Origin of the sequence: Nocardia sp. NPDC051030 (assembly GCF_040683015.1) — a bacterium.
Lineage (GTDB): Bacteria > Actinomycetota > Actinomycetes > Mycobacteriales > Mycobacteriaceae > Nocardia.
Genome location: NZ_JBFBCD010000002.1, coordinates 708,426 through 766,096, shown reverse-complemented (window position 1 = coordinate 766,096; position 57,671 = coordinate 708,426). Strand labels below are relative to the sequence as shown.

Annotated in this window: 47 protein-coding genes and 1 pseudogene (2 of these 48 cut by a window edge); 30 read left to right on the top strand and 18 right to left on the bottom strand. The window is 66.3% G+C overall.

Going from position 1 to position 57,671, the window contains the following annotated elements; genetic code table 11:
* Positions 1 to 229, top strand: partial view of a DUF3099 domain-containing protein gene (locus AB0N05_RS08165; RefSeq protein ID WP_364689032.1) — the 3' portion only. The gene continues 212 nt to the left of window position 1, outside the view; the window shows 229 of its 441 coding nt (coding positions 213–441); the start codon falls outside the window, past its left edge; it ends in the stop codon at positions 227 to 229.
* On the opposite strand, the gene AB0N05_RS08160 is transcribed toward AB0N05_RS08165, so the two are convergent.
* Positions 200 to 1,480, bottom strand: coding sequence for an MFS transporter (locus tag AB0N05_RS08160; protein ID WP_364689616.1), 1,281 nt, complete (start codon positions 1,478 to 1,480; stop codon positions 200 to 202). The genes AB0N05_RS08165 and AB0N05_RS08160 overlap by 30 nt on opposite strands.
* A 177-nt stretch (positions 1,481 to 1,657) precedes the next feature.
* Between AB0N05_RS08160 and AB0N05_RS08155 the strand changes: the two genes are divergently transcribed.
* Positions 1,658 to 2,719 carry a helix-turn-helix domain-containing protein gene (locus AB0N05_RS08155; protein ID WP_364689029.1) on the top strand — a complete coding sequence of 354 codons (1,062 nt, stop codon included), beginning with the start codon at positions 1,658 to 1,660 and terminating at the stop codon, positions 2,717 to 2,719.
* Positions 2,720 to 2,766: 47 nt separating this feature from the next.
* Complete coding sequence (locus tag AB0N05_RS08150) at positions 2,767 to 3,495, top strand: VOC family protein (protein ID WP_364689026.1); 729 nt, start codon at positions 2,767 to 2,769, stop codon at positions 3,493 to 3,495.
* A gap of 21 nt (positions 3,496 to 3,516) precedes the next feature.
* Here the strand turns inward: AB0N05_RS08150 and AB0N05_RS08145 are convergent, their stop codons facing one another.
* The 5 genes from AB0N05_RS08145 to AB0N05_RS08125 are packed head-to-tail and all read right to left on the bottom strand — an operon-like array spanning position 3,517 to position 6,008.
* On the bottom strand, positions 3,517 to 4,092 hold the full coding sequence (locus AB0N05_RS08145) for a hypothetical protein (RefSeq protein ID WP_364689023.1): 576 nt from the start codon (positions 4,090 to 4,092) through the stop codon (positions 3,517 to 3,519).
* Positions 4,089 to 4,577, bottom strand: a complete 489-nt coding sequence (locus tag AB0N05_RS08140; protein ID WP_364689021.1) for a F0F1 ATP synthase subunit B — start codon at positions 4,575 to 4,577, stop codon at positions 4,089 to 4,091. Before AB0N05_RS08140 ends, AB0N05_RS08145 begins: the two co-directional genes overlap by 4 nt.
* Positions 4,578 to 4,603: 26 nt before the next feature.
* Positions 4,604 to 4,861 (bottom strand): F0F1 ATP synthase subunit C, encoded by a 258-nt coding sequence (locus AB0N05_RS08135; RefSeq protein ID WP_067566745.1) that lies wholly within the window; start codon positions 4,859 to 4,861, stop codon positions 4,604 to 4,606.
* Between the two features lie 44 nt (positions 4,862 to 4,905).
* Positions 4,906 to 5,700 carry a F0F1 ATP synthase subunit A gene (gene atpB, locus AB0N05_RS08130; protein WP_364689017.1) on the bottom strand — a complete coding sequence of 265 codons (795 nt, stop codon included), beginning with the start codon at positions 5,698 to 5,700 and terminating at the stop codon, positions 4,906 to 4,908.
* Complete coding sequence (locus AB0N05_RS08125; RefSeq protein WP_364689014.1) at positions 5,697 to 6,008, bottom strand: hypothetical protein; 312 nt, start codon at positions 6,006 to 6,008, stop codon at positions 5,697 to 5,699. The genes atpB and AB0N05_RS08125 overlap by 4 nt, the downstream gene beginning before the upstream one ends.
* Positions 6,009 to 6,491: 483 nt before the next feature.
* On the opposite strand from AB0N05_RS08125, the gene AB0N05_RS08120 reads away from it, so the two are divergent.
* The 4 genes and pseudogenes from AB0N05_RS08120 to AB0N05_RS08105 form a co-directional block, all read left to right on the top strand.
* The gene (locus AB0N05_RS08120) at positions 6,492 to 8,027 is read left to right on the top strand and encodes a methyltransferase (protein ID WP_364689011.1); all 1,536 of its coding nucleotides are present in this window, start codon (positions 6,492 to 6,494) and stop codon (positions 8,025 to 8,027) included.
* Between the two features lie 518 nt (positions 8,028 to 8,545).
* Positions 8,546 to 9,514 carry a sigma-70 family RNA polymerase sigma factor gene (locus tag AB0N05_RS08115; protein ID WP_364689008.1) on the top strand — a complete coding sequence of 323 codons (969 nt, stop codon included), beginning with the start codon at positions 8,546 to 8,548 and terminating at the stop codon, positions 9,512 to 9,514.
* A gap of 442 nt (positions 9,515 to 9,956) precedes the next feature.
* Positions 9,957 to 10,508, top strand: a complete 552-nt coding sequence (locus tag AB0N05_RS08110; RefSeq protein ID WP_364689005.1) for a hypothetical protein — start codon at positions 9,957 to 9,959, stop codon at positions 10,506 to 10,508.
* Between the two features lie 27 nt (positions 10,509 to 10,535).
* Positions 10,536 to 10,760, top strand: a pseudogene (locus AB0N05_RS08105) (LLM class flavin-dependent oxidoreductase); the annotation flags it as partial.
* Between the two features lie 92 nt (positions 10,761 to 10,852).
* Here AB0N05_RS08105 and AB0N05_RS08100 read toward each other — a convergent pair.
* A complete protein-coding gene (locus AB0N05_RS08100; protein WP_364689002.1) occupies positions 10,853 to 11,851 on the bottom strand; it encodes an alpha/beta hydrolase family protein in 999 nt (332 codons plus the stop codon).
* A 511-nt stretch (positions 11,852 to 12,362) separates the two neighbouring features.
* Positions 12,363 to 12,935 (bottom strand): TetR family transcriptional regulator, encoded by a 573-nt coding sequence (locus AB0N05_RS08095; protein WP_364688999.1) that lies wholly within the window; start codon positions 12,933 to 12,935, stop codon positions 12,363 to 12,365.
* Positions 12,936 to 13,071: 136 nt separating this feature from the next.
* On the opposite strand from AB0N05_RS08095, the gene AB0N05_RS08090 reads away from it, so the two are divergent.
* The gene (locus AB0N05_RS08090) at positions 13,072 to 14,607 is read left to right on the top strand and encodes an MDR family MFS transporter (protein WP_364688996.1); all 1,536 of its coding nucleotides are present in this window, start codon (positions 13,072 to 13,074) and stop codon (positions 14,605 to 14,607) included.
* 75 nt (positions 14,608 to 14,682) lie between these two features.
* On the opposite strand, the gene AB0N05_RS08085 is transcribed toward AB0N05_RS08090, so the two are convergent.
* From AB0N05_RS08085 to AB0N05_RS08070, 4 genes are all read right to left on the bottom strand, one after another.
* Positions 14,683 to 14,997, bottom strand: coding sequence for an SRPBCC domain-containing protein (locus AB0N05_RS08085; protein WP_364688993.1), 315 nt, complete (start codon positions 14,995 to 14,997; stop codon positions 14,683 to 14,685).
* A gap of 39 nt (positions 14,998 to 15,036) precedes the next feature.
* Positions 15,037 to 17,799, bottom strand: a complete 2,763-nt coding sequence (gene ppc / locus AB0N05_RS08080; protein ID WP_364689613.1) for a phosphoenolpyruvate carboxylase — start codon at positions 17,797 to 17,799, stop codon at positions 15,037 to 15,039.
* A 77-nt stretch (positions 17,800 to 17,876) separates the two neighbouring features.
* The gene (locus AB0N05_RS08075; protein WP_364689611.1) at positions 17,877 to 20,555 is read right to left on the bottom strand and encodes a GNAT family N-acetyltransferase; all 2,679 of its coding nucleotides are present in this window, start codon (positions 20,553 to 20,555) and stop codon (positions 17,877 to 17,879) included.
* A gap of 193 nt (positions 20,556 to 20,748) precedes the next feature.
* Positions 20,749 to 21,987: an acetoin utilization protein AcuC gene (locus tag AB0N05_RS08070; RefSeq protein ID WP_364688990.1), complete on the bottom strand. Its 1,239-nt coding sequence runs from the start codon at positions 21,985 to 21,987 to the stop codon at positions 20,749 to 20,751.
* 204 nt (positions 21,988 to 22,191) lie between these two features.
* Here AB0N05_RS08070 and AB0N05_RS08065 point away from each other — a divergent pair, with 204 nt between their 5' ends.
* Positions 22,192 to 22,878 (top strand): iron dependent repressor, metal binding and dimerization domain protein, encoded by a 687-nt coding sequence (locus AB0N05_RS08065; protein ID WP_364688987.1) that lies wholly within the window; start codon positions 22,192 to 22,194, stop codon positions 22,876 to 22,878.
* Between the two features lie 3 nt (positions 22,879 to 22,881).
* The gene (galE, locus tag AB0N05_RS08060) at positions 22,882 to 23,862 is read left to right on the top strand and encodes a UDP-glucose 4-epimerase GalE (protein WP_364688984.1); all 981 of its coding nucleotides are present in this window, start codon (positions 22,882 to 22,884) and stop codon (positions 23,860 to 23,862) included.
* Positions 23,863 to 23,997: 135 nt separating this feature from the next.
* Here galE and AB0N05_RS08055 read toward each other — a convergent pair whose 3' ends face one another.
* Positions 23,998 to 25,317 (bottom strand): DUF4192 domain-containing protein, encoded by a 1,320-nt coding sequence (locus tag AB0N05_RS08055; protein WP_364688981.1) that lies wholly within the window; start codon positions 25,315 to 25,317, stop codon positions 23,998 to 24,000.
* A 298-nt stretch (positions 25,318 to 25,615) separates the two neighbouring features.
* Here AB0N05_RS08055 and AB0N05_RS08050 point away from each other — a divergent pair, with 298 nt between their 5' ends.
* Entirely contained in the window at positions 25,616 to 26,038 is a 423-nt protein-coding gene (locus tag AB0N05_RS08050; RefSeq protein ID WP_364688979.1) for a hypothetical protein, read from the top strand.
* 71 nt (positions 26,039 to 26,109) lie between these two features.
* Here AB0N05_RS08050 and AB0N05_RS08045 read toward each other — a convergent pair whose 3' ends face one another.
* The gene (locus AB0N05_RS08045; RefSeq protein WP_364688976.1) at positions 26,110 to 26,517 is read right to left on the bottom strand and encodes a VOC family protein; all 408 of its coding nucleotides are present in this window, start codon (positions 26,515 to 26,517) and stop codon (positions 26,110 to 26,112) included.
* A gap of 94 nt (positions 26,518 to 26,611) precedes the next feature.
* On the opposite strand from AB0N05_RS08045, the gene AB0N05_RS08040 reads away from it, so the two are divergent.
* The 3 genes from AB0N05_RS08040 to AB0N05_RS08030 all read left to right on the top strand — a co-directional run bounded on the left by AB0N05_RS08040 (position 26,612) and on the right by AB0N05_RS08030 (position 30,872).
* Entirely contained in the window at positions 26,612 to 27,556 is a 945-nt protein-coding gene (locus AB0N05_RS08040; RefSeq protein ID WP_364689608.1) for a YafY family protein, read from the top strand.
* Positions 27,557 to 27,861: 305 nt separating this feature from the next.
* Positions 27,862 to 29,385 (top strand): DNA mismatch repair protein MutS, encoded by a 1,524-nt coding sequence (locus tag AB0N05_RS08035; RefSeq protein WP_364688973.1) that lies wholly within the window; start codon positions 27,862 to 27,864, stop codon positions 29,383 to 29,385.
* On the top strand, positions 29,382 to 30,872 hold the full coding sequence (locus AB0N05_RS08030; RefSeq protein ID WP_364688970.1) for a DNA mismatch repair protein: 1,491 nt from the start codon (positions 29,382 to 29,384) through the stop codon (positions 30,870 to 30,872). Before AB0N05_RS08035 ends, AB0N05_RS08030 begins: the two co-directional genes overlap by 4 nt.
* Here AB0N05_RS08030 and AB0N05_RS08025 read toward each other — a convergent pair.
* Positions 30,850 to 31,542 carry a sensor domain-containing protein gene (locus tag AB0N05_RS08025; RefSeq protein ID WP_364688967.1) on the bottom strand — a complete coding sequence of 231 codons (693 nt, stop codon included), beginning with the start codon at positions 31,540 to 31,542 and terminating at the stop codon, positions 30,850 to 30,852. The two genes, AB0N05_RS08030 and AB0N05_RS08025, sit on opposite strands and share 23 nt — an antisense overlap.
* Positions 31,543 to 31,722: 180 nt before the next feature.
* Here AB0N05_RS08025 and AB0N05_RS08020 point away from each other — a divergent pair, with 180 nt between their 5' ends.
* The 4 genes from AB0N05_RS08020 to speD all read left to right on the top strand — a co-directional run bounded on the left by AB0N05_RS08020 (position 31,723) and on the right by speD (position 37,869).
* Positions 31,723 to 32,676 (top strand): PAC2 family protein, encoded by a 954-nt coding sequence (locus AB0N05_RS08020; RefSeq protein WP_364688964.1) that lies wholly within the window; start codon positions 31,723 to 31,725, stop codon positions 32,674 to 32,676.
* A 170-nt stretch (positions 32,677 to 32,846) separates the two neighbouring features.
* The gene (locus AB0N05_RS08015) at positions 32,847 to 35,357 is read left to right on the top strand and encodes a DUF3516 domain-containing protein (protein ID WP_364688961.1); all 2,511 of its coding nucleotides are present in this window, start codon (positions 32,847 to 32,849) and stop codon (positions 35,355 to 35,357) included.
* A gap of 185 nt (positions 35,358 to 35,542) precedes the next feature.
* A complete protein-coding gene (locus AB0N05_RS08010) occupies positions 35,543 to 36,643 on the top strand; it encodes a type III PLP-dependent enzyme (protein ID WP_364689605.1) in 1,101 nt (366 codons plus the stop codon).
* An 8-nt stretch (positions 36,644 to 36,651) separates the two neighbouring features.
* On the top strand, positions 36,652 to 37,869 hold the full coding sequence (gene speD, locus AB0N05_RS08005; RefSeq protein WP_364688958.1) for an adenosylmethionine decarboxylase: 1,218 nt from the start codon (positions 36,652 to 36,654) through the stop codon (positions 37,867 to 37,869).
* A gap of 56 nt (positions 37,870 to 37,925) precedes the next feature.
* Here the strand turns inward: speD and AB0N05_RS08000 are convergent, their stop codons facing one another.
* Positions 37,926 to 38,927 (bottom strand): zinc-dependent alcohol dehydrogenase family protein, encoded by a 1,002-nt coding sequence (locus tag AB0N05_RS08000; protein WP_364688955.1) that lies wholly within the window; start codon positions 38,925 to 38,927, stop codon positions 37,926 to 37,928.
* Between the two features lie 101 nt (positions 38,928 to 39,028).
* On the opposite strand from AB0N05_RS08000, the gene AB0N05_RS07995 reads away from it, so the two are divergent.
* Positions 39,029 to 39,976, top strand: a complete 948-nt coding sequence (locus tag AB0N05_RS07995) for an AraC family transcriptional regulator (protein WP_364688952.1) — start codon at positions 39,029 to 39,031, stop codon at positions 39,974 to 39,976.
* Here AB0N05_RS07995 and AB0N05_RS07990 read toward each other — a convergent pair.
* Positions 39,934 to 40,392, bottom strand: coding sequence for a hypothetical protein (locus AB0N05_RS07990; RefSeq protein ID WP_364688949.1), 459 nt, complete (start codon positions 40,390 to 40,392; stop codon positions 39,934 to 39,936). The two genes, AB0N05_RS07995 and AB0N05_RS07990, sit on opposite strands and share 43 nt — an antisense overlap.
* A 345-nt stretch (positions 40,393 to 40,737) precedes the next feature.
* Between AB0N05_RS07990 and AB0N05_RS07985 the strand changes: the two genes are divergently transcribed.
* The 11 genes from AB0N05_RS07985 to AB0N05_RS07935 all read left to right on the top strand — a co-directional run bounded on the left by AB0N05_RS07985 (position 40,738) and on the right by AB0N05_RS07935 (position 56,726).
* The gene (locus AB0N05_RS07985; RefSeq protein WP_364688946.1) at positions 40,738 to 41,721 is read left to right on the top strand and encodes an aldo/keto reductase; all 984 of its coding nucleotides are present in this window, start codon (positions 40,738 to 40,740) and stop codon (positions 41,719 to 41,721) included.
* A gap of 77 nt (positions 41,722 to 41,798) precedes the next feature.
* Positions 41,799 to 44,855, top strand: a complete 3,057-nt coding sequence (locus tag AB0N05_RS07980; RefSeq protein WP_364688943.1) for a DUF4132 domain-containing protein — start codon at positions 41,799 to 41,801, stop codon at positions 44,853 to 44,855.
* Between the two features lie 135 nt (positions 44,856 to 44,990).
* Positions 44,991 to 47,207: a DUF4132 domain-containing protein gene (locus AB0N05_RS07975; RefSeq protein WP_364688941.1), complete on the top strand. Its 2,217-nt coding sequence runs from the start codon at positions 44,991 to 44,993 to the stop codon at positions 47,205 to 47,207.
* The gene (locus AB0N05_RS07970; RefSeq protein ID WP_364688938.1) at positions 47,204 to 48,286 is read left to right on the top strand and encodes an AAA family ATPase; all 1,083 of its coding nucleotides are present in this window, start codon (positions 47,204 to 47,206) and stop codon (positions 48,284 to 48,286) included. Before AB0N05_RS07975 ends, AB0N05_RS07970 begins: the two co-directional genes overlap by 4 nt.
* A gap of 5 nt (positions 48,287 to 48,291) precedes the next feature.
* The gene (locus AB0N05_RS07965) at positions 48,292 to 51,072 is read left to right on the top strand and encodes a DUF5682 family protein (protein WP_364688935.1); all 2,781 of its coding nucleotides are present in this window, start codon (positions 48,292 to 48,294) and stop codon (positions 51,070 to 51,072) included.
* On the top strand, positions 51,065 to 52,189 hold the full coding sequence (locus tag AB0N05_RS07960; protein ID WP_364688932.1) for a VWA domain-containing protein: 1,125 nt from the start codon (positions 51,065 to 51,067) through the stop codon (positions 52,187 to 52,189). Before AB0N05_RS07965 ends, AB0N05_RS07960 begins: the two co-directional genes overlap by 8 nt.
* A 5-nt stretch (positions 52,190 to 52,194) precedes the next feature.
* A complete protein-coding gene (locus AB0N05_RS07955; RefSeq protein WP_364688928.1) occupies positions 52,195 to 54,237 on the top strand; it encodes a hypothetical protein in 2,043 nt (680 codons plus the stop codon).
* 64 nt (positions 54,238 to 54,301) lie between these two features.
* Entirely contained in the window at positions 54,302 to 54,829 is a 528-nt protein-coding gene (locus AB0N05_RS07950) for a hypothetical protein (RefSeq protein ID WP_364688925.1), read from the top strand.
* The gene (locus tag AB0N05_RS07945) at positions 54,766 to 55,203 is read left to right on the top strand and encodes a hypothetical protein (RefSeq protein ID WP_364688922.1); all 438 of its coding nucleotides are present in this window, start codon (positions 54,766 to 54,768) and stop codon (positions 55,201 to 55,203) included. The genes AB0N05_RS07950 and AB0N05_RS07945 overlap by 64 nt, the downstream gene beginning before the upstream one ends.
* Before the next feature lie 313 nt (positions 55,204 to 55,516).
* A complete protein-coding gene (locus AB0N05_RS07940) occupies positions 55,517 to 56,215 on the top strand; it encodes a hypothetical protein (protein WP_364688919.1) in 699 nt (232 codons plus the stop codon).
* Positions 56,216 to 56,288: 73 nt separating this feature from the next.
* Positions 56,289 to 56,726, top strand: a complete 438-nt coding sequence (locus AB0N05_RS07935; protein ID WP_364688916.1) for an RpiB/LacA/LacB family sugar-phosphate isomerase — start codon at positions 56,289 to 56,291, stop codon at positions 56,724 to 56,726.
* Here the strand turns inward: AB0N05_RS07935 and AB0N05_RS07930 are convergent, their stop codons facing one another.
* A protein-coding gene (locus tag AB0N05_RS07930) for an acyl-CoA synthetase (RefSeq protein ID WP_364688913.1) crosses the window boundary here: on the bottom strand, positions 56,727 to 57,671 show its 3' portion. It continues 681 nt past the right edge of the window; the window shows 945 of its 1,626 coding nt (coding positions 682–1,626); the start codon falls outside the window, past its right edge — the gene reads right to left on this strand; its stop codon occupies positions 56,727 to 56,729.

Below are 57,671 nucleotides of genomic sequence, written 5' to 3'. Positions count from 1 at the left end.
GGCGTTCCGCATCCCCTGCTTGGTCCTGTCGGCCGTGGCCTACAGCCTGTGGGCGAACTGGGTGATCTCGCTGCTGATCATCGGTGTGTCGATTCCGCTGCCGTGGATCGCGGTGCTGGTCGCCAATGACCGGCCGCCGCGCAGCAAGGACGAGCCCAGCCGCTGGGACGGCCGGCGAGCGGACCAGGCCGCGCTGGAATCACACCGGCACGACGCCATCGACGGGTGACTTGCGGCGGATCCCCGCCGAGAACAACGCCGCGATCGCACACAATCCGCCTGCGATGAACCAGGCCGTGGTGTAACTGCCCTGCACATCGCGGATGACGCCCGCGCCGAACGCCGCCAGCGCCGCACCGATCTGGTGCGAGGCGAACACCCAGCCGAACGCGACGGGCCCGTCCGCACCGAAATGCTCGCGGCACAGCGCGACCGTCGGCGGCACGGTGGCGATCCAGTCCAGGCCGTAGAAGATGATGAACGCCCACATGCTCGGCTCAACACTGGGCCTGAACAGCATGGGCAGAATCAGCAGCGACAGCCCGCGCAGCGTGTAATAGCCGACCAGCAGATACCGCGAGTCGACGCGATCGGTGAGCCAGCCCGATGCGATGGTCCCCGCCACATCGAAAACCCCGACTGTCGCCAGCAGCCCGGCCGCCGTGGTGGCGGGCATACCGTGATCATGCGCGGCGCTCACGAAATGCGTGCCGATCAGACCGTTGGTGGACGCGCCACAGATGGCGAAACCGCCTGCCAACAGCCAGAACACGGGCTTGCGGGCAATGGTGCCGAGCACGGTCAGCGCACGCGACGCTCCCCCAGCCGCCCGGGTCCGCACGCCCGGATCATTGCCGGGCTCGGCCCCATACGCGGTGACGCCGATATCGCTCGGGAAGTCGCGAATGAACAGCCACACCAGCGGAACCACCGCCAGCGCGATCCCCGCCACCAGCACCGCGGGCACCCGCCAGCCGTGATCGTGCGCGAGGCTGGCGATCAACGGCAGGAAGACCAACTGCCCGGTCGCGCCCGCGGCCGTGAGCACACCGGTCACCAGGCCGCGCTGGCGGACGAACCAGCGCCCGGTGATGGTCGCGACGAACGGCATGGACATCGACCCCACGCCGAGACCGACCAGCACGCCCCAGGTCGCCATCAGCTGCCAGGCCTGCGTCATGAAGACCGTGAGCCCGCTGCCCGCGGCGATGAGCAGCAGCGCGCAGACCACCACCCGCCGGATGCCGAAGCGGTCCATCAGCGCCGCCGCGAAGGGCGAAATAAGCCCGTACAGCAGCACATTCACCGAGACGGCCGCACCGATCGTGCCGTGCGACCAACCGAATTCGGTGTGCAGCGGATCCATGAGCACGCTGGGCACCGAGCGGAATCCGGCCGCGCCGATCAGCGTCACGAATCCGATGACCGCCACGATCCACGCGGGATGCAGCCGCGGCCCACCCGCACCCGCTCCCTCGATCCCCGCCGCCGAGGCAGCCGATCCGATGGTCGATGACGTTGTGCCGTGCGGTGATTCCACCGGCAGATCGGCCTGAAGTTCGCTCACCGGTGAAGCGTGCCCGAAATACAACTGGCCTGCGAGTGGCCTGAATGCCACAATGCGTAAATATCTAGCCAAACCGAAGGGAGCCGTGCCTTGAACAGCAGCGCTCATCAGGCCGCAGCCCGGCGGGAAAGCACCGCGCCCACACCGCATCTGGTGGCGGTACTCGCCCTCGAACCGATCGTTGGCTTCGATATGACGATTCCGCCGCTGGTCCTGGGCGAGGCCCACGACGAGGCCGGAAACCCGCTGTACGACGTGCATGTCTGCGGCCTGAGCACCGACGGCGTCGCCTCCACCACCGGGTACACGATCGTCCCGGAGTTCGGTCCCGAACTACTGGCCCGCGCCGACACCGTCATCGTGCCCGGCACCAAGATCGTGGAACCCCGCACCCAGGGCGTACTGCCGCCCGAGCTGGCCGGCGCCCTGGCCACCATCCGCCCCGACGCCCGCATCGTCTCGATCTGCACCGGCGCGTTCGTCCTGGGCGCGGCGGGCATTCTGGACGGCCGCCGCGCCACCACGCACTGGCACTTCGCGGACCAGTTCCGCTCCCTGTACCCCAATGTGCAGCTCGATGAGAACCAGTTGTTCGTGCAGGACGGAAACATCTGGACCGCAGCCGGACTCGCCGCAGGCATCGACCTGTGCCTGCACCTGATCCGCACCGATCACGGCAGTGCCGCCGCCAATGGCGCGGCCCGTTACTGCGTGATGCCGCCCTGGCGCGAGGGCGGGCAATCCCAGTTCATCGAACGCCATGTGCCCGACCCCGGCGAGGACGGCACCGCTCCCACCCGCCTGTGGGCGCTGAACCATCTCGACAAAGACCTGGACTTGAATTCCCTTGCCGCCCATGCCCGAATGAGCGTGCGCACCTTCACCCGCCGGTTCAAGGCCGAGACCGGCATGGCTCCCGGCGCATGGATTCTGCAGCAGCGCCTGCGGCACGCCCGGCATCTGTTGGAGAGCACCGAACTGCCCATCGATGAGGTGGCGTACAGCGCGGGCATGGGCACCGCCGCCTCGCTGCGCCATCACATGCGTCTGGCGCTCGGCGTGCCGCCGCTGGCCTACCGCAAGACCTTTCGCGCGAATCCGGCCCGGTTCGCCGGGTCGATAGCCGCACCACATGCCGCTCTGCGCGACTAACGTCGAAGGGGAAGACCACGTCACAACCGCCAGTGATGGGAGACACTATGACGATTCGATGGATCTGGGCCTTCCTCGACCGTCCCGTAGCGCAATTCGAGGAATGTATCGAGTTCTGGACCGCGGTCACCCATACCACGGTCTCGCCCCGGCGTGGCGAGTTCGGCGAGTTCGTCACGCTGCTACCGGATTCCGGTGGGCCGGCGATCAAGATGCAGGCGGTGTCGGGTGCGCCGCGGGTGCATATGGACCTGGACGTGGACGATATCGCCGCGGCGACCGAGCAGGCCGTGCGATTCGGCGCGACGCTGGTGCTCGACAATCCGGACTGCGCGGTGCTGAAATCACCGCACGACATGATCTTCTGCTTCACTCCGGCCGACCCGACACAGGGTGAGCTCACGGCGGTGGTCACCGGTCCGGAGGGCGACACCAGCCGCGTCGATCAGATCACGCTGGATATCGGTGCATCCGATCATGAGGCGGAGGTCCGCTTCTGGACCGCCCTGACCGGCTGGACGTGGCGGCCCGGCACCCTGACGGAATACTCACGGCTGGTACCGGATTCGCCGCTGCCGATCAATCTGCTGCTGCAACGCCTCGACGAGGACCGGCCGACCTCGGCGCATCTGGATCTGTCGTGCACCGACACCGAAGCCACCGCCGCCTGGCACGAGAAGCTGGGCGCACAACGCATCGAACGCGGCAAACGGTGGATAGTCATGGCGGATCCGGCCGGTCAGCCATACTGCCTGACCGGCCGGACACCGGCCTGAATTCAGTTCTGCCTCAGTAGTTCACTGCCACTTGGTCCGCGGCTGTTCCCGGGCGGCCGGGGCCGAGTTGGCGAGCGCCTCGAGGTCTTCGAGGAACTTCTCGATGCTGTCGGATCTGGCCTGCGGGGTGCCGACCTGCTCGCGCAGTTTCTCCTCGGTGAGGGCCAGCATGGCGGCGGACAGGTCGGCCTCCAGATCGCGAATCATCTGCCTGCGGAATTGCAGGATCTGATCGCGGCCCTGTTTGCGTACCCGTTCCACCTCCCCGGCGGCTGCCTCCCGCATCTGCGCAATGATGCGGTCGGCGTCGGCGCGGGCATCCACGCGCATGCGGTCCAGTTCGGACTGCGCCTCGGCCACGGCATTGTCGTAGGCGGCCTTGGCGTCGAGCAGGCGGGTGGCCGCCTGATCGCTTTCCTCGAGCTGCCGTCGGACAATATTCTGCTGTTTGGCCATCCACGTCTTCACCAGTGGGACAATGTATTTCACGGTGAACCACACGATGACGCCGAAGCCGAATAGCTGACTGAAGAAAACCGGCCAGTCGAAGGAGATGTTGTAAAGGCCTTCGGCGAGGATGCCGTTGGTGAGGATCATGCAGACCCCCGTCCTCTCTGCTGGCCGGCACTGGTCCGGGGACGATCTTTCACGCCGAGCATCCGGTCCGCCAGATCGGAGGCGAGCGGTTCGACGACTTCACGTAGTTCGGCGGCAACCTGGTCGGCCTCGGCACGCAGGTGTGCCGTGGATTCGGCCACGATGTGGTCGGCCTGCTTCTGGGCCTCACCGCGCATCTCATCGAGAATGGCCCGGCCTTCGGCGCGTGCCTCATTGCGGATATCGGCCGCTTCGGCGCGGGCCTTCTCCATCGCCGTGTTGTAACGGCTTTCGGCTTCGGCGAATATCTCGCTTGCTTCCTTGGCCGTCTTCGTGGTGTCTTCGACCCGTGCCTCCCGTTCCGCCAGCACTTTTCGGATCGGCGGAACGACGAAGAACCAGATGACTCCGAGCACGATCAGGAAGATCGCCAGCTCGACAAAGAAGGTTCCGTTGGGAATCAGGAAGTTCCCCGCGGCCTCCACATCCGTTCTCGGAGACATGATTGTGTCTACTTACCTGGAGTCGCGAATACGAACAGCGCCATGAACGCTAGATTGATGAAGTAGGCCGCCTCGACCAGACCGACTGTCAGGAAGAAGTTGCCGCGCAAGCGGCCCTCGGCCTCCGGCTGCCGGGTGACGCCATTGATGAGCGCGGCGCCGGCCAGACCGTCACCGATTCCCGCGCCGATGGCACCGCCCGCCAGGATGATGCCGCCGCCGATGAGAGCGCCCTGGACGATACTCGCGGTTGCTGGATCTGCCATTTTTCACTTCCTTATGAAGAATTATCCCCGAACGGCGGTGCCGATCAGTGCTTTTCGTTCTCCAGCGACATCGACTGGCTGAAGTACAGGACGGTCAGCAGAGAGAAGATGAATGCCTGAATTCCTCCGACGAAAAGGTCGAACAACTTCCAGACGGCATTCGGACCCCAGCTGATCCAGAACGGGAACAAAGTGATCACCGCGACCATGACGCCACCGGCGAACATATTGCCGAAGAGTCGCAAAGCCAATGACAGCGGTTTGGCGACTTCCTCGATCACATTGATCAAAACCATGGGGCCCCAACCGGTATGCCCCTTGAGCAATTGTTTGGCATGCCCGCCCGGACCACGCCGCCAGACACCGGCGGCCTGATAGGCGAAGAGCACGAACAATGCCAGCGCGAAGGTGAAGTTCACATCGGAGGCCGGCGGGGCGATCAACTCGCCCGAACCGTATTGCACCGGCAGCACCGACAACCAGTTCGACAGCAGGATGAAGGTGAAGAGTGTGACCGCGAGTGGCAGCGCGAACGGGGCGACCTTCATGCCGATGGCGGTCTCCACCTGACTGCGCATCGCGACCGTGATGGTCTCGAAGAACAGCTGCACGCCGTTGGGAACACCCGACGTGAGCTTGATTCGCAGGTAGAACGCCAGCCCGAGCACGATGACGGCGGCCACGACGGTCGACACGATGGTGTCGACATTGAAGTCCAAGCCCCACAGGTGCGCGACCGCGTGGTCGCCGACGTGGATCTTCGGCTCCGCGTCACCCTCTGCGAGCAGGGACACCGGAGTCGTCGACGTGAGCGTGATCGAAGCGATTGAAATGCTCATGACTGTTGGCGGAGCCCTTTCACCTCGGGCACAACGGTTTGCACGACCATGACGATCTGGAATAGCGCCAGCCCGAAGAAGATCCCGATGCCATTGGGCCGGGTCAGGATGGCCACAAGAATCGACAGACCGGTCAGTATCAGCAACCGGGCCGCCGAGGAGAGCGCCAGCTTTTGCTTGCTGGGAGTTTCCGCGTCGGTGATGCGCACGATGGACATCCATGTGAGCCGGGCATTGAGCCAACCGAGAACCAGTCCGGCGCTTATGAAAACACCCAGCAACAATCGATCGAGCGCACCCGTGGCCATCAATGCCAGTACGCCTATAGCGAGGGCAATAGCCGCCGCTCGACGCATTTGGAGCCTACTGACGTCCACTTACGACACCGCCTCGCCGTCATCCCACCTCGTAGTGGGGCCGTACATGATCAAAGCATACAACCCCGAACCTCGGTGCGGGACAAGAAATTTGATCTTCACATTGTTGATCTTGAATTTAGCGAACACCTTTCAGCGACATTTCAGCGACAATTCTTCGTTAGCTGTGGCGCGCAACGATTTACGCGTTTCCGCCGGTCAGAGAGGGTTCATTCCCATTCACTCCCCCGTGGCCGTCGAGCGCCATAAACGGCGCGACCGCCAGCCAGCCCGGAGCGAACGCTAGCGGGATGAACACTTCGGTCCCGAATCGGACAACAAATTCCGACAATTCGGACAATCCCGCTGGACGAGCCGAGCCGAACCGGGACCGCTGCGGAATGCCCCGGGGTTGCGGTGGCAGAGTTTGACCCCATGCCGACGAACCGCTCCGTCGTCCCGCGCTTGACGACCACCTCGTCCCTGCTCGCCGACCTCGCCCCGGACCTACGCAAGGCCCTCACACGCGTCAGGTACGACGCCGACACCCTCCTGGAGGCGCTCGGCGATCCCGCGCACGCCGCGCTCGGCCGCTCCGAACCGGTACCCGTGCGCCGCGCGGCCGCCGAACTCGGAGAGCTCGGCACCCTCGTGCGACTGCTGCTGCTCGGCGATCCCATGCCCGAACGCGACGTGGCCTCCGCACTCGCACCCGTGGATATAGAGCGCGCGGTGGCCGCCGGACTATTGGAACGCGACGGCGACCGCGTCCGCGCAGCCCTCGACCTGCGCCCCCTCGATCTCGGCCACGGAACCCGCTGGGTCATCTCCGATCTCGACGACTCCATGCACCGCCGCACCCTCGACCACGAACATGTACTCGGCGTAGGCCAGGCGTCGCTCTCGCTGCTGCGCGCCACGCCGACCCGCCCCACCGGCACCGTGCTCGATCTCGGCACCGGATGCGGCATTCAGGCCGTCCACGCGGCCGCCTACGGCCGCACCGTCACCGGCACCGATGTCAGCGAGCGCGCCATCTGGCTGGCCGAGGCGACCGCCGCCCTCAATGATCTGGATATCGAACTGCTGGAAGGCTCTTGGTTCGAACCCGTCGCGGGCCGCCGCTTCGACCAGATCGTGGCCAATCCGCCGTTCGTGGTGGGCCCGGCCCGGATCGAGCACACCTATAGGGATTCCGGCCTCGCGCTCGACGGCGCGAGCGAACTCGTCATCTCCCGCATTCCAGAGCTGTTGAATCCCGGTGGCACCGCCGCACTGCTCGCCTCCTGGGTGCATATCGAGGGCGAGGACTGGCGCACCCGCGTCGCGAGCTGGCTACCCGAATACGGCATCGACGCCTGGATCGTGCAGCGCGACATCGCCGATCCCGCCCTCTATGTCGGAACCTGGCTGCGTGACGCCGGATTGGACCCGCGCTCAGAGGAGGCGCAGGCCCGTGCCGAACAGTGGCTGGATGCGTTCACCGCCGCCGATGTGGAAGGCATCGGCTTCGGCTTCGTCTATCTCCGCAATATCGACGGGCCGACCGAACTGCTCGCCGAGGACCTCACGCACGGCTTCGAGGATCCGCTCGGCGAGGAGGCCCTCCGCTACTTCGAGCGCTCGGCCTGGCTGCGGGCCGTGGCGGCGGACGCGGACCTGATGCTGTCCTCCCGCTTCGAGGTCGATCCGGCCACCGCGCTCGAGCGCGTCTACCTGCCCGGCGCCGAGGGCTGGGATCAGCGAGTCGCGCGTCTGCATCGCGGCGACGGCCCGCGCTGGCAGCACGAGGTGGACGACACCACCGCGTCCCTGCTCGCCGGGATGCGCCCGGACGGCCTGCCGCTGAACGAGCTGATCGAACTGCTGGCCTTCGGCGAGACCGGCGATGCCGCGACCCCGGAATTCGAGTCCGCGGTGCTGGGCGTGGTGGTCGGGCTGGTCCGCCACGGACTGATTCATCCCCGCTGATCGGTCCCCGCGCCGATTCGTCCCCGCCGGGCTGGTCCCCAGCAAACCGATCAAGCTGAATCGCCGCCGAATCGTCATCCACTTCTTATCTCCGCAATCAGCCTCGACCGCCGGACAATGCCCTGTTCGGCGGTCGAGTTGTCTCCAAGCGTGCTGGACGCGCCAGTAACTCAGTGATCCACGTCACAATAATCACCCTCCCAAGATCACTTGGGGAATCCCTGTGACCAGCGAATCGTTGGAAATCCTGCTCGAACGATTGGTGACACGACAAGACCCGCTCACACGGATTCGATTGCCGCACGCGGAAGTTCGCCGCCGCCGGGAGCTATTACCCGGACACCGATGGCCGACGACCGATATGCCCGTGTTCCCCGGTGTGTGCGCTTCTCAGGAACTTCTCAGACGTGTGCCGTGAAAACCGCAGCTCAGATGCGGTTTATGAACGCCGTGGCGGGGAACTTTCTTGATGTCGGGTCCGTTGAACGGAGCGAGACACCACCGACAGGAGGCAAGTCATGACAAGCCCCGCCACCACTGACGTGCGCATCAGCGAACAGGACCTCGACGCCCAGAGCCCCGCAGCCGACCTGGTACGCGTGTACCTGAACGGAATCGGCAAGACTGCACTGCTCACGGCCGCCGACGAGGTCGAGCTGGCCAAGCGCATCGAGGCGGGCCTCTACGCGCAGCACCTGCTGGAGACGAGCAAGCGTCTGTCCGCGGCCAAGAAGAAGGATCTCGCGATCCTGGTCCGCGAGGGTCGCGCCGCCCGCCAGCATCTGCTCGAAGCCAACCTGCGCCTCGTGGTGTCGCTGGCCAAGCGCTACACGGGCCGCGGCATGCCGCTGCTGGATCTGATCCAGGAAGGCAATCTGGGTCTGATTCGCGCCATGGAGAAGTTCGACTACACCAAGGGCTTCAAGTTCTCGACCTACGCCACCTGGTGGATTCGCCAAGCCATCACCCGCGGCATGGCCGATCAGAGCCGCACCATCCGCCTCCCCGTCCATTTGGTGGAGCAGGTCAACAAGCTGGCCCGGATCAAGCGCGAACTGCATCAGCAGCTGGGGCGTGAGGCCACCGACCATGAACTGGCCAATGAGTCCGGCATTCCGGTCGAGAAGATCGCCGATCTGCTCGATCACAGCCGCGACCCGGTGAGCCTGGACATGCCGGTCGGCAATGACGAAGAGGCCCCGCTGGGCGACTTCATCGAGGATTCCGAGGCCACCTCCGCCGAATCCGCCGTGATCGCCGGGCTCCTGCACCGCGACGTCCGAGTCGTCCTCGCGACCCTCGACGAGCGCGAACAGCAGGTCATCCGCCTGCGCTACGGCCTCGACGACGGCCAGCCCCGCACCCTCGACCAGATCGGCAAGCTCTTCGGCCTCTCCCGCGAACGAGTCCGCCAGATCGAGCGCGAGGTCATGTCCAAACTCCGCAAGGGTGAACGCGCCGACCGCCTGCGCGCCTACGCCAGCTGACCAACCCCGAGCCCGCGGCACGACCACCGTCCGCCGGCTCGGCCACGAATGTCGGGCCGTCTCGAGGCGCCGGCCCGCCAACCGCCGGTTGGTTCCCACTTCCCGTATGTCCCCCTCCGGGAAGCGCGAACCAGCCGGCGTTTTCGTGCGCAAGCCACCCATTCACCTTGCCGCCCAAAGCATTCACCCACCCAGCCCGAGTTCATCCTCGCGACCCCAGCACCCGCGGTGCGGTGAGGGAGCACTGGTGGCGTGAAAACGGACGAATTCCCACCACCAGTGCTCCCTCACTGGTTTTGATGCACCGGCCGCGACGGGAAGCGCGGCTTCGGCGGGTGTTCCGCGCTGAGAACTTGTCACACCGATGGACTTTGATGACGGCATGAAAGAACTGTTGCGGCGGCTGCCTGAGATTGCGGCCCTTCGGGATCGGTGCCGGGCGATGGCGATGCTCGAGGCGGTCCTCAGCCCGGAGTGGGGGGATCGGTACTACTCGTTCAATAGTGGGTGGGGTGGGGATACCGGCGAGGAGATGGGGTCCATGCGCAATGGGTCGGGGGATGACTGGTTCATTGTCTTCTCCGAGATCGGGGTCTATGGGCGGGGATTCGACCATGAGGCGCCCAATGCGCCGCAGCTGTTGGAGGCTGTGCCTGCGGTCTTCGCTCCATACGTCGGCGAGCCTTCGTTCGGGGATCCCGACGGGAAACCTATTGTGACCGCGTGTTTTTGGCGGGAGCCCGGGGATGCGGCGTGGGGTGTCGCGGCTGCCGAGGAGGGCGGCGCGGGGTTGTTCGAGTTGCTCGTCGCGGGGACGCCCGAGGCGTATCGGGAGTGGGCCGAGGACTACTACGAAGTCGACGTGAGCCTGGCGGCCGTGCAGCATGTGTACGCCCTTCGACCTCTCACCGCCGAGGTGGTGGCGGAGCTCAACCCCGATCTGGAGCTGGCCGACCTCGAGGAGGATCTCGCCGAAATCGGTTATCCGCGTTGATGTCCTAATGCTGGCAGGATGGCTGGTGTGCAGGTTTGCATTACTACCGAGCCGCAACAGGGCGCGAGTTACGACGAGCTGCTGTCGGTTGCCAAGGCCGCTGAGGAGCTCGGGTTCGACGGGTTCTTCCGGTCCGATCACTACCTCGCCATGGATGGCGTGGATGGGTTGCCGGGGCCTACCGATGCGTGGATCACGCTGGCGGGGTTGGCTCGGGAGACCACCAGGATTCGGCTAGGCACGCTGGTCAGTCCGGCTGCCTCAGGTCTGAGCAGACGCTCAAACCATGAAGGGAGGAGCCCATTGCGGACTCCTCCCTTCATCGCGTCTCAGTCGAAGACAGGCTAGACGCCCATGCCCTGCGCGAGCAGCGGCCAGGACTCGTGCAGCGCCTGCTCCCAGTACGGCCAGTAGTGCGTGCCGACCGGGTTGAACTGGTAGGTGGCCGGGATGCCCAAGCCGTCCAGCTTGCCCTTCAGGTTATTGGTGCAGCCATTGACGGCCGCCTCGATGACCATGCCGAGGGCGAGGTTCACCGCGCCGGTCGGGCCGGGCGCGCTGCCCAGGTAGTAGTTGACGTCATCCATGACCGGGATGCCGCTACCACTGGAGATGTAGAGCTGGGTGCCGCGCAGCTTGTCCGCGTGGATGACCGGGTCGTTCTCGGCCCACAGCGGGCTGTCGTCGGGGCCGTACATGTTCGAGACCTTGCCGCCGGCCCAGGTCTCGGTGGCGAGCTTGACGAACTGCTTACCCGCCGGGTCGGCGATCTGCGCGCAACCGCTGTAGGCGGCGACGGCCTTGAACAGGCCGGGCTTGGCCTCGGCCAGCTGCAGCACCGAGGTGCCGGAGGTGGACAGGCCGGTCAGCGCATTGACGCCGGTGGAGTGCAGGGTGTCGTCCAGCAGCGGCGGGAGCTCCTCGGTGAAGAAGGTCTTCCACTTGTTCACGCCGAGCTGCGGATCGGGCTTGATCCAGTCGGTGTAGTAGCTGCCGCGGCCGCCGATGGGCTGAATCACATTGACCGGCTTGTCGGCCAGCCATTCGATGGCATTGGTGCGGGCCTTCCAGCTCGCGGTGCCCTCACCGCCATCGAGGCCATTGAGCATGTACAGGTTCGGCGCGGGCTGCGACTCATCGGCCGGGCGCTGCACATCCACCGCGATCTCGGTGTCCATGGACTCGGAGTACACCTTCAAATGCCAGGTCCGGCCCTCCTTCGTGATGGAGGTGACCTTGGAGGGTTTCTCCGGTGCCGCCGCGGCGTGGCCGCCGAGCAGCCCCACCGACAACATGGCGGTGAGGGCTACCGCGGTCGCATTACGTAGCGAAGAGAGCTTCATCGAAAAGTAGGTTCCTAACTGTTTCCACCGGCACGCGGGACTACCATCCCCCGACCTGCTATGTCTTCCGTCAAGGCAAAACTGTTACCCAACAGTATTTCTCAAACGGAATCCGTCCTACATCGCGCGGTCGGCGGAGCATACGCCACCGCCACCCGCTGCGCTGCCTGAGCCAGCGCAGGACTGACCGGTCGGCCCCGCCGCAGATCCACTCTGGTCGAGGACGCCGGAATCGACAACTTAGAGATCAATAAGAAGTTGTGAGTCCGTCGATTCGGCCACCCCTCGGCCCTATCCTCTCGGGCGGAAGATCCTGCGCCCAGGATCAGGCGGACGCGGTCACCGCCGTGCTCGGCCGCACCGTCGAAACGGTCGATATTCCGCATGAGGTGGCGCGTGAGCACATGCTGGCCTTCGGCATGTCGGAGGAGTTCGCCGACGGCTCCCTCGCGGGTCCTCGGCCGTGCCCCGCGCAGCTACGCCGACTGGGTGCGCGATCACGCGGCGGCATTCACTTCGTGATCGATGTCCCCCAGCCGGTTTCGAGTAGTTCGAAGACGCGGGTGAGGTCGGCGGCGGGATCGGCGCTGCTGCGGGCCACCTCCAACGCTCCGAGTACGAAGTGCGCCAGCGCCTTTGCCGCAATATCGTCCGGACTAAGGCCCAGGTCCTCGGCGATCGCCCGGGCCAGCGTGCCTTCGTGCCGCCGCCACATCCTCCGGAAGTAGCTCGCGAGCACCGGCGTGGTTTCGATGAGTCGCATGAAGGCACGCATCTCGTCGGTCTCGGGGGGCCGGGGCGTGGCTAGGAACGAATCGCGCAGGCCCTGCAGGACATTCGTGCCCGGCGCGCGGTCGCGGACGGCGGCCACCAGCGCCTGTTCGCGATCCGCGTCGAGGTCGAAGACCAGGGATTCCTTCCCGTCCGGGAAGTGCGCGAACAGGGTGGGCACCGAGACGTCGGCGGCCTCGGCGATCTCCTTCACACTGACCGCGTCGTACCCGCGGTCCAGGAACAGCCGCAGGGCGGCATCGGCCAAGGCCTGCCGCGTCTGGGCCTTCTTGCGCTCGCGAAGTCCACTCATGACCCCACCCTAACGAGGTTGCCTAAGTCATACAAACTTTTAATCGGTTTACTTTCTTAAGTCATTATGGTTTTCTGGAAAAGCGGCCGCCGACCGGCACCGCGGAAGACCTGAACGAATGAAGGGAGGGACCGTCATGACCGGACTTCCTGCCGCTCAGGCGGCCCCGCGCAATGTGCGCTGGATTCTGCTGGGCGTGATGCTGGCAATGCTGCTGGGCATGCTCGACAACATGATCATCGGCACCGCCATGCCGACCATCGTCGGCGAACTGGGCGGGCTCGAACACCTGTCCTGGGTGGTCTCCGCCTACACCCTGGCCACCGCCGCCTCGACGCCGATCTGGGCCAAGCTCGGCGATATCTTCGGCCGCAAACCCAACTTCCTGGCCTCGATCGCCATCTTCCTGATCGGCTCCGGATTGTCGGGAGCCGCACAGACAATGGATCAGCTCATCGGCTTCCGGGTGCTGCAAGGCATCGGCGCGGGCGGGCTGGCGGCGGGCGCGTTCGCCATCATCGGCGAACTGATCCCGCCGCGGGAACGCGCCAAGTACATGGGCATGACCGCCTCGCTGATGGCACTCGCGACCATCGGCGGGCCGCTGGTCGGCGGATTCGTGACCGACCACTTCGGCTGGCGGTGGACGTTCTATCTCAACCTGCCGCTGGGACTGGTCGCGCTGGTGTGGTGCCAGGCCATGCTGCACCTTTCGGCCAAGCGACCGAACGCCAAGATCGATTACCTCGGCGCTGCACTGCTGACGGTGACCATCTCCGCGATCGTGCTGGTCACCACATGGGGTGGCACCCAATACGCTTGGGGCTCACCGCAGGTGCTCGCCATGATCGCGGTCGTGGCACTGGGGCTTCCGGCATTCCTCTGGTCGCAGACCCGGGCACCCGAGCCGATCATTCCGCTGAGCCTGTTCACCAGCCGCAACTTCGCCCTGACCTCGGTGCTGGGGCTCGTGACCGGTGTGGCCATGTTCGGCGCGGTCAGCTTCGTGCCACTGTTCCAACAGACGGTGCAGGGTGCGTCGGCGTCCAACTCGGGGCTACTGCTGCTGCCCATGATGGTGCCGATCATCGCCGTCTCGCAGATCGCGGGCCGCGTCATGGGGAAGACCGGACGGTACAAGATCTATCCGATCCTCGGCGGTGCGTTCCTGACCGCGGGCAGTATCGCGATGGCCACCGTGAGCACCGATACCAGTCGGCTGACCTCGGGCATCTACATGGCCCTCCTGGGCGCGGGCATCGGCTTCCTCATGCAGATCACCATGATGATCGCCCAGAACAGTGTGCAGATGAAGGACATCGGCGCGGCGTCGGGCACCTCGACGCTGTTCCGGACGCTCGGTGGTTCCTTCGGCGTGGCACTGTTCGGCGCGCTGTTCAACCGGCAGGTCACCGGAGCACTGTCCGGACAGGGCGGGGGTTCGGCTTCGGCTGGGACACAGCTCGATCCGGCGACATTGAGCACATTGCCCGCCACGATCCGGGACGCGTACCTGCACGGGGTGGCGTCCGGCGTGCACAGCATCTTCACGTGGGCCGCCGTGATCTGTGCTGTCGGGTTGGTGGCCGCGCTGTTCATCGTCGATGTGCCGCTGCGTCAGCCCGGCGCACCGGCAGCGGCTCCGGTGAAGGAACCGGTGACGCAGAGTTAGCCTCGGCTCTACTTGCCGCACAACGGTTTACGGCCCGCACTCGATTCGAGTGCGGGCCGTTCTCGCTGCTTCGGATCAGGCCGATTCGGCGAGCACGGCGGCCAGGCGGTCGAGCATGCCCGCCCAGCCGCCACCCATGATGGTGCGGGCGCGCTGCATGACGGCGTCCTCCGGATCGAAACCGGTGTGGCTGAATAGAATTCGGGTGCCGTGGCCTTCCTGGCGCAGATCCCAGGTGATGACCCAGCCGGTTACCCGATCGGATTGCGCGTCGTTCCAGGTGATGCTGAGCCGATCGGGGGCGGAGGCCTCCAAAACCTCGCCGCGGATCTCGCCCGAGAACTGCTGGCCCGGGGGACCGTTCGCGCCGGACGCCCGGTCGGCGTTCATCTCGCCTGTACGCAGGGTCGATGAACGCCGACGGAGTCCCTAGCCGGAGTTGCGCAGGGCGGTGGCCAGGCCGTTCATGGTCAGCAGGATGCCGCGTTCGACCAGTTCCGAGTCGTCGCCCGCGCGGCGGCGGCGCAGCAGCTCCACCTGTAGCTGGTTGAGGGGTTCGAGGTAGGGGAAGCGATTGTGGATGGATTCGGCCAGGGCCGCATTGTCCGCGAGGAGTTCCTCGGTGCCTGTGATGGCGGCGTGCATCCGTGCGGTGCGGGTGAATTCGTCGCAGATCATGCCGAAGACGGTGTGGCGCAAGGTCTCATCGGGGACGAGTCCGGCGTAGCTGGCCGCGATATCCATATCCGCCTTGGCCATGACCTGGGCGAGGTTGGACATCACCGTCTGGAAGAAGGGCCAGCGGCGATACAGGTCCGCGAGGGTGGCCAGGCGGGTCGGGTCGTCGCCGATCCACTGTGCGAAGGCGGTGCCGGTGCCGTACCAGCCGGGGAGCATGACGCGGGATTGACTCCAGGCCATGACCCACGGAATGGCACGCAGGTCCGAGACGGAGCTGGTGGGCTTGCGTGAGGCCGGGCGGCTGCCCAGGTTCAGGTCGGCGACCTCGGCGACAGGGGTTGAGGCACGGAAGTATTCGACGAAACCGGGGGTTTCGTGCACCAGCCGCGCGTACGCCTGCCGCGCCAGTTCGGCCAGCTCGTCGAGGATCTCGTAGGCGGGTTCGGCCGCATCTCCCAAGCCCTCGACATCCAGCAGCGTGGATTCGAGGGTGCCCGCGACGAGCGCTTCGAGATTGCGGTAGGCCGTACCGGATTCGGCGTACTTGGTGGAGATGACCTCGCCCTGTTCGGTCAGCCGCAGCGAACCGCGCACCGCACCGGCGGGCTGGGCCAGGATGGCGTCGTAGCTGCGACCGCCACCGCGACCGACGGTGCCACCGCGACCATGGAAGAGCCGCAGGCGAATTCCGGTCTTGCGCGCGGTATCCACCAGATCGAGTTCGGCCCGGTACAGCGCCCAGTTGGCGGCCAGATACCCGCCGTCCTTATTGGAGTCGGAGTAGCCGAGCATGACCTCCTGCGCCATGCCGCGCGCGGTCACCAGGCGATGATAGGCGGGTACTTCCAGTGCGGCGGAGAGGATCTCGGCACCGTGGCGCAGGTCCTCGATGGTCTCGAACAGCGGCACCACGCCGACCGGGCTGGACGGTGGGGTCTGCGCATCGCCCGGGTCGAGGATGCCCGCTTCCTTGAGCAGCAGTGCCGCCTCCAGCATGTCGCTGACCGAGGTGCACATGCTGATGATGTAGTTGGGCACGGTATCCGGGCCCAGATCATCGAGGGCGGTCCGGGCGGCGCGCACCACCGCGAGTTCCTTGGTCGCCAGCTCGCTGAGCTTGGCATTGGGGCCGACCAGCGGGCGACGGGTGCTCAGCTCGGCGGCGAGCAGTTCCACCCGCTGCGCCTCATCGAGCGAGGCGTAATCGGAATGCACTCCGGCCCAGGCGAACAGCTCGGCCGCCACCTGCTCGTGCATTTCGGAGTTCTGCCGCATATCCAGGCCCTGAAGGTGGAAGCCGAAGGTTTCCACCGCGGCGCGCAATGCCGCGAGTTGGTCGTCCGCGAGCAGGCCGTCCCCGGAGGCGCGCATGCAGGCGTCGACCGTATTCAGGTCCGCCAGCAGCTCTTCCGGCCCCGCATAGGGCTGGGCCGGAACATCGATTCCGTCGGCGGGGATTTCGCCCAGCGCCCGTCGCGCGGAGGAACTCAGACGGGCACGGATGGCGCGAATCGCACGACGATAGGGTTCGTCGGCGCGCTGCGGGGAATCATCGAAATCGGCGGCGGCCAGGGCGGCGAGCTCCGGGGTGATCGGCACCAGCCGCGCCGACTGCGAGAGTGACTTCTCCAGTTCCACAAGCGATTTCAGATGCCGTTCGAGGGCGACCGCACCCGCACGATGGGTGGCGCGGTGCACCACCTCGGCCGTCACGTTCGGATTGCCGTCGCGGTCGCCGCCGATCCACGAGCCCGGTCGCAGAATGGGCCGCGACAGCAGCTCATGCTCCGGCCAGCGGGCACGCAGGGCGGCACGCACCTGATCGTTGATGCGCGGGATGACATCGAACAGCGTCAGGTCGTAGTACCGCAGCCCGACCTCGATCTCGTCCTGAATCCGCAAGCGCGCCAGGCGAATCAGGGCCGCCCGCCACAGTTGCAGCACCTGCCTGCGGATATCGGTCTCGATCTCGGCGTATTGCGGCTCGTGCTCGGCGTAGCGCTGGCGCCGTCGCATCAATTCGGTGATGCGGGACTGCACGTCGAAGATGGTGCGCCGCCGCGTCTCGGTCGGATGCGCGGTGATGACCGGCGAGACCAGGGCATCGGCCAGCAGTTCGGCCACGGTGTCACCATCGGGGCGGGCGGCATCGAGCTTGCCGTAGGTGGCCTCCAGGCTGGAATCCTGGGGCGGCTCCCCCGCCGCCAGGTGCACCGCGCGCCGCCGATCGCGTTGCAGATCCTCGGCCAGATTGGCCAGCAGCAGGAAATGGCTGAAGGCGCGAATCACGGGGATGGCGGTCGTGATGTCGACATCGCGGAGCATATCGGCGACGGCGCTGCGCTCCACCTCGGAGCGCCGGATCTTGAAGGCCTCCACCCGGGTTCGTTCGATCAGGTCGAAGACGTCCGCGCCCTCATGGTCGCGAATGGTGTCGCCGAGGATTCCGCCGAGGAACCTGATGTCGTCGCGCAGTGGCGCGGTCGCGGTCTCGATCCGGTCTGCCCGCAAAGTGATCACCTCTCCATACCTTCGAAATCCATACCTACGAAACTTCGGATATCCCTTGGCGATCCGGCTGAGTCGGCTCAGCCCATGCGCCGCGGTCCGATGTCGAACCGGTTGGGTTCCGGTCCGATTCGCACCCGCCCGTACAGCACGGCGGCACCCTCGGAGGACGCCAGCACGGGCTCGCATTGCAATTCTCGTACTTCCGGCAGGTCGTCGCAGAGCGCCGAAATCCGTTGCGCCAGTTCGGCGAGGGCCTGCCGGTCCACCGGCTTGCCGACCTCGCGGCCGCGCACGGTGCCCGAGAGCAGCGGGGCGGCGCGGGGCGCGTCGATGAGTTCCGCTGATTCGGCCTCGGTGAGCGGCAGCGCCCGGTAGACCCGATCGCCGAGCAGGTCGATGATGGTGCCGGACAGGCCGAAGCTGATCACCGAACCGAATGACGGGTCGTCCTGGACGCGGAAGGTGCAGCCGACGCCCTTGGTGGCCATCCGCTGAATGTGCACCGGATTGCCGGAGATCTCGGCCAGATCGGTGTGCGCGCGGCGCACCGCTTCCGGCCGCCACAAATCCAGGCGGACGCCGGTGAGGTCGGGGCGATTGCGCCAGATCTCCCCCGTCGCCTTGGCGGCCACCGGGAAGCCGAGCTCCTCGGCGGCGGCGACGGCGGCGTCCGCATCGTTCACCTCACGGAAGTCGACGACGCGAATTCCGTAGCAGTCCAGCAGCTCCGCCGCCTGGAGGTCGGTGAGCCAGTGGTCGGTGTCGGAGGCCATCCAGTCGGCGAGCAGTTCGCGCGCCCGGACCGTCTCGAGGCCGTCGGGGCGCGAGAGCGGCGAGACCGGGCGGGTGCGCCAGTCGGCGTAGCGCCGCACCCGGGCCAGCGCGCGGGCGGCGCGCTCCGGATCGCCGAAGGAGGGGATGGAGCCGCGCTCCAGGATTCCGCCCAGGCCGCGGGTGGCGAGCAGGTTGGGCATGCCCTGGTCGGCGACGAAAGTGGTGAGAACCGGTGTCTCCGGATCGGATCGGGCCCCGGAGCGAATGGCTTCGGCGAAGGAGGCGACGGCCGTGGGCACCGGGGGTGAGTAGATGACGATGACCGCGTCCACCTTGCTGTCGGTGACCGCCGCGGCGACCGCCGTGAGGTAGTCCGCCGGACTCGCCTGCGGACCAAGGTCGATGGGTTCACCGACATCCAAGCCTTCGCCGCGCGCGGCATCGACGGCCAGCCAGCTCAGGGCGGCGCTATTGCCGATCACCGCGAGTCGCGGTCCGGCGGGCAGCGGCTGATAGGCCAGCAGCATGGCGCAGTCGAACAGTTCGGTGATGGAGTCGACCTGGATGATGCCCGCCTGCGCGAACAGGTTGCGCACCAGCGAGCGGTCCAGGTCCTGCTCGCCGTCGACTCGCACGGCATTGCGGCCACTGTTCACGGCCACAATGGGTTTGGTGCGCGCCACCCGGCGGGCGATGCGGGAGAACTTGCGCGGATTGCCGAAGGTCTCCAGGTACAGCAGCACCACATCGGTGTCGGGATCGTTGTCCCAGTACTGCAAGAGGTCATTGCCGGACACGTCGGCGCGATTGCCGGCGGAGACGAAGGTGGACAGGCCGAGCTGCCGCGCCGCCGCCTCGCCGAGAATGGCCGCGCCCAATGGTCCGGACTGACAGAAGAATCCGATCCGCCCGCGCCCCGGCAGCACGGGAGCGAGCGTGGCGTTCAAGGCGATTCGCGGATCGGTATTGGCGATGCCGAGTGCGCTCGGCCCGACCACGCGCATGCCGTGGGCGCGGGCGGAATCCACCAGCTCGCGTTCGGCGGCGAAACCGCGCGGTCCGGTCTCGGAGAATCCGGCGGTCAGCACGACGAGGCCCTTGACGCCCTTGGCCATGCAATCGTCGAGCACCGAGCCGATTTCGGCCGCGGGCACCGCGATCACCGCGAGATCCACCTCGTCCGGAATATCGCGCACGGTCGGGTACGCGCGCACACCGCGCACCGCGGTGCGATTGCGGTTCACCGGGAACACCGGACCCTGATACGCACCCGACAGCAGGTTGGACAGCACCGCCCCGCCCACCCGGCTGGTGGACGGCGTGGCACCGATGACCGCCACCGACTTCGGCGACAGCAGGTTCCCGACGCTGCGCGCCTCCGAGGCCCGCTCCCGCGAATCCCGTACGGATTGCAACGCTTCGGTCGGGTCGATGGCGAATTCCAGATGCAGCACCGAACCATCCCGGCTCCGCTGCACCTGATACCCGGCATCCCGGAACACCGTCACCATGGCGTTGTTCTCGGCCAGCACCTCGGCCACGAACGTCTCGATGCCGTTCTCCGCCGCCGCACCATTGAGATGCTCGAGCAGAATCGACCCCAGCCCCCGCCCCTGATGCTCATCGGCCACCACGAACGCCACCTCGGCCGCCCGAGTCCCCTCCCGATCCGCGAGGTACTCGTACCGCCCCACCGCGATGATGTCGTCCCCGAGTTCGACAACCAGCCCAACCCGATCCCGATAATCCACATGCGTGGTCCGATACAGATCCTTGGGCGTCATCCGCGGATAAGGCCCGAAATACCGCAAATACCGAGTCCGATCCGACAGCCGCTCATGAAACCGCTCCAGCTCCGCGGCATCATCGGGCGTAATCGGCCGCAACCGAACCACCCCACCGTCGGAAGCCAGCACATCCGCGAACCAATGCTCCGGCGGCGGAGGCGGATTCAACGGCGTCCCCGGAGTATCCGGCGGCAGCGGCGGAGCAGCAGGCGCAGGAGCTCCAGGTGCGGCGCTCTCACCGGATGCGGTCGTCTCGGCTTCGGGCCCGGCAGCGTGGCCACCAGGCGTAGCAGCGTGGTCATCGGGCGCGGCGGCGTGTTTTCCGGGTGTGGGTGAGCCGTTGCCGGAGGGTGGGTTTCCGCGTGGGGGCGGGGTGGGGGTGGTGGGGTCAGTCACGGGGATCCTCCGGATCCAGGCCGAGCAGGCCGAAAGTGGCGCGGCGTGTTGCCAATACGGATACGTCGAGGGCGCGGCGGGCGCGGTCGGTGCGGTCGTCGCCGGTTTCGCGGGTGCCGCCGGGGCCGTCCCAGCGGTCGAAGGTGGTATCCGCGCCGTCGCCCATGGTTTCGGGTGGGGCGATGGTGGGCGCGTACCGGCCGACTAGGTCTTTCCACTCGGGTGGGGTGGGGGTGCCGGGATCGATGGTGCGGTCCAGGGCGGTGGCGAGCAGGTGGGTCCAGGCACGAGGAACCACGCGAATGAGGCCGTATCCGCCGCCGCCGACCGCGAGCCAGCGGCCTTCGGCGTACTGGTCGGCGAGATCTCGCATGGCGAGGAAGGCCGCCCGCTGGCCGTCGACGCTCAATTCGAGGTCGGCGAGGGGGTCTTCGCGGTGGGTGTCCACGCCACATTGGCTGATCACGATCTGCGGGCGGAAGGCGGCGAGCGCGCCCGGCACCACGGCGTGGAAGCCGCGCAGCCACAGCTGGTCCCGGGTGCCCGGCATGATCGGCAGATTGATGGCGGTGCCCTCGGCCGCACCCATACCGGTCTCCTCCGGCCAGCCGGTATTCGGCCACAGGGTCGCCGGATGCTGATGGATCGACACGGTCAGTACCCGTGGGTCGCCGTAGAACATGCGTTGCACGCCGTCACCGTGATGCACGTCCACATCGACATAGGCGATCCGGTCGAAGCCATTGTCGAGCAGCCACGAAATCGCCACCGCCACATCGTTGTACACGCAGAATCCGGCCGCGGAGGCGGGCATGGCATGGTGCATGCCGCCGCCGATGCTGACCGCGCGCCGCGTCCGCCCGGCCGCGATCTCCCGCGCGGCCGCCAGAGTTCCGCCCACGATCACCGAGGCCGCCTCGTGCATATGCGGGAACACCGGATTGTCGGCCGACCCCAGCCCGTACGGCGGCGCGGCGGGCGGTGCGCCGGGCGGTTGCTGAGCGTGTTTGACCGCCTCCACGTAATCGTGGGTGTGCACCCGCAGCAGTTCCGCGTCCCCGGCCGCCTCGGGCGTGAGCGTCTCGACCCCGTCGAGCAGCCCCAATCCGTTCGCGAGTGCCATGGTGAACTCCAGCCGGGCCGGTCGCATGGGGTGTTCCGGCGTCCACGAGTAGTCCAGGAACCTGTCGGTCCAGACAACGGTTCCGTCTTCGCGCACGCGGCCAGGCATACCTGCCACGCTAGTGCGTCGCCGGAGTTCGTAGTCTGTTGACACTGCAACGCTGCGATACGGGGGCGGTGATGTGTGTGACCGGCGAAACCCGCAGGGAACACGCGCCCCGTCCTGGATGTTCTCCCAGCGTTCGCGAAATATGCTGTCCCCCGGTGTAGCCGCCGCGCATGGGTAGAATTCGTGCCGACGAAGGGTTAACAGGTGAAGGATCTGGTCGACACCACGGAGATGTATCTCCGTACCATCTACGACCTCGAGGAGGAGGGTGTCACGCCCCTGCGTGCCCGCATTGCCGAGCGCCTCGAGCAGAGCGGACCCACGGTCAGCCAGACGGTCGCCCGGATGGAGCGCGACGGTTTGCTGACCGTTGCCGGTGATCGCCATCTCGAGCTGACCGACAAGGGTCGTGCCATGGCGGTCTCGGTCATGCGCAAGCACCGGCTGGCCGAGCGCCTGCTGGTCGACATCATCGGGCTGGACTGGCAGAACGTGCACGCCGAGGCGTGCCGTTGGGAGCACGTGATGAGCGAGGAGGTGGAGCGCCGCCTGGTGGAGGTGCTGAACAACCCCACCACCTCGCCCTATGGCAATCCGATCCCGGGCCTCGACGAGCTGGGCGTGGTGCATGGCGCGGGCGTGGAGGAGAAGTTGGTGCGCCTGTCGGATCTGCCGTCCGGGCAGTCGCAGGCGGTGGTCGTGCGCCGGCTGTCGGAGCACATTCAGACCGATCCCGAGGTGATCAATATGCTGCGCGAGGCCGGTGTGGTGCCGGACGCGCGCGTGACGGTCGAGACCAAGCCGGGTGCGGTGATCATCTCGGTCCCCGGGCACGCGGGTTTCGAACTGTCCGATGAGATGGCGCATGCCGTCCAGGTGAAGTTGGTCTGATACGTGAAGCTTCTGGTTACCGGAGGCGCGGGCTACGTCGGTGGCGTCTGCGCACAGGTTCTGCTCGAGGACGGCCACGAAGTGGTCGTCGTCGACGATGTATCCACCGGCAATGCCGAGGGCGTTCCGGCCGGGGCGAAGTTCGTCGAGGGTGATATCGCCACCGTCGGCGCGGACCTCATCGCGGCCGAATCGTTCGACGGCGTGCTGCACTTCGCGGCGCAGTCGCTGGTGGGCGAGTCGGTGCAGGAGCCGGAGAAGTACTGGCACGGCAATGTGGTGAAGACCCTCACGCTGCTGGAGGCCATGCGCAAGGCGGGGACGCCGCGCCTGGTGTTCTCCTCCACGGCCGCCGTCTACGGCGAGCCGGAGCAGGTGCCGATCGTCGAGGACGCCCCCAAGCGGCCGACCAATCCGTACGGCGCGTCCAAGCTGTCCATCGATTACGCCATCACCTCGTACGCGGTGGCGCACGGGCTGGCGGCGACCAGCCTGCGGTACTTCAATGTGGCCGGCGCGTATGCCGGGCTCGGTGAGAACCGGGTGGTGGAAACGCATCTCATCCCCCTGGTGTTGCAGACGGCGCTGGGCCATCGCGAGTCGATCTCGGTCTTCGGCACGGACTACCCGACGCCGGACGGCACGGCGGTCCGCGATTACATCCACATTCGGGATCTGGCGCAGGCGCATCTGCTGGCCCTGTCCCAGTCCACGCCGGGTGAGCACCGCATCTTCAATCTCGGTAGCGGGACCGGTTTCTCGGTGCGCGAGGTGATCTCCTCGTGCGAGCGGGTGACCGGCCTGCCGATCGCCTCGGTGGACGCGCCGCGTCGTGCGGGCGATCCGGCGGTGCTCGTCGCCTCCAGTGCGCTCGCCACGGCGGAGCTCGGCTGGCGGCCGGAGCACACCGATCTCGATGAGATCGTCTCCGACGCCTGGGATTTCATTCGATCCCTCGGCGATCGCGCGCACAGCGCCCGCTGAGTACGGAGCAACGCATCCGGCAGTGCGCGCAGTTGGTCCAGCTGTGCGCACGCCGGGGCAGGTAGGGCGCGCCGGGCAGGCACCGTACGTGCTGAATCCCGCTGTGGGCCCGGCGTATCCGAAGCGGCGAGGCGGTCATTTCGGCTCCGATTCGAGATCGATGCCGAGATCGATCGCCGCCGCACGACCGGAGTCCCCGAGGCCAATCAGGCGCTGCGGGCGCATACCGGTTTGCAATCCGATATCGAGCAGGATGGCCATGCGGTGCTGCGGGTCGGAGTTCAGCGCGGCGTCCAGTGCGACGCCCGCGAGCGGGCCATCGCCTCGGACATAGGCGCAATAGCCCAGCAGCGCGGCGGCTTCGGCGCGGTCCGGGTCCGGAAGTGCTCTGGTGAGCTGGAGCCACAGTGCTTCGGCGGCATCGGCGTGGGTGCCCGGAGCGAGGGCGAACATGGCATCGCGCACGGTCGAATCACGCAGGGCGACGGCCACATCCGCGAGCTCGAGTGGGTCCAGCTGCGCGCCGGAGCCGATATCGGCTATCTGCCGCAGCACGTTTCGCAGTGTCACCCGGGTGTAGGAGTCCGGGTCGGCACGGCGTACGGCCTGCGCCAGCCGTTCCGCGGCGGCCGCACTGGCTGCGTCGAGCACGCTCGCTACTTCGTCCCGCAGTACCTCGTCCACGGCGATCATGGCGAGGAGCTCGGCGCGGGATCCGCGCATCGGACGGCCTTCGAGCACCTGCCGCAGCGTCACCAGTGAACTCGCCGGGTCGGGTTGTACGCCCCGGCACGGCGGGTCGACCACGCTCCACCACGGCAGGTCCGGTCCGATGGCCGACACCGCCCAGGCACCGGCCAACGGCACAGCTTCGGCATCGAGGCGGTGTTCCAGCGCGTGCACGAGGTCGCGATGCTTGCGGCCGCGGACGCCATTGTGCCGCTCGGTCGGTGCGGTGGCGCGATCGTCGACAATGAGGGCCAGGGCCGCGGTTGCGTGCCGCCGCAGGCAGATTCCCGCTACCCGCTCGATCAGTTCGACGGTGGCGACCCGGCCGAGACCGTCGAGATCCATGCGCGCCACCACGTCCACGGTCGCGGCGCTCGGGAGATCCGGTTCGGCGCGCAGCACGGTCACCACCAGCGACCGGGCGGGCATGAAGCCGAGCATCGCGGGCACCGCGGCGATGAGGTCGCCCGGATCCCGCAGGCGCGGCTCCGGTTCGATCGGAGGGTCACCGGGCGGCGGGTCATCCTCGGCGGCTTCGGGATCCGTCCCGTCCGCGAATTCCTCGCCGGTGCCGGTGAAAGCTTCGCGATCCGGGGCGGGGAGCTCCTGGGTAACGTCGACGAAGGCTTCGCGTGCTGTTGCGGCGGTGAACTCGGATGCCGGGTGGGCGAATTCGGATGCGTGGTAGGTGGGCTCGGGTGGTGTGGGTTCCGTGGGCGTTGTCATGGCGTCGAGAGTGCGCCCCGACCGCATTCCACCCGTGTTGTCCACCTGGGCTTTTGATTGGTCTGTGGAGAGCCGGGCGCGGCGTGGACAACTCGGCGTGGCGCGGCTTCGCGTGGACGGATTCTGTCGGTGCCCGCTGCTACCTTGCCGCAGATCGAAAGCCACGAGAATCGCCGGGAATTTGCCGCCTCCACACTTCGAAACACATCATTTTCATTTTGCCCGACCGGCCCGCACCGCGCTGTTACAGTCCGGCTCGGCACTCGCCTGAAGTGCTGGAAGGAAGTAACGCGTGCAAATGAAGAGCACGAAATTCACCGGCGTCGCGGCGGTCGCCCTGACCGCCCTCGGCATCCCGGCCCTGTTGGCTCCGTCCGCGTCCGCGGACACCGACAAGGTGCGCGTGGACAATGTCTCCGACAGCCAGAAATGCGCCGTTGGCAAGCCCTGCTTCGTGCGGGTCCGCCTGGTCGGAAGCAATCGCCTGAGCCAGGTGACGATCTCGGTGAACAACACGGTCATCGGCTATGCCGTCCCCGAGCAGGACCAGTGGGACAACAATGCCGCGACCGCCGAAGTCACCTGGGTTCCCTCCGATTACGGCAACTACACCGTTACCGCTCGGCAGGACACGTCCTCGGGGTCCATCAACTACAACCTGAGCAACCCGAATTCCACCGGGTCCTTCAGCGGGATGTTCCCCACCGGCTCCGCGGGCTGATCCGCGCGGAACCGGGCTGGGCAGAGCCCGGATTCCGGGGCGCGCACACCCCGGATCCCTTGGCACACCCGTTATTTCGAGTGGGTCTTCGCGAGAATTTCCAGGTAGTGCGGGTTGGACATGATGCCGAGGACATTGCCGAAGGGATCGACCACCGAGGCGGTGACGAATCCGGTGCCCTCCCCGCGCTCGATGATCGGCTCGTATTCCTTGGCCCCCATGTCCAGCAGCCGCTCGAAGGTCGCCTTGACGTCATCGACATGCCAGTTCACGATCTGGCCGCCCGGCTGATCCGGCGTGGTGGGCGCGTACTTGCGGTTGATGATGCCGAGTTCGGCCTGGTAGTCGCCGATGCGGAACTCGTAGTACCCGCCCGGAACCGTGAAATACGGTGCCACTCCGAGCAATTCGGCGTACCAGTCCTTGGCGGCCTCGAGATCGTCGGCGTAGTAGTTGACGGTCGCCATGCCTCGCAACATTTGCTTCTCCTTGATCGGTTCCCGATGTCTATGAATCCATCATCGACGTCAAAGTGCTCACCGAATGAGCACTTTGACGGGCACAATTTCGGATATGCGAGCGGATCGATTGGTGGCGACCCTGCTGTTCATGCAGACGCGCGGACGGGTGACCGCGGCCGAAGTGGCTGCCGAGCTGGAAGTTTCGGTGGCGACCGCGCGCCGGGATCTGGAAGCGCTGTCCACGGCCGGGATTCCGGTGTATCCGCAGCCCGGACGGGGCGGCGGATGGGCGCTGATCGGTGGCGCGCGAACGGACCTGAGCGGTTTGACGGGTCCGGAAGCACAAGCACTGTTCCTCTTGCTGGGCCCGATGGCCACCGCTACCCCGGCCACCCGATCGGCACTGCGGAAGTTATTGCGCGCACTGCCGCAATCGTTTCGGATCGAGGCGGAAGCGGCCGCGGGCGCGGTGGTGGTGGACCCGGCCCGCTGGGGCGAACGAGATGAGGAGACACCGGAGTTGGTGAGCGCACTGCAACAGGCGGTCGTGCGCCGCCGCAAGGTCGCCTTCGATTATGAGCGCGCGGGACAGCGCACCCACCGGATCGTCGACCCGTGGGGCCTGGTCGACAAGGACGGCATCTGGTATCTGGTCGCCGGTACCGAGCGCGGCCGCCGCACCTTCCGCGTGGACCGCATCGCCGACTCGGAGACCCTGGACGAAACCTCCCATCGACCCGACGATTTCGATCTCTCCAGCGCTTGGTCCGAGGTCGTAGAGGAGGTGGAACGCCACCGCTCGACCCTCGCCGCCACCGCCCTCATCCCCGCCCCGCTGCTCCCCGTCCTGCGGCACCAGCAAGGCCGCCACTGCGAGGTCGACGGCCCGGTCGGCGACGGCCGCATCCAAGTCCGGATCACCGCCCCCACTCCCCTCATGATCGCCCAGCAGCTCGCGGGCTGGGGTACCGCCATCGAAGTCCTCGAACCCCAATCCGTCCGCGACGAACTAGCCCGCCTCGGCACCGAACTTGTCGACCGCTACCGTCGCCCGTGACTACCCACCGGTAACGCTCCACATTCATGCATGAACCGAATCATGTTGCGGCACTTATGCTTTCATGATAATCACAGGTGATCCACTGCTACAGTCCGCCCGGCACCCCCGGAGGTGCCAACTCCGGCGCCGCCAACTCCGGCTCGGCCGGATCCGGTTCCGCGGGCTCAGGCACAGGCTCCGCCTGCTGATCTCGAATTCGGGAGCCGAACCCAGGCAGGGGCGGCTCCCCGGGGGCACCGCACGTACGCTGGGCAAGCATGGGAGGGTGCGTTTGTCGGGCGCAGCCGAGGGGCGGAGGAACTATGCGATTGCCGAGTGTCCTATGGCGCGATACCGAGCACAGTGCCACGGTGCCGCGCGATTCGGCCATGATCTCCGACCTGAATCTCGAACGCGTCTTCGCCGAGATCGCGGCGGCACATGGCGGCACATCGATCGATCGCCTGTTGCGAACGCCCTTGCTGCACAGCGAGGATGTCGAATACCGCCGAGAGGTCTTCGAGGATCTTTCCTCGCCACCCGTGCGTGCCCAGCTCGAGTCGTTCTCACGGTCGATGACGAAGATCCGGCGGCATCTGTCCGAACTGTCGATGGTCGACCACGCGATCATCAGGTGCAGGCTTCGCTTGGATGTATTGCACGCCTATTGCCAGGCCGTGCTGTCCCTGCGCCAGGGCCTGGATGGAATCGCACTCACTTCACAGGCGCTCGAGTCGTGGCGAGACTATGTGAACGCCTACGTCGCCCGAGCCGAGTTCGAAGAACTTGTCTCAGGCTGTGCGGAAGTACTCGCCGACATCGGGACGATCCACTACACGATGCGGGTCGACGAACATCGGATAGTGGTCGAAGAAGCCAGTGGCGCACCCGATTACGCCGCGGTGATCGAGCGATTGTTCGCGCCGTTCATGCGCGGGTGGACACCTGCGGGCCAGGACAGCATTCCGTGGTCCACGAACGTGCACCCCGTCGAAGAGCGCGTTCTCGACCAGCTCGTTCAAATATTTCCGCTGCCGTTCCGCCGGATGATGGAGTACTCGGATTCCCGCTGCGAGTTCATCGATCCCGTGGTCGACCGCGTGGACGGTGAGCTTCGATTCTATTTTTCCTATCTCCAGTTGGTCGACAAGTTGTCCGCGCACGGCTTGGAGTTCTGCCTTCCCGACGTCACCGATTCCTTCGACAGCATTCGAGTGCAGGGTGCCTACGATGTGGCACTCGCGCTGAAGTGCGTCGACGAAGGAAAGATGCCTGTCTCCAATGACTATCACCTTTCCGGCAATGAACGCATCATCGTCGTGACCGGCCCGAATCAGGGCGGCAAGAGCACCTTCGCCCGAATGTTCGGCCAGGGAGCCTATCTCGCGGCTCTGGGCTGTCCCGTTCCGGCGCGTCGAGCGAGAATGATGCTCACCGACGGAATCCATACGCACTTCGAGAGGCGCGAGGGAACATCCGACGAGGCAGGCAAACTTCAGAATGAGCTGATGGCGATCAATGACACGCTCGACCTCGCCACCGAGCGCACGATCATCATCCTGAACGAGAGTTTCAGCTCGGCCGCCACCGTGGACGCCCAGCGCATCGGTGAACAGGTCCTGCGAAAAATCTCCGAGCGAAAGTCCATCACGGTCTTCGTGACGTTTCTGGACGAGCTCTCGGGATTGGATGGCGTCGTGAGCATGGTCGCGGGCATCGGCGACGATGCGACGCTCCGAACGTTCAGGCTGGAACGAAAACCGGCGGATGGCCGGGCCTACGCCATGGCCCTGGCGAATCAGTTCGACCTGTCCTATGACGCCATTGTCGCGAGGGTGGCGCGGTGAGGGTGAACCTTCTCGGGCCGGAGGGGTGGGCTCCGGACCAGGCCGCGGAGAACGGCAAAACCGTCGCCGACGATCTCGAGCTGTCCATCATGTACGGCGTCATGGCAGGCGGTGACCAGTTCATCCGCACCGTCGTGCAGGACACGATCCCACGATCATCGACGGATCCGGAGGTCATCACCTACCGGCAGCGGGTGGTGATGGACGGCTGCGCGAATCCGCAACTGCTCCGGGAGCTTTACTCCATCGCCACCGACGCCGCGGGCGCACGAAAATGGACGGTCGGCCGCGACCGTGGCGCGCGCGGAAAGCTGTATCTCTCCCTGGAACCGCTCACCAAGCTCATCGGTTTCCTGCGGCTCCTGCGATCGACATGTGCGAGGAATTCCGCGCACTTCCGCTCGGAGGGTTTCCTCGGATTGACCGAGAGGCTCGACGAACAATTCGGGGACGACTATCTGGCCGAGGTCGAGCGTCATCTCGACGCCCTGCAATTCGATCACGGCTTCGATATCAGCGCCGAGCTCGGCCCGGAGGGCGGGATCGCCAATGCCGTCCTGCATGAACCGCTGCGGCACGCCCGACGCCGCCAATCCCTGTTCGGCCACAAGAAGGGTCACGTAGTAGGGATTTCGCATACCGATGAGAGCGCCAAGCAGTTCATCTGGCGGCTCGTCGGAAAGGGCCTCGATCGTGTCGCCGATGTGGTCTCCCATGTCACCGATGTGATCGTCGGCTTCTTTCAAGAATTGCGTACCGAGCTGGCCTTCCTCGTCGGCTGCTCGAACCTGTTCGAGCGCTTGCGAACCGACGGATATGCCGTATGCCTTCCCACGCCGCTATCGCGAGACGGTGGCGTGTCCTTCAGCTTTCGCTCATTGCGAGACCCGGCGCTGTGCCTGTCCACGGAATCGGCGGTCGTAGGGAACTCGATCGACGGCCGGGGAAAGAAGCTGATCGTCATCACGGGCGCGAACAGTGGCGGGAAATCGACCTTCATGCGCAGTCTCGGCGCGGCCCAGATCATGATGCAGGCGGGCATGTTCGTCGTGGCGGAGGCCTATGAGGCAGACGTCAGGGCGGGAATCTTCACCCACTTCCGGGTTCGGGAAGACTCCTCGATGACCTACGGCAAGTTGAAGGAAGAGCTGGTGCGCATGCGCGAGCTGACGAATCGGATCACACCGGCGTCCCTGGTGCTGTGGAATGAACCGTTCGCGTCGACCAGTGAGCGGGAGGCGTCGGAAATCCTCGCGCCGATCACCGAGGCGCTGCTCGACTCGGGCGTGAAAGTGGTTGTGGTCACGCACTTGTACGATTTCGCGTCCGAGCTCTCGGAGCGTCGGCGAGCAACCGACCTGTTTCTCCGCGCGCAACGACTACCCGATGGTTCGCGGACCTATCGCATGGAACCCGGCGCACCCGCCATGACGAGCCACGCCATGGACATCTACCGGCGCATCTTCAGCCCTTCCGGACCTTCGTGACGGCGGTGGCGAAGAGAGTGTCCAGGGCTTCGGTATCGGAGGGGGCGTTGGTGAAAGACATGTAGGTGACATTGATTCGGATGTCGCCTATCTGGCCCAGCAGGGTCTGCATGGTGCGGGGCTGGGTGACGGATTCGGAGGTGACCGTGCGGCGCAGGGCGAGGGTGTCGTCGGCGTCGAGGGGTGGTGCCGGATCCAGTTCGGTGGTGATGGTGGCGGTAGTGCCGCTGTGGGTGACGTGGACGGTCGTGCACTGCTGCAATTGGTTTCGCAGTTTCGACAGGGGCTGATCGGCACGGGTGAGTTCCACGGTCAGGGTGGCCCGGGTGGTGTCGTCGGTACCGACCATGACGACCGGGCCCGCGGTGGGAGCCTGGGGTGCGCAGCTGCCGGGGTTGATGTCACCGCGGGGGAGAATGCCGTCCAGGTCGTTGGCCGCTTGCAGGGCCACCTCGGCGGGGAGGGCGACGGCGGCGTAGCGGGAGGGGAACTGGGAGGGGTCCGGGAGCAGGCGGGCCAGATCGGAGTTGGCATGCACCGTGGTGGTCGCGGGATTGCGGGAGGCATTGGGGTGACCGGAGACCGTGGTTCCGCACGCGGCGAGCAGGCAGGCGAGCACTGCGGCCGTCGCGAATCGTAAGGCCGTGCGGCATGAATCCGGCGCGTTCACTCGTCCACTATGCCGAATTTCTGCTGTTCACAGGGAATACCGCGCGGCGTGGCGAGCCCCCGGGAATGCGTGTCCCGGTTCGGCGTGTTGCATGGGCGGTGCGGGCAGTGCACGGCCGGCAAGCGCATGAGGGACAATGAACATGGTCGCGCAAGTGGGCCACGCAGGAAGGAGTACGCGATGGACTACGAGTCGCGAATGTACGAGCTCGAGTTTCCGGCTCCGCAGCTGTCGTCGTCCGACGGTGCGGGTCCGGTCCTTGTGCACGGTCTGGAAGGCTTCACCGACGCCGGTCACGCCGTCCGTCTGGCCACCACGCACCTGAAGGAAAGCCTCGAGCACGAGCTGGTCGCCTCGTTCGATATGGACGAGTTGCTGGACTACCGGTCGCGTCGGCCCCTCATGATGTTCAAGACCGACCACTTCTCGGATTACGCCGAGCCCGAGCTGAATCTGTGGGCGCTCAAGGACACCGCGGGGACGCCGTTCCTGCTGCTGTCCGGGCTGGAACCGGATTTGCGCTGGGAGAAGTTCGTCACCGCGGTGCGTCTGCTGTCCGAACAGCTGGGCGTGCGCCGCACCATCGGCCTGAGCGCGATCCCCATGGCGATCCCGCACACCCGCCCGCTCGGCATCACCGCGCATGCCAGTGACAGCGACCTGATCGGTGATCATCAGCGCTGGCCGGGCGAGTTGCAGGTGCCGGGCAGCGCGTCCTCGCTGCTGGAGTACCGCATGGCCCAGCACGGACACGAGTCGGTCGGTTTCTCGGTGCATGTCCCGCACTACCTGACCCAGACCGCCTATCCGGAGGCCGCGCAGACGCTGCTGGAGAACGTGGCCGAGAACGCGGGCCTCGAACTTCCCCTCGCCGCGCTCACCGAGGCGGCCGCGCGCACCCGCGAACAGGTGAACGAGCACATTGCGGGCAACTCCGAAGTGGAGACCGTCGTGCAGGCCCTGGAGCGCCAGTACGACAGCTTCGTCACCGCGCAGGAGCGTCAATCCAGCTTGCTGGCCAGCGAGAACGAACTGCCCACCGGTGACGAGCTGGGCGCGGAGTTCGAGCGCTTCTTGGCCGAACAAGCCGGTCTCGGCGATATCGACGGTGAAGAGGGCGGCCCGCTCCGCTGACCGCTGGTCGGTGGCGGACAGTTGGCGCCACCGATCCCTCGGCCCGGTCATCGGCCGACCCTCGAGAACGGCCGCACCTCCCGTTCGAGCGTGCGTCAACCGGCTCCTCGGCCGCCCCTCGGGCCCGCCGCTACCAGTACTCGATCGGCGGACCGGTAACGTTGGGCGGCGTGCAGCTGTCCGAATTGGTTCCCGATCAAGCCGTATCCGACGTGGACCCGGACTGGCTCTATGAGACATTCGCCGAATGGGCTGAGGGGGAAGGGTTATCCCTGTATCCGGCGCAGGAGGAGGCCCTCCTCGAGCTGGTGACGGGTGCGAACGTCATCCTCAATACCCCGACCGGGTCCGGTAAGTCGCTGGTGGCGATCGGCGCGCATTTCGCGGCGCTGAACAAGGGTGAGCGCAGTTACTACACCGCACCCATCAAGGCGCTGGTGAGCGAGAAGTTCTTCGCGCTGTGCGAGATCTTCGGTGCGGACCGGGTCGGCATGGTGACCGGTGATGCGGCGGTGAATCCGAACGCGCCGATCATCTGCGCGACCGCGGAGATCCTGGCGAATCTGGCGCTGCGCGAGGGCGCGGACGCCAATGTCGGCCAGGTCATCATGGACGAGTTCCACTACTACGCCGATCCGGATCGCGGGTGGGCGTGGCAGACACCGCTCATCGAAATGCCGAAGGCGCAGTTCCTGCTCATGTCGGCCACGCTCGGTGAGGTCGATTTCTTCGCCGAGGACCTGACCAAGCGCACCGGGCGCAATACCGCGATCGTGTCGGGCGCGGAACGTCCTGTGCCGCTGAGCTTCTCGTATGTCCGCACGCCCATTGTCGAGACCCTCGAGGATCTGGTGACCACCAGCCTCGCCCCGGTCTACGTCGTGCACTTCACCCAGGCCGCGGCCATGGAGCGGGCGCAGGCGCTGATGAGCGTGAACATGCTGTCGAAGGCGGACAAGGACGCGATCGCGACGGCGCTCGGCGAATTCCGCTTCGCCACCGGCTTCGGCAAGACGCTCGCGAAGTTCATCCGGCACGGTGTCGGTGTGCACCACGCCGGGATGCTGCCCAAATACCGCCGCCTGGTGGAGAAGCTGGCGCAGGACGGGCTGCTGAAGGTGGTGTGCGGCACCGACACCCTCGGCGTCGGCATCAATGTGCCGATCCGCACCGTGCTGCTGACCGGGCTCACCAAGTACGACGGTGTGCGCACGCGTCGCCTCAATGCCCGTGAGTTCCACCAGATTTCGGGCCGGGCCGGGCGCGCGGGCTTCGACACCATGGGCACGGTGGTCGTACAGGCTCCCGAGCACGAGGTGGAGAACGCGCGCCTGATCGCCAAGGCCGGTGACGATCCCAAGAAGCTCAAGAAGGTCGTGAAGCGTAAGCCCCCGGAGGGTTTCGTCTCGTGGTCGGAGGAGACCTTCGACCGCCTCGTCGGGGCCTCCCCCGAGCCGATGCAGTCGCGCTTCAATGTGACCAACTCCATGCTGCTGAATGTGATTGCGCGCAAGGGCAATTGCTTCGATGCAATGCGGCATCTGCTGGAGGAGAACCACGAACCGCGCGCGGCGCAGCGCAAGCACATTCTCAAGGCCATCCGCCTGTATCGCGCGCTGCGGGACGCGGGCGTGGTGCAGCAGCTCGACGAGCCCGATCAGTACGGCCGCCGTGCCCGGCTCATGGTGGATCTGCAACGCGATTTCGCGCTCGATCAGCCGCTGTCGCCGTTCGCGCTGGCCGCGTTCGAGCTGCTCGACAAGGAGTCGCTCACCTACACCGTGGATGTCATCTCGCTGATCGAATCCACGCTCGAGGATCCGCGGCAGCTGCTCATGGCGCAGCAGCACAAGGCGCGCGGGATCGCGGTCAATCAGATGAAGGCCGACGGCATCGAGTACGAGGAGCGCATGGAGCTTCTCGAAGAGGTCACCTGGCCCAAGCCCCTCGCCGAGGAGCTGATCCTGCCCGCCTACGAGACCTACAAGGCCGGGCATCCCTGGGTGTCGGAGTTCGAGCCCTCCCCCAAGGCCGTGGTGCGCGAGATGGTCGAGCGGTCCATGACCTTCGCCGAGCTGGTGTCGGTGTACGAGCTGGCCCGCTCGGAGGGCGTGGTGCTGCGCTATCTCGCCGACGCCTATCGCGCGCTGCGCCGCACGGTGCCGGAGCAGGCGCGCACCGAGGAGCTCGACGACATCACCGAATGGCTGGGCGAGCTCATCCGCCAGGTCGACTCCAGCCTGCTCGACGAATGGGAGCAGCTCACCAATCCGGGCGCGGAGTCCGACACCGAGCAGGTGGCGTTCGGCGCGGAGACCGTGCGGCCGATCTCGGCCAATGAGCGCGCCTTCCGGGTGTTGGTGCGCAATGCCATGTTCCGGCGCGTGGAGATGGCCGCCCTGCACCATTGGGATGCCCTCGACGACCTGGGCGACGAGCTGGATTGGGAGACCGAGCTGGAGCCGTACTTCGAGGAGTACGACAGCATCGGCACCGGCCCGAACGCGCGCGGCCCGAAGCTGTTCCAGGTCGAGCAGCGGGACCGGTTCTGGCATGTGCGCCAGGTGCTCGACGATCCGACCGGTGACCATGGCTGGTCGCTGAACGCGGTGGTGGATCTGGACGAGTCCGATGCCGCCGGTGAAGTGGTGTTCGACGAGGTCGCGGTCTCCGCGGGCTGATTCGTTCACACTTCCGTAAGCTGTCGCGCCGGGTTCGGGTCCGGAAGCGGGCGTTAGGGTGACGTAGTCGTTGTGCCACTGGTTGGTTTTCGGTGGTCAACCGCTGCTATTCTCGCGCACTGTTGCCCAAAATCCCCTGCTGGGCCCGAACCGAGAAGAGTTCCCTTAGATTGACCGATCGAAACCTGCCCGAGTCGCCCTGTCTGGTCATCGACCTGGACCGGGTCCGCGCGAACTATCGCGCGCTGCATGCCGCGCTACCTTCGGCGCGAATCAGATTCGCCGTCAAGGCGAGTCCGCTGCCGGAGATCATCCGGCTTCTGAACGACGAGGGCGCGGAGTTCGACGTCGCCAGCGTTGGGGAGATCGAACTCTGCCTGGAGCAGGGCGTCGATCCGGCCGTCATGTGCTACGGCAACCCGATCAAGAAAGCCGCCCATATCGCCGCCGCCTATGCGGCCGGGGTGCGACGGTTCGCCTTCGACACCGAGGATGATGTCGAGCGCATTGCCGAGCATGCGCCCGGTTCGGAGGTGGAGTGCCGCTTCCTGGCCTCCGCGCCGCAGTCGCAGACGCCGTTCGGCACCAAGTTCGGTTGCGCGCCCGGTGAGGCCGTGCATCTGCTGGTGCGGGCCCGCGATCTGGGCCTGAAGGTCGTCGGCCCGTACTTCCATGTGGGTTCGCAGCAGCTGGATCCGATCGCGTGGCAGATCGGGATCGAGCAGGCCGGTGCCATCGCGGAAGCGTTGGCGGTCAAGGATATTCCCGTTACGGCGGTGAATATCGGTGGGGGACTTCCGATTTCGTATGCCGATGCCGCTCCGGGCGTGGATGAGCTGGGCGCGGTGATCGCCGCCGCCGCCGCTCGTCATCTGCCCGAGCACACCGAGCTCGTCGTGGAACCCGGTCGCGCCCTGGTGGGTAACACCGGCGTGATTCACGCCGAGGTCGTCAATGTTCGCCAGGCGCCCGATGGGCGACGCTGGGTATACCTCGATATCGGCCGCTACAACGGCATGGCCGAAACCGAGAACGAGTACATCGCTTACCGATTCCAGACCGACCGCGACAGCGATCCGAAGGATGAGGTCGTGGTGGCCGGTCCAACCTGCGACGGCGACGATGTACTCTATCAACGCACGCGAGTCCTACTTCCGACCACGTTGCGAGCCGGTGATCCCGTTCGGATCCTCGAAACCGGCGCCTATACGGCGAGCTATTCGTCGGTGTCCTTCAACGGTTTTCCGCCCTTGACTGTTCATGTCATCGGCGCTGAGCGAGAGTGAGTTTAGCCATGACGGCAGAATTCACCGGTTGGCATGTGCTGGCCGAGTTCGGTGGAGTCGACGCAGCCCTCTGCGACGACCTCGAACGCCTCGAAGCCGCACTTCGAAAATCGTTGGTCGCCGCGGGGGTGACCATCTGTGATGTCGTGCGCAAGCAGTTCGAGCCGCAGGGTGTCACCATCCTGGCTCTCCTTGCGGAATCGCACGCCTCGATTCATACCTATCCCGAGTCGGGCGACATCTTCGTCGACGTATTCACTTGCGGCAGTATCGGTTCCGGCGCCACCAAGGCGGTCGAGCTGCTGCAGCAGGAGCTTTCGCCGGCGTCGGTCAATATGGAGGTCATCCAGCGCGGCCACAGCGCCCGCCGGATCCACGAGCCGGTCGGCGAGGGCCTGACCCGGGTGTGGAACATGTCCGAGGTCGTGGTGGATACCAACACCCCGTTCCAGCACATGGTGATCGCCAAGACCGAGCAGGGCCTGTCCCTGTTCTCCGACGACGATCGTCAGTCCACCGAGTTCTCCCAGCTCACCTACCACGAGGCCATGCTGGTCCCGGGTTATGCGCTGGCCGAGAAGCTGGACAAGGTGCTGATCATCGGTTCCGGTGAGGGTGTGGCCTCGCAGATGTCGGCCGCGGCGGGCGCGTCGCTCGTCGATCACGTCGATATCGATCAGCTCGAGGTGGAGCTGTGCGCCAAGCACCTCCCCTACGGCTACTCCGAGGCCGATCTGGCCGCGGCGGTCGCGCACGACGGCCCGATCAAGATGCACTACGCCGACGGGTGGGACTTCCTGGCCAACGCCGAGGCCACGGGCGTGCGCTACGACATGATCTGTATCGACCTGCCGGATGAGCGGGTCGAGGACGCACAGCACAACCGCCTCTACGAGGACGATTTCCTCAACCGCTGCAAGGCGATCCTGGCCGAAGGCGGCGTCCTCGCCGCCCAGGCGGGCTGTCAAACCATGTGGCGCAATGAAACCCTGAAGCGTTCGTGGACCCGTTTCCACAACCTCTTCGAGACCGTCGTGCCCTACGTCAGCGACGAGCACGAGTGGACCTTCATCTTCGGCACCCCGAAGGCCATCGAAGATCCGGTCGCGAAGATGACCGCCACCCTCTCGACCCTGCCCTACAAGGCCGAGACCATCGACGAGCGGGCCCTGGTCCGCGGCGCGATCGAGCCGCACGCCCTGCGCGTCGGCGCAACCGTCGGCTAGCCGACACCGGTACACGCAAGCGCCCCGCACGGAATCCGTGCGGGGCGCTTCGCATCTCATGGGTGGCGGACTGTGAGGACGATCTTGCCTACCTGGGTGTTGGATTCCAGGTAGCGGTGGGCTTCGACTATTTCGGTGAGGTCGAAGGTGCGGTCGATGGTGGGGGTCAGGGCACCGGCGCGGAGGGCGTTGGTGATGAATGTTTCGGCGCGGCGGGTGCGTTCGGGGTCGGCGAAGACGTGGAAGAGGGCGTAGCCGTAGATATTGATCGGCCACCACATGGGGAGTGGGGTGGGGCGAGTGTCGAGGGAGCCGTAGACGATGTAGATGCCGTCGGGGGCTACCGCGCGGGCCAGGTCGGAGACACCCGGGCCCGCTACGCCGTCGAAGATGAGTTGTGCGCCTTGGCTGTTCGTGAGTTTGTGGATTTGTTCGGGGACGTCGTCGTGGTCCGAGGCGATGACGTATTCGGCTCCGGCGGTGCGGAGTTGGTCGGCTTTGCTGCCGGAGCGGGTGACCGCGATGGGGATGGCGCCCAGGTATCGGGCGATCTGGAGAGCCGCCATGCCCACGCTGCTGGAGGCGGCGGTGACGACGACGGTGTCGCCGGGGCGGACTCGGCCCACTTCGACCAGCGCGCCGTAGGCGGTGAAGGCCGCATTCCACACCGCGGCACCGGTTATCGCGTCGATGTGGCCGAGGCGGTGCAGCAGGCGGTGGGCGGGGACGATGACGCGGTCGGCGTAGACGCCGTGGGCGGACATGCCCTCGTCGATCGGCTTGACCACGATGCTGACGGCCTCGCCGACGGTGAAATCGGTGACGTCCGGGCCTATCGCTTCGATGACTCCGGCGGCTTCATTGCCCAGGCGGGAGGCGGGCAGGACCGCGTCGTAGTAGTAGCCGCCGGAGCGCAGGAGGGCCTCGCCGCGGTTGAGGCCGATGGCATCGACGCGGACACGGACCTCGCCCGGGCCGGGGTCGCCGATCTCGAGGTCGGTCAGGTAGAGCACTTCCGGGCCGCCCAGTTCGTCGAACAGCACTGTCTTGGCTTTCATCACGAAACATGACAGTAGGAGACCGTTCTCGGATGCTGAATAGCCCGGAATCCGGAATTCTTGTCTGAACGTCTGATCGGATCGGACGATAGGGTGTTCGCGTGGATGTTCTCAGTGACGTGCTCGCCGCCATGCGGGCCGGGCAGCCGTATGCCGGACGCAGCACCTGCCGAGCCCCGTGGGGCGTGCGGTTCCCGGCCGGTGACGCGGCGTGCTGTCACATCGTGATGCGTGGTGGGTGCAGTCTGATTCCGCTCGAGGGCGAGCCGGTGAACCTGAGCGTCGGCGACATCCTCTTCACCGGTCCGCAGCATGCCCACACCCTGGCCGATCAGCCCGGCAGCGCGGCCGTGGACTTCCGCCCCGACTACAACGAGGGCTACTCCGTCGCGGAGCTGAACATTCCCGGCCCCGGCGCGGCCACCGAAATGCTTTGTGTCTGTTACACCTTCGACCTGGCCCGCCCGCATCCACTGCTGGCCACCCTGCCGCCGCTGATCCACCTGCCCGCCCGAGTGGGCGACAACGGTCCCCTGCGCGCCACCATCGACATGCTCGGAAATGAGCTACACCAGCCACGCTCGGGCACCGACGCGATCCTGCCCGCCCTCATCGATATGCTCCTGATGTATGTCCTGCGCGCCTGGCTCGACGGGTCCGACCACTCCCCCGGCTGGGCCACGGCCCTCAACGACCCTACGATTGCCATCGCCCTGCACCGCATCCACCGCCAACCCGAATACCCTTGGACCGTAGCGGAATTGGCGACCCAGGCCGGCGTCTCCCGCGCCACCTTCGCCAAACGCTTCACCACCGCGGTCGGCCAGCCACCGCTGACCTACCTCACCTGGTGGCGCATGACCACTGCCGCCCGCATGCTCCACCGCAGCGATGCCACGGTCCAGTCGATCGCCGAACGCTGCGGCTACGGCTCGGAATACGCCTTCGCGAAAGCCTTCAAGCGTGAATACCGTGTCCCCCCAGGCCAATACCGCCGCCTCCGTTCTCACTCGCGAACGGTGCCGTCCCACATCCAGGCCGAGCGTTGAGGATGGGTGGGTAGTTCGATGCGGCCGGTGGCCCACAGGAGGGCAGTCCAGGGGTCCGTGGATTCCGGTGCATCCGGAAACAGGCGGGCGAGGACGCGGGCACACAGGTCTGCGGGCGGCTGCCAGTTGAGTTCGAGCCCCTGCGCCAGGTCGTAGGTATGCACCAGGGTTTCAATGATTCCCATTGCGGCGAAGCCCTCGGGGTCCGAGACACCCGAGACATGGAAGGCCCGGGTTTCCGGCGGCTTCGTTTGCACCATGGAAATCAGCAGTCCACCGCTGGCCTCCAGTACCCGCAGTAGGCCTTCGGGCCCAGCCGCACGGTCCGCGTGTACCGCGTTCCAGGGGCCGCCCGGTCGTCGAGGTTCGAAAAGGTATGGCACGTGATCGTCCACCGGCGGTGTCGCGGGAGCCAATTGAATGGCATATGCGAAGAGGTCGTCGCTGAGGTGCTCAACGGTCTCCCAGCAGTCCCATTCAAGCGAACCCGCCTTACGCCCCCAGAGCTCCGGTGATGCCTCTCGAAGCGTTGCCACGGCCGATTGAACGGCGAGGTGAAGGTCCTCGGCGGTGACCCGGGACCGGGAAGTGTCACTCTCAGCTGGTCGCACCATGATCGAACCTTACCCACAACCGCAGGGGCACAGCGCAGTTCGCCGGTCACCGAGTGTTGATCTTGCCGAAGACTTGACTTGGAGTGAGCTCCAGGTCGTAGCGTCTTGGTGTCACCGTACGAATCCGGCACGTGGGAGGAAGAGCGCATGATCGGGACCAGGAAGCTTGGCGGGCTGACCGTTGGGGCGCAGGGGCTTGGGTTGATGGGGATGAGCAGTGCTTACGGGGTGCGAGGGAACGATGAAGAGTCGATTGCGACCATTCATCGGGCGCTGGATTTGGGGGTGACATTGCTGGATACGTCGAATGTCTATGGGCCGGAGACCAATGAGCGACTGCTGGGGCGGGCCATTGCCGATCGGCGGGATCGGGTGGTGGTGGCTACCAAGTTCGGGATTGTCATGGGGGAAGACGGGTCCATGGGGGCTCGGGGCGATGCCGCTTATGTGAAGCAGTCCTGTGATGAGTCGCTGGCGCGGCTGGGCGTGGATCACATCGACCTGTACTACCAGCATCGGGTGGATCCGAATACGCCGATCGAAGAGACCTGGGGTGCGTTGTCGGAGTTGGTGGAGGCGGGAAAGGTTCGGTATCTGGGGATTTCGGAGGCTTCGGCGGCCACTATTCGGGCCGCGCATGCCGTGCACCCGGTGACCGCATTGCAGAGCGAGTGGTCGCTGTGGACTCGGGATATCGAGGCCGAGGTGGCGCCTACCTGCCGGGAGTTGGGGATTGGGATCGTGCCGTTTTCGCCGTTGGGGCGCGGGTTCCTGACGGGGGCGATCACCTCGACCGCCGATCTGCCCGCGGATGACATGCGCCGCAACCTTCCCCGTTTCGCCGACGGGAATATCGACAGCAATCTGGTGATCGTCGCGGCGCTGCGCGGGCTGGCCGCGGAAAAGGGTGTGACGGCAGGGCAATTGGCGCTCGCCTGGGTGCAGAGCCGCGGTGCGGATGTGGTGCCGATTCCGGGCACCAAGCGCCGGACCTATCTCGAGGAGAATGTGGCCGCCGTCGACATCACCTTGAGTGCCGACGATCTGGCTCGGATCGAGGCGGTGGCTCCAGCTGCGGCCGTCGCCGGTGCCCGCTACCCGGAGTCGATGGCCCGCGCCACCGGCAAGTAGGCGGGAGCGACCCCCGAATCTGTGTCGTACCGACTGGTTACAGTCGGCGCGTCAAACGCTCCACGATTCGGGGGAACATGCTCGACTCCACTCAAACCTTCGATACCGCCCTTGCCGACGAAGATCGTTGGACGGTGCCCGACGAGTGGTGGGCCCGGGCCGTGCCGACTCGCGGGTACGGATCGCCGCGGCCGGTAAGCATGATGACCGACGCGACTTACGAGCGCGCGGAACTCCTTGCGACATATCGCAATTATGTCGTCGAAACCCTCGACCTGATGGCCGCCGCGGGCAATACCGATCTCGCCGAGGCGGGGCGCGCCGCGATGGACGATCCGGCGGGCTGCGCACCGCTCGGCGCTGCCGTCCTGGCCGCTGCGGTCGATCTCGGCCGTAACCGTAGGCCGCAGGGCAGCGAGCATACGGCCGACGCCTGGGTGATCGAGCGAGGCATGGTCTTCGCCGCCGAGGCGGCCACTCTGCTGGCCGGTCTCAGATTCGGCGAGCACTACGATCCGGTCGCCGGCCGCTGGACCGCCTTTCTCGATCGGCACCCGGCCGACTACCCGGGCCACTCCGCTGCGCCCGAACCGCTGATCCGGATGCGGGCACACTTGGCAGCCATCCCCGAGGACGAATACCGCGCTGTCGTGACGCGGCTCGGCGTCCTTCGACGCACTGTGGGCGGCTTGGCAGTTCGCTTGGCAACCACCTTCCTCGCACCCACCGAGCAGCAGTGGGTGGCCGAGGATGTGGATGCCGTCGTTCCCATCGACAGCAACGCGAGTCGTTTCATCATGCTCGCGGCGTCGGTCACCTCGCGTGCGGATTTGGAGCGGGTGATCGATGCGGCGGGAACCGATCAACTGCCGTATTTCCATGGCTCCGCATACCTGTATTCCGCGCTCATCCGCTTGGGCCCGGAGTGCGCGGGCGTGCTCGATCGCCTGCTGCGGCGCGGCGAGATGGTGAGCGAGGCGGCCGAGCTGCTGTCCCGGCTCCCTTCCGATGAGGCCTTCGGCATCCTCAATTCCAGGTCGGATCAGCGGTTCCTCGCACCCGCACTGCTGGAGGCGGCCAAGCGTTTTCCGCGCCGCGCGGTCCGCATGCTGCGTCCGCGCGCGGCGAGATCCGCTCTGGCGCGGCAGATCCTGCGTGCTGTGGCGCACGCCCATCCGGATCTGGTGGCGGAGTTGCCCGAACTGGCCGCGTTCGCGGGCGGCCGGCAGCGACCGGCCACCGCTGCGGAACTGCCCGAGCTACTGCGTATTCCGCCGTGGCAGCGACCTCGGCAGCAGGGGACGCCGCTGGTCCTGACCGATCTCCTCGCGCCCAGCCCCGACGCTCTGGCAGGGGAGCCCGACGACCGCGCGGCCGTCAGCGCATGGATGGTCCGCCGACTGGACGGACGCAAGACCCGTCCCACCGCGCTGGCGTGGTTCGATCGGCATCTCACCACCGCCCTGCCGAATCTCATCGCGGCCGCATTGGCCACACCGGGCAAGGATCGCGGTCCGGCCGAGGCGGCATTGCGGACACTCGCCGATCGCGGCCATCGCCCCGAAATCGAATCCGCCGCAGCACGGTTCGACGACCGGGTGATCGCCGCCATCGGCACCGTCCTGGATACCGATCCGCTGTCGCAGCTTCCGACCAAGATCCCTGCGACACCGGAATGGCTTACCCCGGAACTACTTCCGGCGATCGCCCTGCGCGCCACCGATGCCGTGCTGCCGGTGCATTCGGCGGCGGATGTGTGCACCATGCTGGCCATGTGCGGCCCCTCCGGCGACTACGCGGGTGTGGCGCGGCTCGCCGAGCTCGTCGATGCGGATTCACTGGCCGAATTCGCCTGGTCCGTCTTCGAAATGTGGCGGCTGGCCGACTATCCCGCCAAGGACACCTGGGTGCTGCGCGCGCTCGCGCTCGTCGGCGATGATGAGACCGCTCGGCGGATCGGCCCGCTGATCCGGATCTGGCCCGGCCAATCGGCGCACGCCCGCGCGGTGTCCGGGCTGGACATTCTCACCGAGATCGGCAGCGATGTGGCGCTCATGCAGCTGCATGCCATCGCCGAGAAGGTGCAGTTCAAGGGGCTGAAGGCGAAAGCTCAGGAACGGATCGCCGAGGTGGCCGAAGGTCTGGGCCTGACACCGGAAGAGCTGGCCGACCGCCTCGTCCCCGATTTCGGCCTGGCCGCCAATGGCACCTTGGCTCTCGACTACGGCCCGCGCGGTTTCGTCATCGGCTTCGACGAACATCTGAAACCGACTGTCTCCGATGCGATCCGCGGTGCGGACGACAGCTGGCAACCCACGGGGCTCCGTAAATCGCTACCCAAACCGGGAGTCAAGGACGATCCCGAGCTGGCCCCCGCCGCCTACAAATCCTTCACCGATCTGAAGAAGGATGTGAAATCAGCTGCGGCCGACCAGATCCCGCGCTTCGAGCGGGCCATGGTTCAGGGTCGCCGCTGGTCGGCCGCCGTTATGTACCGGCTGTTCGTGCAGCACCCACTGCTGTGGCATCCGATTCGTCGGCTGGTGTGGGCCACCTTCGACGCCGACGGCACACCCACCGGCTCCTTCCGCATCGCGGAGGACCGCAGCTATGCCGATGTCCATGACGATCCCGTGTCACTCGCCGAGGACACCCTCGTGGGCATCGCCCATCCTTTGCACCTCGGAACCTCCTTGGCAGCGTGGGGCGAGCTCTTCGCCGATTACGAGATCCTGCAACCCTTCCCGCAACTACAACGCGAAATCCTCGCGTTCGCGCGGGACGAGCTGACCGCATCCACGCTGACGAGATTCGAGCAGCGCACCGTGCCCACCGGAAAACTCCTGGGCCTCACCCGATTCGGCTGGGAGCGCGGCGAACCCATGGACGGCGGCGTCTCCATCGAATTCGTTCGCAACCTGGCCGATGGCCGCTCGGTGGTGATCGGTCTCGATCCCGGCATCCTCGCCGGTGCCGCCCTCGAATGGGCCGAGCAGCAGATCACGGTGCGCCTCACCGAAACCGGCCATGAGAGCTATTGGCAACGCGGCGAGCATTCGGGCCCGGTCTTCGCGGACCTGCCGCCCATCACCGCCTCCGAACTCCTGCGCGAGCTGAACCAGCTCATCGCCTGAGTTGCACCTGTTCGAAACCCGGGGAGGGATTTGATGACTGAAGCACGTCACGCGCAGCCGATTCAACGGCTGCCGCGGTTGTCGGAGCGCCTGTCTACAGTCGGGACCGAGTTACAGAGATCGAACGGGGGATTCATGACCATGGCCGAAACGCGTCCGGCTGCCGGGGAGGGCAGTGCCGAGCTGATTGCCGAGGAGATCGTGCGGGACGCCGGCACTGCGGAGGCACCGCGGGCGGCTCCTGAGATACTGCGGAATCCGCCGTGGCAGCGGAAGAATCGCAGGAAACCTGTTGTCATCAGTGGGTTGGTCGCGCCGTCCGAGGTGCGGTGCAGCTGGCGGCCGGGTGAGCGTGAGGAGGCGCTGAGACTCCTCGATGCCTCCTATTACGCCGACTTCGAACAGATATTGACGCGCATCGACCCGGATCACCTGAGCTCGTATGAGCTGGGCGCGTTGGTTGTGGCGGGCAGGGATCGAGCGCTGCCGATACTGCGCACCGGCCGCCTGCGCTGGGTGTCGCTGGATTCCTATTCTTTGCGAGCCGCCATCGCTGCCTTCGAGCTCGACGCGTATCCCTTGTTGCTGGGCGCGGTGCGCGAGTTTCCCCGCGAAGTCCAGCAGGCGCTGAATCCTTATGAGAGCACCGAACTGGTCGATATCGTTATCGGGCGGTTGGATCGGCGCACGCTGCGTCCGGCCGCGCTGCGGTATCTGCGCCGCCATTCCCGGTACGTCGCGCAGGTGCTGATTCCGCGCGCCGTCGGGACCGCCGCAAAACTGCGCCGAGTCGCCATCCGGGTGCTGCGACTGCTGGACGAGCAGGGTCACGGCGAGGAGATTCGCGGCGTCGCAACCGAATACGGTGAGCCGGTGGCCGCCGCTGTCCAGGCATTGCTCACCGCTGACCCGGTCGCACTGCTGCCCAACCGGATTCCCGATGTTCCGGCCTGGGTGGATAGGGCCACGCTGCCGCCTGTGCACAGCGCCGACGGTCAGATACTGCCCGACGCGGCGGTGGAAAACCTGCTGATCATGCTGGTGCTGGCCGAGACCAATGAGCCCTATGCGGGTGTGGCGCAGGTACTCCGGGAATGCGATCCGGCGACGCTCGCCGAGTTGGCCTGGGAGCTGTATCGGCAGTGGCTGCGGGCCGGCGGGCCCGCTCGGCACAGTTGGGTATACGAGGCGCTGGGTTCGTTCGGCAATGACGACACCGTGGCGGCATTGCTGGAGCATGTGCGAATCAATCGTTCCGATGCCCGGTCGGTGACCGTCTTGGATGCGTTCGTCGCCATCGGCTCGGATGCCGCGCTGCTGGCATTGAAGTTCATCAGCGAGAAGGTGAAGACGCCGCGTGTCCGCGATGGCGCGAAGCAGCGCATCGAGGCCGTGGCCGAGCGGCTGGGACTGACCGCTGATCAGCTCGCCGACCGCCTCGTACCGGATCTGGGGCTGCGCGCCGACGGTACCGCGGTGCTGGATTTCGGGGCCCGGCAATTCGTGGTCGGCTTCGACGAAGTGTTGCGGCCCACCATCACCGCCGCGGACGGGGCACCGGTCAAGACGCTGCCGAAACCCGGCGTGCGCGATGATGCGGAGCTCGCCGAGGCCGCGCACAAGACCTTCCGGAAGCTGAAGAAGGATGTCAAAGCCATTGCGGTCGATCAGATTCGGCGGCTGGAGCGGGCGATGGTCGATCAGCGGCGGTTCACCGCGGGCGAATTGCGCACGTTGTTCATCGACCATCCGCTACGCAGGCATGTGACGCGGCGACTGGTGTGGGGCGTGTACGACGGCGATACGCTCACCGGCACCTTCCGAATCGCCGAGGATCTCACCTTCGCCGACAGCCGCGATGACGGAGTCGAGGTCGCGGATGATGCGGTGCTCGGGGTGGCGCATCCGATCCAGTTCGCGTGCGAGGTCGCGGCGTGGGGTGAGGTTTTCTCCGATTACGAACTACTGCAACCATTCCCGCAGGTCGAGCGGGAGACCTTCGCGGTCCCGGACGCACTCCGCACCGCCGAGGGCGTCCCCGATGATGGCACGACGGTGGACAGCACCCGCTTCCTCGGACTGCCCGGCCGGAACTGGCTGCCGATCGAGAACACCGACGGCGCACACATCATGACCTTCGAGAAGCCGCTTCCCGGTGGGCGTTTCCTCCAAGTGAACGCCTTCCCCGGCCTGATGGCGTACGACCCGCGCGCCTATCCGGAGCAGACCTTCGACGCCCGCCTGGGCAGTGGCCGCCACCGGCCGCACGGCGTCACCTTCGCCGATCTGGATGCGATCACCGCGTCCGAAGTACTTCGCGATATCGCCTGGCTGAAAGCAGGAGCACTGTGACCACGACCGAACACCTGCAGCGCCCGTCCGCCGAATTGCGCTGGGCGGCAGACCTGGCGACGCTGCGCGCGGACGACACTGCGCCGAAGCCGCCCGGGTGGGCATTGAGTGTGAATGCCGCCAAGCGGTTCATTGTGGGCGATCCCAAGCTCGGGATCGAGCGCAAGTTCGTGGGCGATGCGTCGCTGGTGGATCGTGCGCTGGTGAGCCTGGCGACCACGCGCGGACTGCTGCTGACCGGGGAACCGGGTACTGCGAAATCGCTGCTGTCGGAATTGCTTTCGGCGGCGATCTCCGGGGATTCCACGCTCACCATTCAGGGCGGTGCGGCGACCACCGAGGATCAGATTCGGTACGGGTGGAATTACGCGCTGCTCGTGTCGGAGGGGCCGTCGGAGCGGTCGATCGTGCCCGCGCCCATGATGCGCGGCATGCGGGAGGGTCGGATCGTCCGGTTCGAGGAGATCACCCGCTGCCCGCTGGAAGTGCAGGATTCCATTCTGTCGCTGCTCTCGGATCGGGTGCTGGCTGTGCCTGAGCTCGGCGACATGGTTTATGCGGTCGAGGGTTTCAATGTCATCGCGACCGCGAATACTCGCGACCGTGGCGTCAACGATATGAGTGCCGCGCTCAAGCGCCGGTTCAACTTCGAAACCGTTTTCCCCATCACCGATTTCGCGGCCGAGCTGGCATTGGTGCAGGCCGAGGCGGAGAACCTGCTGCGGCGTTCCGGCGTGCCGCAGGCCCCGCCGCGCGACGTGCTCGAGGTGCTTGTGACGGCGTTCCGTGAATTGCGTTCGGGCGCTACCGAATCCGGTGATTCTCTGGATCGGATGTCGGCGGTCATGAGCACTGCGGAGGCGGTGTCGGTGGCGCACGCGGTCGGCTTGCGCGGCTGGTATCTGCGCGGTGAGACCGGGGACGCTGCCGATATCGTGCACTGCCTGGCGGGCACCGCCGCCAAGGATGATCCGGACGATCTGGCCCGCCTGCGCCGCTATCTGGAACAGCAGGTGCCGCGCAAATCGGGTCGCGCATGGAAGGCGTTGCACGACGCCCGTTTCCAGCTGCCGGGCTGACGCCGATGACCGACGTGCATTCCGCGCCGGTCCGGATCGGGCGGGTGTCGGTCACCTTCATCGGTGTCCGCCACCACAGCCCGGCGTGCGCGCGCCTCGTGCGCGACACCCTCCGCGATCTGCGCCCCGCCCATGTGCTCATCGAGGGCCCGGCCGATATGAACGACCGCCTCGACGAACTCCTGCTCGGCCACGACCTCCCCATCGCGGTCTTCACCAGCTACCGCGACACCGACACCCGCCACATGTCCTGGGCCCCGCTCTGCGACTACTCCCCCGAATGGCTGGCCCTCACCGAGGGCCGTGCCACGGGAGCCGAGGTCCGCTTCATAGACCTCCCCGCCTGGCATCAAGCCTTCTCCGGCCTCGAAAACCGCTACGCCGACGCCGAACGCCGCTACGCCCGCGCCATCGACCGCCTCTGCGCCGAATTCGCCGTCGACAATATAGACACCCTCTGGGACCACCTCTTCGAACTCGGCGACCCCACCACCCTCCCCGAACGCCTGGCCACCTACTTCGAACTGGTCCGAGGCGAAGACCCCGCCTCCCCCGGCGACCTGGCCCGCGAGCTCTACATGTCCCGATGGATCGCAGCCGCCGTCACCGATCTGAACACCATGCCCTTGGTGACGGCCGACGATCCCGCACACATCGTGGTGGTCACCGGCGGCTTCCACCGTCCAGCCCTGATCCGCCGCCTCCTCGACCAGGAGGCCTCCGCCACCATCGATCTCGCCGGTCTCGGTGAAATGCCGCGACCACGCGAAATCGACGTAATGCCCTCGCACGGCGATGCCGCAGCCAACGCGCAGCCCGCTCCGCAATCCGCCCACCCGTCGTCTGCCGCGTCACTGGATCCTGGTTCGGACGACGAGTCCACCCGCGCTGGGCAAGAGAGCCCCGCGATGGGCGTCGAGATGACCGACGAACGGTCCGCTCCGCCGCCGCCCGGTGCAGTACTGGATGCGGATGGGAAAGACTCCGGTGGGATCGGGACGATGTGGCCGGAGGTGCCTCCGTTTCCTGGGGATGGCGCGGGCGGAAGTTACCTGGTGCCGTACAGCTTTCGGCGGTTGGATGCGTTTGACGGGTATCAGTCCGGGATGCCGTCGCCTGCCTACTATCAGCAGCTGTGGGAGGTGGGGGCCGAGGCGGCGGGCGAGGGTGTTACTCGGGCGGTGGTGCGGCGGTTGCGGAATCGGGGGCAGGCGGTTTCGACGGCTTCGTTGATCGGGGCGCGGACGCTCACCTTGGGGTTGAGTCGGTTGCGGGGGCACGAATCGCCTTCGCGGACCGATGTTTTGGATGGGCTTGCGGGGACGCTGATCACCGCGGCATTGGATCGGCCGCTGCCGTGGACCGGGCGGGGGCAGTTGCGGGCGGGGACCGATCCGGTGGTTGTCGAGATGGTGGCGGCATTGTCCGGGGATACCGTCGGGCGATTGCATGGGCGCACGCCGCATCCGCCCTTGGTGCACGACGCGGAGCGGGAGTTGCGGCGGTGCGGGATCCCGGACGACGGATCGTTCGAAGTCGATCTCGGGAGCGCCGACGGACTGGATGCGAGCCGGGTGCTGCATCGGTTGCGGGTGTTAGGGATTCCCGGGTTCGAACGGACTTCGGGGCCTGCCGTCGGGCGGCCGCCGGAGCCGGGTGAGAGCTGGAGGATCCGTACGTCGCATATGCGGCTGCCGGGGCTCATCGAGGCGGGGTCACTCGGTGCGACTTGCGCCGAGGCCGCGGCTACTCGGCTCGGCGAGCGGTTCACGAAGGCGGGGTCGGATACCGGGGAGCTGGCGGCGGTCCTGTTCGACGCCACGCTGTGCGGGCTGACCGAGTTGACCGGGCATATTGTCGATTCGGTGCGCGGGCTGGTGCAGTCCGCCGGTGATCCGGTGGGGCTCGGGCGGCTGTTGGCGGTGACGCTCGGATTGTGGCGGCACGACCGGCTTTTCGGGACGGCGGATTCACCGATGCTGGCGGCGCTCACCGATGCGGCCGTGCTGCGGCTGCTGTGGCTGGTGGAGGGATTGCGGGGCGGCCCGGCTCCCACCGATGACGGTCTGTTGCACGCGATCATCGCCGTCCGGGATGCGGCCTTGCATGCGGGTGGCGTGCTGAGCATCGAACGCGATGACCTGGTGGGTGTGTTCCGCCGGTGCACGGCGCAGGACCGGCCGCCCGCATTGCGTGGCGCGGCGGTGGGTGTGGTGGCAGCGCTCGCGCCGCATGACACTCTCGATACCGCCCGTGCGGTGCGGCTGGCAGGAGCACCCGATGTCTTGGGCGACTTCCTCGCCGGGCTGTTCGCGCTCGCTCGCGAGCAACTGCTCGAGGTCGCCGGTGCGGAACTGGCGGCATCCATCCCGGAGCTCGGGGGTGCTCCGACCGCCAAGGGCGAAACATCCACCAGCCGTGAGTCTTTGCCAGACCGGAGCGATACGGAATCGAGCGGTGCGCCTTTGCTTGCGGTGCTCGATGAACTCGTGGGCCGATTCGGCGAGACGGAGTTCCTGTCGGCGCTGCCTGCGCTGCGGCTGGCATTCGCTTGGTTTCCGCCTCGGGAGCGCGCGCATATCGGCTCGCGGCTGCTGGAGATGCGGGGGCTCGCCGGGGATGGGTCGGCGCTCTTGCGATTGCGGGCCGATGCCGAGGTGCTGGCACGAGCGCGGGCGGTGGAATTGCGGGTCGATCATCTAATGGCGGAGCACGGGTTGCTCGCTGCCGAATCTGATCAGATTGCGGGAGACGACGTGAAACTCAGTGGGGGAAGCCATGTCTGATCTCGATCCGGCCCTTGAGCGCTGGCGGCTGATCTTGGGCGCGGCGGGCGGCGGAGTCACGTGCGGGCAGAATTTGGATGCGCGGGCGGCCGGGCGGGATGCCGCGCTCGACTGGCTCTACGAGCGCGATGGGGACCTCGATCGCCGCGATGTCCGGCGCGGCGGCGGGTCCGGCCCCTCACTCGTGCACGCCGTGGACTGGCTGGACGATATCCACCGCCTGTTCCCGAAGGCCACCATCGAGCGACTCGAGCGGGATGCCGTGCAGCGCTACGGATTACATGAGGTTCTCACCGATCCCGGCGTGCTGGAGCGCCTGGAACCCAATCCTGAACTCCTCGGTGCGGTGCTGCGTACCAAGCATCTGATGAACCCCGAAGTGCTGCGCATGGCCCGCCGCATTGTCGAACAGGTGGTGCGAGATCTCATGGAGCGCTTGGCCTCCGAGATTCGCACCAGTTTCACCGGCACGCGTTCCCGCCGCCCCAGTCGCATCGCCCGTGCGGCCGACTTCGATTTCCCGAAGACGGTGCGCGCCAACCTCGCCCACTATCGCCCGAGCGAGGCCAAGCTCTACATCGAGACCGCGCACTTCCGCGCCCGCACCCGCCGGCATATCGATAATTGGCAGGTCATTCTGCTGGTGGATCAATCCGGTTCGATGGTCGACTCGGTCGTCCACTCCGCCGTCACCGCGGCCTGCCTGTGGAATCTGCCCGGTATCAAGACCCACCTGCTCGCCTTCGACACCGAGATCGTCGATCTCACCCGTGACGTCGACGACCCGGTGGAACTGCTCATGAAGGTCCAGCTCGGCGGCGGCACCGACATCCACCGCGCCCTCGCCTATGCCGCCCGGCTGGTGGAGAACCCGCGCCGCACCATCGTCGCCGTGATCAGCGACTTCTATGAGGGTGGCAATCCCGCCGGCCTCATCCGCACCGCCGCTTCCCTGGTCGCCGAGGGCGTGACCGTCCTGGGCCTGGCCGCCCTGGACGAGCAATCCGATCCCGTCTTCGACCGCGAAACCGGCCAGCGCCTAGCCGATGTCGGCGTCCACGTGGGTGCCATGACCCCCGGCGAACTGGCCGCCTTCATCGCCGAAACGATCGGATAACCCGCATGCGCCCCGACCTCCTGGCCCTCACCGACGACTCCCTGATCACCCTGGCCAACCGTGGCATCCTCAAACGAGCCCTCAAGGAGGGCGCCACCGTCCCGCCCACCCTCACCGAATCCCCCGACGGCACAGTGGAAGCCACCTTCCCCGATGCCACCAAGACCACCCTCCCGCCGGGCATCCCCCTCGACTCCACCCCCTGCTCCTGCGGCGCAACAACCGTCTGCCGCCACCGCGTAATGGCAGTCCTCGCTTACCGATCCGCCGCCGAATCGACCATCCCTGCAACCGAGTCGAGCACTCCGGCCACCAGCGGCACAGAGATCGCAGCGGAGTCCCCCACGCCACCGGTCGACACCGACTCACTGCCCTCATCCGCCAATCCTGGTCACGCACAACCATCGTGGTCTCCCGGGGAATTCACCGACGATCAGCTTCGCGCACTGCTAGGAACGCGGGCATTCACGGCGGCCCGGCGCGCGCACCGGATGGGCTATCGGGTCACGGTGCGCCGGGCAACCACCGCCGATCCTGTCCCATCGGTCGAAATGTCGACGGTGACAGTGCGTTTCCTCGTGCCGGGCGATCTCGGGTATGCCCGCGCCGATGCCGCGCGTGGCACCCGCACCGACGCGATCGCCTTGGCGGTGTGGGCTTTTCGCGTTGCGGATGCCATCGATCCCGGCGCCGAGCAGCTGGAGGTCACCGTCGGCGAGGAGGCCGATGGTTCGGCCGCCGCGACCGCTGTCGGGTCCGTGCTCGCCCCGCTGGCCGATCTGCTCGGTGATGGTGTGGCACATGCGGGTCCGGCGCTGCCCGCAGTCTTCACCTCGGCCCTGCGCACTCTCGACAAGGCGTCCGCGCGCTGGCCGCATGATGCCCTCACCGACCTGCTCGACCAGCTCGCGGCCTATCGTGACCGCAGCGCGCGTCACGACCCACTGCACACCGCCGCTCTCATGGCAGAACTCGTGGCCCGGCACCGTGCGGGTCGGCGCGATTGGGTTTCGGTGCTCGGGACCGAGGAATCCGCGCAGACCCCACTGCGCCACCTGCACCTCATCGGCCTCGGCGCGCGCATTACCGGTGATGCCGAATCCCGCAGCGTGGAAACCTATCTCGCGCACCCCGAGGCCAGAATCGTCCTCACCCATCACTACACCACCGCCATCCCCGAGGGTGCGACACCGCCGTCCCCCGCCGCCCTCGGCGCTCGCCGCACCGGCTCAGCCTGTCTGTCCGACCTGGCAACCGGCAATATCGTCACCGAATCAGCAATCCGCTCCGCCAACCGCACCGTCCGCCTGGCCGCGAGCCGCGTAGCCCGCACCTCCGTCCTCCCCTCCACCGGCGACTGGTCCAAACTCCCCCCAGAACTCCTCATCTCCGACCTGAACGCCGAATCAGCCCGCCTCGCAACCCAACCCCCCACCGTCATCCGCCCCCGAGTCCGGGGCGAATCCATCCGAGCAGTAGTAGTCGACTCCATCACCGAAATCCGCTACCTCCCAGGCGACCAACGCCTCGAAGCCACCCTCCACGCCCCCACCGGCACCGCCCTCATTACCCACACCCACACCAACGCCGCCCCCGCCGTCATAGACGCCCTGGCCCAAACCCTCTCCGACAACTCCACCCTCATCCGCTACATAGCCGGCTCCCTAACCCGCCACCACGGCCACCTCCAACTAGACCCCACCGCCCTGGTAACCCCCACCACCGTCATGGCCCCCTACTACGCCACCACCGACCACCCCCTCCCCCCGGGATCCCCCCTCCCCCAACAAGATCCCCTCGCCAAAGCCCTAACCTCAGCCATAGCCCTCACCGCCGAACTCCCCCACCGAGGCGCCCGCCACCTCCCCCCATCCTGGTTCACCCGAGCCGGGGAATCCGCCACCACCCTCCGCCGCCTAGGCCTAACCTCCGCCGCCACCCCCCTCGAAACCCTCCACCATTCCCTCCCCACCGCCACCCCCCTCGAAGCCCTCAACCACTGGACCACCACCCACCTCCGACTTCTCCTAACCGCCCAACAACTTTGACGCAGGCCCGCATGAATATTGCTATTCGACAACTCATCTCATAGCCAAAGCGTATCGTCGCACCGTGCCTACTCCGACGCACGAGTTGCTGCTGGAGCTCTTCACCAATCAGCCGGAACTCGCTGCCCGCCTGCTCACCACGCTCGGCGTCGAATTGCCCGCGTACGAACGAGCAGACACCGCATGCTCGAACCTCACCGACAAGACCCCGACGGAGTACCGCGCGGACCGGGTTGTCGTGCTCTTTGTCGGCAAGCGACCCGTACTTGCCGTCGTCGTCGAGGTCCAACTGCGCCCGGACCACCGCAAACACTGGTCTTGGCCGGTGTACGTGACAACGCTTCGAGCGCGATTGCACTGCCCCACGGTTCTATTGGTGCTCACTTCCAAGCGCCGGACCGCGACCTGGGCATCGAAACCGATCGAATTGGGATGTGGACTGGGCAGCCTCACGCCGGTGGTGCTCGGCCCCGCGCAGGTCCCGGTCATCACCGATCCGGAACCCGCCGACCAGATGCCGGAGCTGCAGTGCTCTCGGCCATCGCGCATCAGTACGACGAGAATCGAGACCGCATCTTCAACGCATTCCTGACCATCAACGCCAGGCTGCTCAACGATCCCGAAACCGACACCGCGGACCGGGCTAAGATGTATGTCGACCTGGTGATTTCCGCCCTTTCCGATGCGGCACGATCGTCCATGGAGGGACTGATGACCACGACTCCACATCGTGAGTACTACAGCGAGACATTCCGCCGCCTGGTCGCACAGGGTCGGGAAGAGGGAATCGAAGAGGGAATCGCCACCGGGGCGATCCAGACGCTCGAATCGGTCCTCGAGGCCCGTGGTATCAAGATGTCCCCGGAAGCCAGAGCCCGGATCGAGGCTTGCACCGATGTCGAGCAGCTCACAGCGTGGGCACGGCGAGCCGTTACGGCAAACGACGTGACCGAACTGTTCGACTGACAGGGACACCGGTGGACGACGCCCAACGACCGATCGCGGTGGCCCCGGCCGCGGCGGTCGCCGGTGACCGCTACCCGGAGGAGATGGCCCGCGCCACCGGGAAGTAGTTGGCGGCGAACCATTCTGGGCACCTGAGACTCTCAGGTGCCCAGAATGAAATGGGGGCGCGTAACTCCGGCGGAGAAATCGCGTAGTCGCTGCCAGTGACGGAAGGTGAATCGACGACTAGGATTAGTAATCCACTGAGCCGCGAACCCCTTTTTCCTGGAGGCCTTCGCGATCTCGCTCTGATCAATTAATGGAGATGGTCACGATGACCAAAACTTCCAACTCCACTGCCGATATTTCGCAGTCTGACAGCATATTTTCTGCCACTCCCTTTACGCTGAAGCGCCGTTCGAATCCCAAAGCCGCCTTCAACGAAATGATCGACCACCTGCTGACCGCGGTCGCCGAAGACGACGAGATGGCAAAAGCGTTCAGCAGCTTTCAGCGGCACTTCAAAGGCGTCATGGTCGAACGGGAGGATGCGGTTCGGCTGGCCGACCTGTACAAGCGTGGGGCCGGTGATCTCGGGATCAAGGTCGGTTTACTACCACCCGAGATCGGGCCTGGTCTCGCCTATATGTACGACGCCGCCATCGAGACCCTGCGGTCCACCGACCACGTTATCAAGCCGGAAACGGTCGGCCCCCGAGCGATCCGTTTTGTGGAGCGTTCGCTGAAGACCACACTGCCCCTTGTGGGTTCGATGAGCGTAGTCGCGCTCGAACAGGCGCTCGAAGATAAGGACTACAGCGATCGACTTCACCAGAGGGCGGTCGAGATCGGCCCTGCTTTCCTGAATCAACCGCCGGGAGTGTGCGAGTTCTGCGAACTTTCTGTCACCGATCAGTTCGGAAATATCACCGCATGGTGTGGGTCGAAAAATGAGTGCGACAATGCAGGCGGAATTTTTATCCTCGCTCTTCTCCTATGGGGTCTGGTCGAACTCCTGGATTGGTTGTTCTGATCGGCGTTAACGGCTCGAGAAATTTCCTTCATTCCGACTAGCTCAACATAGCGAGAGCAGCCACAATCGACTCATGCGAATTTCAGTGGCTGCGGACGAAGACACCGGTGTTGCCAGTGCCGTAGTCGAGGAGCTGCGACACCGTGGGCACGAGGTAGTGGCGCACGGGGCCTTGGCAATCGAAGAGCGGGCAGACTGGGCCTGGGCCAGCGCGGCCGCCGCGCGGGATGTCGCCGAGGGGCGGGCGGAGCAGGCGGTGGTGTGCTGCTGGACCGGGACGGGGGCGTCGATTGCGGCGAACAAGGTGCCGGGAGCGCGGGCCGCGCTGTGCGTGGATGCCTACTCAGCCGACGGTGCGCGGAAGTGGAACGACGCCAATGTGCTGGCCTTGAGCTTGCGGTTGACTTCGCGGGCGCTGTTGGGGGAGATCCTGGATGCCTGGTTCGCCGGGGCTCCCAGTGCGGACCCCGGCGATCGGGCGAATGTCGAGTACGTGGATCGGATCGGGTGATCAGTTGGGGGCGGCGAGGTTCAGATACTGCTCGCGGAGTTCGCGTTTGAGGATCTTGCCGCTGGGGTTCTTGGGTAGGGCGTCGGCAAAGGCTATGTATTTGGGGACCTTGTAGCCCGCCAGCTGTTGTTTGCAGTGGGCGATCACCGATTCGGCGGTGGGGTGGGTTCCGTTGCGGGGAACGATGATCGCCGTCACCGCTTCGATCCAGTGCGGGTGCGGGATGCCGACCACGGCGGCTTCGGAGACCTCGGGGTGCTGGTAGAGGACTTCCTCCACCTCGCGGCTGGCCACGTTTTCGCCGCCGGTTTTGATCATGTCCTTCTTGCGGTCGACGATGCTGAGGTAGCCGTCGGTGTCGAAGACACCCAGGTCGCCGCTGTGGAACCAGCCGCCGCGGAAGGCTTCCGCGGTTTTCTCGGGATCGTTCCAGTAGCCGAGCATGGCTTGTGGTGAGCGGTGGACGATCTCGCCGACGGTGCCGGATGCGACGGGTACACCGTCGTCGTCAACGACGCGGGTTTCGACATTGAGGGCGGGGCGGCCTGCCGAGCCGGGCTTGGTGAGTTGGTCTTCGGGGGCGAGAACCGTTGCAAGGGGGGCGAGTTCGGTTTGGCCGTAGAAGTTGGTCAGTTGGACGCCGGGTAGTCGTGCGGCCAATTCTTGGAGGACCTCGACCGGCATGATGCTCGCGCCGTAGTAGCCCTTGCGCAGTGAGGACAGGTCGTAGGTGTCGAAGTCGGGGTGGCGGAGCAGGGAGAGCCAGACGGTCGGCGGGCAGAAGAGTTTGGTGGCGCGCTCGGTTTCGATGGTGCGCAAGACGGTCGCTGGGTCGGGGCCCTGGAGAAGAATGCTGGTCGCGCCGAGGTAGATGTCCGGGGTGAGGAAGCAGTGCAGTTGGGCGCAGTGGTACAGCGGGAGGGCGTGCACCTCCACATCGTCGGC

What these genes read in the sequence shown, in the direction of transcription:
- AB0N05_RS08110 (WP_364689005.1), top strand. Translation starts at nt 9,957, where the DNA reads ATGGCGATGCTCGAGGCGGTCCTCAGCCCGGAGTGGGGGGATCGGTAC.
- AB0N05_RS08040 (WP_364689608.1), top strand. Translation starts at nt 26,612, where the DNA reads ATGCGAGCGGATCGATTGGTGGCGACCCTGCTGTTCATGCAGACGCGC.
- AB0N05_RS08115 (WP_364689008.1), top strand. Translation starts at nt 8,546, where the DNA reads ATGACAAGCCCCGCCACCACTGACGTGCGCATCAGCGAACAGGACCTC.
- AB0N05_RS08050 (WP_364688979.1), top strand. Translation starts at nt 25,616, where the DNA reads ATGAAGAGCACGAAATTCACCGGCGTCGCGGCGGTCGCCCTGACCGCC.
- AB0N05_RS08095 (WP_364688999.1), bottom strand. Translation starts at nt 12,935, where the DNA reads ATGAGTGGACTTCGCGAGCGCAAGAAGGCCCAGACGCGGCAGGCCTTG.
- AB0N05_RS08085 (WP_364688993.1), bottom strand. Translation starts at nt 14,997, where the DNA reads ATGAACGCCGACCGGGCGTCCGGCGCGAACGGTCCCCCGGGCCAGCAG.
- AB0N05_RS07940 (WP_364688919.1), top strand. Translation starts at nt 55,517, where the DNA reads ATGACCAAAACTTCCAACTCCACTGCCGATATTTCGCAGTCTGACAGC.
- AB0N05_RS08145 (WP_364689023.1), bottom strand. Translation starts at nt 4,092, where the DNA reads ATGATCCTCACCAACGGCATCCTCGCCGAAGGCCTTTACAACATCTCC.
- AB0N05_RS07960 (WP_364688932.1), top strand. Translation starts at nt 51,065, where the DNA reads ATGTCTGATCTCGATCCGGCCCTTGAGCGCTGGCGGCTGATCTTGGGC.
- AB0N05_RS07975 (WP_364688941.1), top strand. Translation starts at nt 44,991, where the DNA reads ATGACCATGGCCGAAACGCGTCCGGCTGCCGGGGAGGGCAGTGCCGAG.
- AB0N05_RS08000 (WP_364688955.1), bottom strand. Translation starts at nt 38,927, where the DNA reads ATGAAAGCCAAGACAGTGCTGTTCGACGAACTGGGCGGCCCGGAAGTG.
- AB0N05_RS07980 (WP_364688943.1), top strand. Translation starts at nt 41,799, where the DNA reads ATGCTCGACTCCACTCAAACCTTCGATACCGCCCTTGCCGACGAAGAT.
- AB0N05_RS07935 (WP_364688916.1), top strand. Translation starts at nt 56,289, where the DNA reads ATGCGAATTTCAGTGGCTGCGGACGAAGACACCGGTGTTGCCAGTGCC.
- AB0N05_RS08150 (WP_364689026.1), top strand. Translation starts at nt 2,767, where the DNA reads ATGACGATTCGATGGATCTGGGCCTTCCTCGACCGTCCCGTAGCGCAA.
- AB0N05_RS08035 (WP_364688973.1), top strand. Translation starts at nt 27,862, where the DNA reads ATGCGATTGCCGAGTGTCCTATGGCGCGATACCGAGCACAGTGCCACG.
- AB0N05_RS08090 (WP_364688996.1), top strand. Translation starts at nt 13,072, where the DNA reads ATGACCGGACTTCCTGCCGCTCAGGCGGCCCCGCGCAATGTGCGCTGG.
- atpB (WP_364689017.1), bottom strand. Translation starts at nt 5,700, where the DNA reads ATGAGCATTTCAATCGCTTCGATCACGCTCACGTCGACGACTCCGGTG.
- AB0N05_RS08135 (WP_067566745.1), bottom strand. Translation starts at nt 4,861, where the DNA reads ATGGCAGATCCAGCAACCGCGAGTATCGTCCAGGGCGCTCTCATCGGC.
- AB0N05_RS07965 (WP_364688935.1), top strand. Translation starts at nt 48,292, where the DNA reads ATGACCGACGTGCATTCCGCGCCGGTCCGGATCGGGCGGGTGTCGGTC.
- AB0N05_RS07985 (WP_364688946.1), top strand. Translation starts at nt 40,738, where the DNA reads ATGATCGGGACCAGGAAGCTTGGCGGGCTGACCGTTGGGGCGCAGGGG.
- AB0N05_RS08055 (WP_364688981.1), bottom strand. Translation starts at nt 25,317, where the DNA reads ATGACAACGCCCACGGAACCCACACCACCCGAGCCCACCTACCACGCA.
- speD (WP_364688958.1), top strand. Translation starts at nt 36,652, where the DNA reads ATGACGGCAGAATTCACCGGTTGGCATGTGCTGGCCGAGTTCGGTGGA.
- AB0N05_RS08070 (WP_364688990.1), bottom strand. Translation starts at nt 21,987, where the DNA reads ATGCCTGGCCGCGTGCGCGAAGACGGAACCGTTGTCTGGACCGACAGG.
- AB0N05_RS08125 (WP_364689014.1), bottom strand. Translation starts at nt 6,008, where the DNA reads ATGGCCACGGGTGCGCTCGATCGATTGTTGCTGGGTGTTTTCATAAGC.
- AB0N05_RS08045 (WP_364688976.1), bottom strand. Translation starts at nt 26,517, where the DNA reads ATGTTGCGAGGCATGGCGACCGTCAACTACTACGCCGACGATCTCGAG.
- AB0N05_RS07955 (WP_364688928.1), top strand. Translation starts at nt 52,195, where the DNA reads ATGCGCCCCGACCTCCTGGCCCTCACCGACGACTCCCTGATCACCCTG.
- AB0N05_RS08120 (WP_364689011.1), top strand. Translation starts at nt 6,492, where the DNA reads ATGCCGACGAACCGCTCCGTCGTCCCGCGCTTGACGACCACCTCGTCC.
- AB0N05_RS08100 (WP_364689002.1), bottom strand. Translation starts at nt 11,851, where the DNA reads ATGAAGCTCTCTTCGCTACGTAATGCGACCGCGGTAGCCCTCACCGCC.
- AB0N05_RS08020 (WP_364688964.1), top strand. Translation starts at nt 31,723, where the DNA reads ATGGACTACGAGTCGCGAATGTACGAGCTCGAGTTTCCGGCTCCGCAG.